At 65.3% G+C, this 57,671-nt stretch carries 49 protein-coding genes and 1 tRNA gene (2 of these 50 running past the window's edge); 26 read left to right on the forward strand and 24 right to left on the reverse strand.

From position 1 onward, the window contains the following. Positions 1–83, reverse strand: partial view of a hypothetical protein gene (locus FDY95_RS20495; RefSeq protein ID WP_138080465.1) — the start only. The gene continues 598 nt to the left of window position 1, outside the view; the window shows 83 of its 681 coding nt (coding positions 1–83); it begins with the start codon at positions 81–83; its stop codon lies off the left edge, out of view. Positions 84–370: 287 nt separating this feature from the next. Here FDY95_RS20495 and FDY95_RS20500 point away from each other — a divergent pair, with 287 nt between their 5' ends. Beyond that, positions 371–1,513 (forward strand): FAD-dependent monooxygenase, encoded by a 1,143-nt coding sequence (locus FDY95_RS20500; protein ID WP_138080467.1) that lies wholly within the window; start codon positions 371–373, stop codon positions 1,511–1,513. Positions 1,514–1,625: 112 nt separating this feature from the next. Beyond that, entirely contained in the window at positions 1,626–6,392 is a 4,767-nt protein-coding gene (locus tag FDY95_RS20505) for a reprolysin-like metallopeptidase (RefSeq protein ID WP_138080469.1), read from the forward strand. Between the two features lie 84 nt (positions 6,393–6,476). On the opposite strand, the gene FDY95_RS20510 is transcribed toward FDY95_RS20505, so the two are convergent. Both FDY95_RS20510 and purE read right to left on the reverse strand, forming a co-directional pair. Further along, positions 6,477–7,670: an endonuclease/exonuclease/phosphatase family protein gene (locus FDY95_RS20510; protein ID WP_138080471.1), complete on the reverse strand. Its 1,194-nt coding sequence runs from the start codon at positions 7,668–7,670 to the stop codon at positions 6,477–6,479. Positions 7,671–7,799: 129 nt separating this feature from the next. Then, positions 7,800–8,345 (reverse strand): 5-(carboxyamino)imidazole ribonucleotide mutase, encoded by a 546-nt coding sequence (gene purE / locus FDY95_RS20515; RefSeq protein ID WP_138080473.1) that lies wholly within the window; start codon positions 8,343–8,345, stop codon positions 7,800–7,802. Between the two features lie 139 nt (positions 8,346–8,484). On the opposite strand from purE, the gene FDY95_RS20520 reads away from it, so the two are divergent. Both FDY95_RS20520 and hemE read left to right on the forward strand, forming a co-directional pair. Continuing rightward, entirely contained in the window at positions 8,485–9,102 is a 618-nt protein-coding gene (locus FDY95_RS20520) for a MarC family protein (RefSeq protein WP_138080475.1), read from the forward strand. Between the two features lie 616 nt (positions 9,103–9,718). Then, a complete protein-coding gene (gene hemE, locus FDY95_RS20525; RefSeq protein ID WP_138080477.1) occupies positions 9,719–10,768 on the forward strand; it encodes a uroporphyrinogen decarboxylase in 1,050 nt (349 codons plus the stop codon). A gap of 248 nt (positions 10,769–11,016) precedes the next feature. Here the strand turns inward: hemE and FDY95_RS20530 are convergent, their stop codons facing one another. Further along, positions 11,017–12,021: a bifunctional heptose 7-phosphate kinase/heptose 1-phosphate adenyltransferase gene (locus FDY95_RS20530; RefSeq protein ID WP_138080479.1), complete on the reverse strand. Its 1,005-nt coding sequence runs from the start codon at positions 12,019–12,021 to the stop codon at positions 11,017–11,019. A gap of 272 nt (positions 12,022–12,293) precedes the next feature. On the opposite strand from FDY95_RS20530, the gene FDY95_RS20535 reads away from it, so the two are divergent. Beyond that, positions 12,294–12,563 carry a hypothetical protein gene (locus tag FDY95_RS20535; protein WP_138080481.1) on the forward strand — a complete coding sequence of 90 codons (270 nt, stop codon included), beginning with the start codon at positions 12,294–12,296 and terminating at the stop codon, positions 12,561–12,563. 93 nt (positions 12,564–12,656) lie between these two features. Here FDY95_RS20535 and FDY95_RS20540 read toward each other — a convergent pair whose 3' ends face one another. The 6 genes from FDY95_RS20540 to FDY95_RS20565 form a co-directional block, all read right to left on the reverse strand. Continuing rightward, entirely contained in the window at positions 12,657–13,211 is a 555-nt protein-coding gene (locus FDY95_RS20540) for a YfiT family bacillithiol transferase (RefSeq protein WP_138080483.1), read from the reverse strand. Positions 13,212–13,458: 247 nt separating this feature from the next. Further along, positions 13,459–14,679 (reverse strand): pyridoxal phosphate-dependent aminotransferase, encoded by a 1,221-nt coding sequence (locus FDY95_RS20545; protein WP_138080485.1) that lies wholly within the window; start codon positions 14,677–14,679, stop codon positions 13,459–13,461. A gap of 215 nt (positions 14,680–14,894) precedes the next feature. Then, a complete protein-coding gene (locus FDY95_RS20550) occupies positions 14,895–16,019 on the reverse strand; it encodes a lipase family protein (RefSeq protein ID WP_138080487.1) in 1,125 nt (374 codons plus the stop codon). A gap of 102 nt (positions 16,020–16,121) precedes the next feature. Continuing rightward, positions 16,122–16,820: a DUF4288 domain-containing protein gene (locus tag FDY95_RS20555; RefSeq protein WP_138080489.1), complete on the reverse strand. Its 699-nt coding sequence runs from the start codon at positions 16,818–16,820 to the stop codon at positions 16,122–16,124. A 52-nt stretch (positions 16,821–16,872) separates the two neighbouring features. Continuing rightward, entirely contained in the window at positions 16,873–18,864 is a 1,992-nt protein-coding gene (locus FDY95_RS20560) for a glycosyltransferase family 2 protein (RefSeq protein ID WP_212744939.1), read from the reverse strand. 304 nt (positions 18,865–19,168) lie between these two features. Continuing rightward, positions 19,169–20,377: an acetate/propionate family kinase gene (locus tag FDY95_RS20565; protein WP_138080493.1), complete on the reverse strand. Its 1,209-nt coding sequence runs from the start codon at positions 20,375–20,377 to the stop codon at positions 19,169–19,171. A gap of 145 nt (positions 20,378–20,522) precedes the next feature. Here FDY95_RS20565 and FDY95_RS20570 point away from each other — a divergent pair, with 145 nt between their 5' ends. Then, positions 20,523–20,744 (forward strand): hypothetical protein, encoded by a 222-nt coding sequence (locus FDY95_RS20570; protein ID WP_138080495.1) that lies wholly within the window; start codon positions 20,523–20,525, stop codon positions 20,742–20,744. A 185-nt stretch (positions 20,745–20,929) separates the two neighbouring features. Continuing rightward, entirely contained in the window at positions 20,930–21,499 is a 570-nt protein-coding gene (locus tag FDY95_RS20575) for a DUF4256 domain-containing protein (protein WP_138080497.1), read from the forward strand. A 17-nt stretch (positions 21,500–21,516) separates the two neighbouring features. Here FDY95_RS20575 and FDY95_RS20580 read toward each other — a convergent pair whose 3' ends face one another. Continuing rightward, a complete protein-coding gene (locus tag FDY95_RS20580) occupies positions 21,517–22,455 on the reverse strand; it encodes a DUF808 domain-containing protein (protein WP_138080499.1) in 939 nt (312 codons plus the stop codon). A 219-nt stretch (positions 22,456–22,674) separates the two neighbouring features. After that, positions 22,675–24,768, reverse strand: coding sequence for a phosphate acetyltransferase (pta, locus tag FDY95_RS20585; protein ID WP_138080501.1), 2,094 nt, complete (start codon positions 24,766–24,768; stop codon positions 22,675–22,677). Between the two features lie 149 nt (positions 24,769–24,917). Here pta and FDY95_RS20590 point away from each other — a divergent pair, with 149 nt between their 5' ends. Beyond that, on the forward strand, positions 24,918–25,265 hold the full coding sequence (locus FDY95_RS20590) for a hypothetical protein (RefSeq protein WP_138080503.1): 348 nt from the start codon (positions 24,918–24,920) through the stop codon (positions 25,263–25,265). A gap of 39 nt (positions 25,266–25,304) precedes the next feature. Here FDY95_RS20590 and recR read toward each other — a convergent pair whose 3' ends face one another. Both recR and FDY95_RS20600 read right to left on the reverse strand, forming a co-directional pair. Further along, positions 25,305–25,919, reverse strand: coding sequence for a recombination mediator RecR (gene recR / locus FDY95_RS20595; RefSeq protein WP_138080505.1), 615 nt, complete (start codon positions 25,917–25,919; stop codon positions 25,305–25,307). A gap of 144 nt (positions 25,920–26,063) precedes the next feature. Continuing rightward, positions 26,064–26,345, reverse strand: a complete 282-nt coding sequence (locus tag FDY95_RS20600; protein WP_138080507.1) for an ATP-dependent Clp protease adaptor ClpS — start codon at positions 26,343–26,345, stop codon at positions 26,064–26,066. A 186-nt stretch (positions 26,346–26,531) separates the two neighbouring features. Between FDY95_RS20600 and FDY95_RS20605 the strand changes: the two genes are divergently transcribed. The 3 genes from FDY95_RS20605 to FDY95_RS20615 all read left to right on the forward strand — a co-directional run bounded on the left by FDY95_RS20605 (position 26,532) and on the right by FDY95_RS20615 (position 30,345). Continuing rightward, the gene (locus FDY95_RS20605; protein ID WP_138080509.1) at positions 26,532–28,757 is read left to right on the forward strand and encodes a S9 family peptidase; all 2,226 of its coding nucleotides are present in this window, start codon (positions 26,532–26,534) and stop codon (positions 28,755–28,757) included. 197 nt (positions 28,758–28,954) lie between these two features. Continuing rightward, entirely contained in the window at positions 28,955–29,506 is a 552-nt protein-coding gene (locus FDY95_RS20610; RefSeq protein WP_138080511.1) for a hypothetical protein, read from the forward strand. Between the two features lie 113 nt (positions 29,507–29,619). After that, positions 29,620–30,345, forward strand: coding sequence for a hypothetical protein (locus FDY95_RS20615; protein WP_138080513.1), 726 nt, complete (start codon positions 29,620–29,622; stop codon positions 30,343–30,345). 98 nt (positions 30,346–30,443) lie between these two features. Here the strand turns inward: FDY95_RS20615 and FDY95_RS20620 are convergent, their stop codons facing one another. Next, positions 30,444–31,109 carry a YceI family protein gene (locus FDY95_RS20620; protein WP_138080515.1) on the reverse strand — a complete coding sequence of 222 codons (666 nt, stop codon included), beginning with the start codon at positions 31,107–31,109 and terminating at the stop codon, positions 30,444–30,446. 52 nt (positions 31,110–31,161) lie between these two features. Beyond that, positions 31,162–31,611, reverse strand: a complete 450-nt coding sequence (locus FDY95_RS20625; RefSeq protein ID WP_138080517.1) for a MarR family winged helix-turn-helix transcriptional regulator — start codon at positions 31,609–31,611, stop codon at positions 31,162–31,164. A 165-nt stretch (positions 31,612–31,776) separates the two neighbouring features. Here FDY95_RS20625 and FDY95_RS20630 point away from each other — a divergent pair, with 165 nt between their 5' ends. Continuing rightward, positions 31,777–32,361 (forward strand): DUF6799 domain-containing protein, encoded by a 585-nt coding sequence (locus FDY95_RS20630; protein WP_138080519.1) that lies wholly within the window; start codon positions 31,777–31,779, stop codon positions 32,359–32,361. Between the two features lie 77 nt (positions 32,362–32,438). Here the strand turns inward: FDY95_RS20630 and FDY95_RS20635 are convergent, their stop codons facing one another. Next, entirely contained in the window at positions 32,439–33,467 is a 1,029-nt protein-coding gene (locus tag FDY95_RS20635) for a dipeptide epimerase (RefSeq protein ID WP_138080521.1), read from the reverse strand. 160 nt (positions 33,468–33,627) lie between these two features. Between FDY95_RS20635 and FDY95_RS26625 the strand changes: the two genes are divergently transcribed. The 6 genes from FDY95_RS26625 (at position 33,628) to FDY95_RS20665 (ending at position 42,028) form a co-directional block, all read left to right on the forward strand. Next, positions 33,628–34,878, forward strand: coding sequence for a DUF6799 domain-containing protein (locus tag FDY95_RS26625; RefSeq protein ID WP_138080523.1), 1,251 nt, complete (start codon positions 33,628–33,630; stop codon positions 34,876–34,878). A gap of 100 nt (positions 34,879–34,978) precedes the next feature. Beyond that, complete coding sequence (locus FDY95_RS20645) at positions 34,979–36,412, forward strand: dicarboxylate/amino acid:cation symporter (protein WP_138080525.1); 1,434 nt, start codon at positions 34,979–34,981, stop codon at positions 36,410–36,412. A 264-nt stretch (positions 36,413–36,676) separates the two neighbouring features. After that, positions 36,677–37,339 (forward strand): hypothetical protein, encoded by a 663-nt coding sequence (locus FDY95_RS20650; RefSeq protein ID WP_138080527.1) that lies wholly within the window; start codon positions 36,677–36,679, stop codon positions 37,337–37,339. A gap of 327 nt (positions 37,340–37,666) precedes the next feature. After that, on the forward strand, positions 37,667–38,623 hold the full coding sequence (locus FDY95_RS20655; protein WP_138080529.1) for a T9SS type A sorting domain-containing protein: 957 nt from the start codon (positions 37,667–37,669) through the stop codon (positions 38,621–38,623). A 202-nt stretch (positions 38,624–38,825) separates the two neighbouring features. Continuing rightward, a complete protein-coding gene (locus FDY95_RS20660; RefSeq protein WP_138080531.1) occupies positions 38,826–39,446 on the forward strand; it encodes a hypothetical protein in 621 nt (206 codons plus the stop codon). Positions 39,447–39,688: 242 nt separating this feature from the next. Continuing rightward, entirely contained in the window at positions 39,689–42,028 is a 2,340-nt protein-coding gene (locus FDY95_RS20665) for a GAF domain-containing protein (RefSeq protein ID WP_138080533.1), read from the forward strand. 4 nt (positions 42,029–42,032) lie between these two features. Here the strand turns inward: FDY95_RS20665 and FDY95_RS20670 are convergent, their stop codons facing one another. From FDY95_RS20670 to FDY95_RS20685, 4 genes are all read right to left on the reverse strand, one after another. Further along, a complete protein-coding gene (locus FDY95_RS20670) occupies positions 42,033–42,563 on the reverse strand; it encodes a hypothetical protein (protein ID WP_138080535.1) in 531 nt (176 codons plus the stop codon). 42 nt (positions 42,564–42,605) lie between these two features. Beyond that, entirely contained in the window at positions 42,606–43,283 is a 678-nt protein-coding gene (locus FDY95_RS20675; RefSeq protein WP_138080537.1) for a phosphatase PAP2 family protein, read from the reverse strand. Positions 43,284–43,508: 225 nt separating this feature from the next. Continuing rightward, positions 43,509–43,590: transfer RNA gene (locus tag FDY95_RS20680), tRNA-Leu, on the reverse strand. 173 nt (positions 43,591–43,763) lie between these two features. Next, the gene (locus FDY95_RS20685; protein ID WP_138080539.1) at positions 43,764–44,480 is read right to left on the reverse strand and encodes a phosphatase PAP2 family protein; all 717 of its coding nucleotides are present in this window, start codon (positions 44,478–44,480) and stop codon (positions 43,764–43,766) included. A 103-nt stretch (positions 44,481–44,583) separates the two neighbouring features. Here FDY95_RS20685 and FDY95_RS20690 point away from each other — a divergent pair, with 103 nt between their 5' ends. The 3 genes from FDY95_RS20690 to FDY95_RS20700 all read left to right on the forward strand — a co-directional run bounded on the left by FDY95_RS20690 (position 44,584) and on the right by FDY95_RS20700 (position 48,828). After that, a complete protein-coding gene (locus tag FDY95_RS20690) occupies positions 44,584–45,228 on the forward strand; it encodes a class I SAM-dependent methyltransferase (protein WP_138080541.1) in 645 nt (214 codons plus the stop codon). A 361-nt stretch (positions 45,229–45,589) separates the two neighbouring features. Beyond that, entirely contained in the window at positions 45,590–47,476 is a 1,887-nt protein-coding gene (locus tag FDY95_RS20695) for a M61 family metallopeptidase (RefSeq protein ID WP_138080543.1), read from the forward strand. 101 nt (positions 47,477–47,577) lie between these two features. After that, on the forward strand, positions 47,578–48,828 hold the full coding sequence (locus FDY95_RS20700) for an MFS transporter (protein ID WP_138080545.1): 1,251 nt from the start codon (positions 47,578–47,580) through the stop codon (positions 48,826–48,828). Here the strand turns inward: FDY95_RS20700 and FDY95_RS20705 are convergent. Beyond that, positions 48,779–49,438 (reverse strand): hypothetical protein, encoded by a 660-nt coding sequence (locus FDY95_RS20705; RefSeq protein ID WP_138080547.1) that lies wholly within the window; start codon positions 49,436–49,438, stop codon positions 48,779–48,781. The two genes, FDY95_RS20700 and FDY95_RS20705, sit on opposite strands and share 50 nt — an antisense overlap. A gap of 83 nt (positions 49,439–49,521) precedes the next feature. Beyond that, a complete protein-coding gene (locus tag FDY95_RS20710; protein ID WP_138080549.1) occupies positions 49,522–50,259 on the reverse strand; it encodes a Bax inhibitor-1/YccA family protein in 738 nt (245 codons plus the stop codon). A 125-nt stretch (positions 50,260–50,384) separates the two neighbouring features. Here FDY95_RS20710 and FDY95_RS20715 point away from each other — a divergent pair, with 125 nt between their 5' ends. From FDY95_RS20715 to FDY95_RS20735, 5 genes are all read left to right on the forward strand, one after another. Beyond that, positions 50,385–51,410 carry an MBL fold metallo-hydrolase gene (locus FDY95_RS20715; RefSeq protein WP_138080551.1) on the forward strand — a complete coding sequence of 342 codons (1,026 nt, stop codon included), beginning with the start codon at positions 50,385–50,387 and terminating at the stop codon, positions 51,408–51,410. A 96-nt stretch (positions 51,411–51,506) separates the two neighbouring features. After that, the gene (locus tag FDY95_RS20720) at positions 51,507–52,568 is read left to right on the forward strand and encodes an NAD(P)H-dependent flavin oxidoreductase (RefSeq protein ID WP_138080553.1); all 1,062 of its coding nucleotides are present in this window, start codon (positions 51,507–51,509) and stop codon (positions 52,566–52,568) included. A 70-nt stretch (positions 52,569–52,638) separates the two neighbouring features. Next, positions 52,639–54,141 carry a sodium:solute symporter gene (locus FDY95_RS20725; RefSeq protein WP_138080555.1) on the forward strand — a complete coding sequence of 501 codons (1,503 nt, stop codon included), beginning with the start codon at positions 52,639–52,641 and terminating at the stop codon, positions 54,139–54,141. Between the two features lie 44 nt (positions 54,142–54,185). Continuing rightward, entirely contained in the window at positions 54,186–54,668 is a 483-nt protein-coding gene (locus FDY95_RS20730) for an energy transducer TonB (protein WP_138080558.1), read from the forward strand. Positions 54,669–54,795: 127 nt separating this feature from the next. Then, positions 54,796–56,646, forward strand: coding sequence for an ABC transporter ATP-binding protein (locus tag FDY95_RS20735; protein WP_246074094.1), 1,851 nt, complete (start codon positions 54,796–54,798; stop codon positions 56,644–56,646). A gap of 374 nt (positions 56,647–57,020) precedes the next feature. Here FDY95_RS20735 and FDY95_RS20740 read toward each other — a convergent pair whose 3' ends face one another. Continuing rightward, a protein-coding gene (locus FDY95_RS20740; protein WP_138080562.1) for a YitT family protein crosses the window boundary here: on the reverse strand, positions 57,021–57,671 show its 3' portion. 309 nt of this gene lie beyond the right edge of the window; the window shows 651 of its 960 coding nt (coding positions 310–960); its start codon lies off the right edge, out of view; it ends in the stop codon at positions 57,021–57,023.

Consider the following 57,671-nt stretch of genomic DNA (forward strand, 5'->3'; position numbering starts at 1 on the left):
GGTTTGAAAACCGGGCCGGGCTCCGGGGTGGGCGTGCTCAGGCCGGCCAGGCCGATCAGCAGGGAGGTAAATAGAAAAGTCATATTTCTGCGCTACTTCGGGTAAACCTACCCGCTCCAAACTCAAGGCTCCGAGGCTTTAGTTCAATTCCGCTCATCCCTATTTGGGAGGCCGCTTTTCCTATTTGGGAATCGAAACGGGTACTGCCGCCGGTCCGCTTTCCACTGCCAAAGTAGAGCCGCTGCAGGGCCGTTGGTGCGCCTATCCCCCGATCATGTGGTAGATGGGGCGGCGGGGGCTGCGTAAGTTGCGGCCGGATCGGCGCTGCCCCACATCATTGGGCGAGGGTGGCGCCCAACGGCGTTACCGCATGGACTTTCTCATCATCGGCGCGGGCATCGGAGGCCTGGCCACGGCCCTGGCCCTGCAGCAGCTCGGCCACCAGGTACAGGTATTTGAAGCGGCGGCAGAGCTGCGCGAAATCGGGGCGGGCGTGGTGCTGGGCGCCAACGCCATGCGCGCCCTCGACCGCCTGGGCGTGCACGAGGCGGTGCGCGCCGCCGGCCACCCCGTCACCGGCATCGGCCTGCTCGACGACCGGGGCCGGGTGCTCAACGACGTGGACACCCACGCCTTCACCGAGCCGCTGGGCTACGACAACCTCGCCATTCACCGGGCCGACCTGCAGCGCGTGCTGCTGCGGCACCTGCCGGCGGGCGTGCTGCACCTGGGCAAGGCCTTCACGCGCTTCGAAGAGCACGCGGCGGGCGTCACGGCCCACTTCGCCGACGGCACCACGGCCAGCGCCGCCTACCTGCTGGCGGCCGACGGCATCCGCTCGCGGGTGCGCGGGCAGCTGCTGCCCGACGCGCAGCCGCGCTACGCGGGCTACACCTGCTGGCGGGGCGTCGTGGAGGCGGGGGCGCTGGGCCTGCCGCCGGGGCGCAGCACCGAAAGCTGGGGCCGGGCCGGGCGCTTCGGCGTGGTGCCGCTGGCCAACGGGCAGGTGTACTGGTTTGCCTGCGTGAGCAGCGCCCTGGCCCAAAACCCCGAGTACCGCGCCTGGCGCCTGCCCGAGCTGCGCCGCCACTTCGCCGGCTTCCATCGGCCCATTCCCGAGCTGCTGGCTTTGACCACCGACGAGCAGGTACTCTGGGGCGACATCATCGACCTGGCCCCGCTGCCGCGCTTCGACTTCGGCCGCGTGCTGCTGCTCGGCGACGCGGCCCACGCCACCACCCCCAACATGGGCCAGGGCGCCGGGCAAGCCGTGGAAGACGCGGCCATGCTGGCCCGCTGCCTGCGGGAGCACCCCACCGACGTCGGCGCGGCCTTCCGCCTGTTCGACCAGCACCGCCGGCCGCGCACCACGCGCATCGTGCGGCAGTCGTGGCAGCTGGGGCAGGTGGCGCAGCTGCGCCACCCGCTGCTGGTGGGCCTGCGCAACGCGGTAATGCGCCGCCTGCCGGCGGCGGTAAACCAGCGGCAGATGGCGTTTCTCTACGCCGAGTAGGCGGGGCATACCCTGCCCCATTATTTTTTTGCGGCGCGACTGAATAATTCATCCAAATCAGTCCTTCCTTAATACCTTTCTGCTCGCTTTTCCCGCTCATTTTCTGCTTTGTATGAATAAACTCTACCTCCGGGCAGCGGCTTACTGCGTGGCCCTTAGCGTCGGGCTCGGTACCGGCGCGCAAGCCCAGCAACGCGCTGCGGCCCCGTATTTTCAAGACGAGGCTACGGCCAGTCGGACGGCGCTGAGCGCCGCGCTGCGGCACAGCCGCCCGCTCACGCTGAACGCGGCGGGCCTGCGGGCCGCCCTGGCCACGGCCCCCGCCGAAACCAGCCCCGGCGCGGCCCCGCTCACGCTGGCGCTGCCCCTGCCCGACGGCACCTCGGGCCGCTTTGCGGTGATGGAAACGGCCGTGATGGCGCCGGCGCTGGCCGCGCAGTTTCCCCAGATCAAAACCTACCGCGGCGTGGGCCTCGACGACCCCACGACCACCGTGCGCCTGGACCTGACGCCCCAGGGCTTTCACGCCCAGATTCTGTCCGACGCGACGGGCACCGTCTACATCGACCCGGCCACGCGCGGCGACCAGCAGCATGTGCTCAGCTTTTTCCGCCGCGACATGAATCGGGCGGCGGCCGGCGCGGTACCGAGCTGCCAGTTGCAGCCCTCGCCCGCTGAGGTAGCTACCCGGCAGCAGCGGCAAGCCGCGGCCGGCACCGCCCAGCGCACCCTGATTGCCGTCGGTCCGACGCGGCGAACCTACCGGCTGGCCGTGGCCGCCACCGGCGAGTACACCACGTTTCAGGGCGGCACGGTGGAGCTGGCCCAGGCGGCCATTGTGACGACGGTGAACCGCGTGGTGGGCGTGTACGAGAAGGAAGTGGCCGTGCGGCTGCAGCTGGTGGGCACCAACAACCTGATCATCTACACCAACTCCGGTACCGACCCCTACACCAACGGCAACCCGAACTCGATGATCGGGCAGGCACAGACCAACATCGACGCGGTGATTGGGACGGCCAACTACGACATCGGCCACGTGTTCGGCACCAACTCCGGCGGTCTGGCCGGCCTGGGCGTGGTGTGCGTGGTGGGCAACAAGGGCCGAGGCGTGACCGGCAGCGGCTCCCCCTCGGGCGACGCCTTCGACATCGACTACGTGGCCCATGAGATGGGGCACCAGTTCGACGCCGACCACACCTTCAACAGCCCCAACAACGCCTGCGACGGCAACGGCAACAGCACTACGGCCTACGAGCCGGGCTCGGGCAGTACCATCATGGCCTACGCCGGCATCTGCTCGCCCGATAACATCCAGAACAACTCCGACGCGTACTTCCACTCGGGCTCGTTCCAGCAGATTGCCACGTTCGTGGCCTCGACGGGCTGCGGCGCTTCCACGGCCACCGGCAACACCGCCCCGACGGTAACGGCCCCGGCCACCAGGGTGCTGCCCATCGGCACGCCCTTCCGCCTGACGGCCACGGCCACCGACGCCGAAAACGACGCGCTGACCTACTGCTGGGAGCAGATGAACTCTGGGCCCTTCGCCGCGCTGACGACCGCGCAGGCAGCCAACAGCAACGTGCCGCTGTTCCGCTCCTTCACGCCCGTGGCCTCGCCCACGCGCTACTTCCCGCGCCTCGCCAACATCATCAGCAACACCAGCACCAACGATGAGCGCCTGCCCACGGTGACGCGCACGCTGCTCTTCCGCTGCACCGCCCGCGACCAGCACAACGGCGCGGCTGGCATCATCGGCGGCGTGAACTACAGCGCCAACCTGAGCCTGAGCGTGACCAGCGCCGCCGGGCCCTTCCTGGTAACAGCGCCCAACACTGCCGTCAGCTGGACCGGCAACTCGACGCAGACGGTAACCTGGAACGTGGCCGGCACCACCGCCAACGGCATTAACTGCGCCACGGTAAACATTCTGCTCTCGACTGACGGGGGGCTGACCTACCCCAGCACGTTGGCCAGCGGCGTAGCCAACGACGGCTCACAGGCCATTACGGTGCCGAACGTAGCTACGAGCACGGCCCGCATCATGATTGAAGCCGTCGGCAACTACTTCTTCGACATTTCCAACGCCAACTTCACCATCACCGCTCAAGCCACGACGGCCGCGCCGGTGCTGCTGACGCCCGCCAACGGCAGCCTGACCAACAACAACCGCCCGCCCATCAGCGGCACGGCCCCGGCCAACAGCACGGTGACGGTGTACGTGGACAATACCAGCATCGGCAGCACAACGGCCGACGCCAGCGGCAACTGGACGCTGACGCCGGTAACCAGCCTGGCCGACGGCCCGCACCCGGTGTACGCCACCGCCCAGAGCAACGGGCAGATCGTCAGCCCGAACTCGAATACCAACACCGTCACGGTGGACACCACCCCGCCGCCCGCACCGGTGGTAACGGCCCCGGCCAACGGCAGCACGACCGGCAACGCCACGCCCACCTTCACCGGCACGGCGGAAGCCAACAGCACCGTGTCGGTGGTGGTAGACGGCTCCCCGGCAGGGACTACCACGGCCGTTGCCGCGGGCACCTGGAGCTTCAGCCAGCCCACGCCCCTGCCCAGCGGCAGCCACACGGTGAAAGCCCGCGCGGCCGATGCGGCCGGCAATAACAGCGTCGACAGCAACACCAACACGTTCATCGTCGACACGACGGCCCCGACGGTAACCACCCTCAGCAGCACGGCCGGCGCTTCGGGCAGCAGCACCTCGACCACGCCTTTCCCGTTCTCGGTGAGCTTCTCGGAAAGCGTGACGGGCTTCGCGGCCTCGGGCATCTCGGTAACCAACGGCACGGTAACCAGCGGCCCGACCGGTAGCGGCAGCGGCCCCTACACCTTTGCGGTGACGCCCACCACGGCCGGCACGGCCACCACGGTGACCATCGGGGCCAACGCGGCCCAGGACGCGGCCGGTAACGGCAACGTGGCTTCCTCGGCCTACTCGCTTACCTACCTGGCCCCGGCTACGGCCACTACCTGGACGGGCGCCGTGAGCACCGACTGGTTTACGGCCGGCAACTGGACGGCCGGCGTGCCCACCGCCTCGCTCGACGCAACCGTGCCCGCCAGCGCCCCGCGCATGCCGCTTATCACCGCCGGCACCGCCACCACGCGCAGCCTGAGTCTCAACAGCGGCGCTACCCTGAGCCAGACCGCCGGCACGCTCGACGTGCGCGGCAACCTGACCAACAACGGCACCTTCCAGCCCACCGGCGGCACCGTGGCGTTGGGCACGACGACGACGGCCAACATCCTGGGCAGCAGCGATACCCGCTTCTGGAACCTGACGGTGGAGGCCAACGGGGCGCAGTCGAGCACTTCGGCCAGCACCGCCGTGCGGCGCCTGCTCACGCTGAACGGCAACCTCGCCACTCAGAATAACCCGTTCACGCTGGTGTCCGACGCGACGAATACGGCCATGGTGGTCAACAACGGCAGCAACTTGGTGACGGGCAACCTAACGGTGCAGCGCTACATCACGCCCGACCTCAACCCGAACCGGGGCTACCGCCACGTAGCGGCACCCGTCGGCACGGCTACGGTCGGCAGCCTGGCCACGGCCGGCTTCACGCCGGTGGTGAACCCGGCCTACAACAGCAGCGCCCAGCCCAGCACCGTCACGCCCTTCCCAACCGTGTACGCCTACGACCAGGGCCGCCTCGCCACGGCCACCAACAACCTGTCGACCTTCGATAAGGGCTGGTTCTCGCCCAGTGCCCTGAGCAGCGCGCTGAACGTGGGTCAAGGCTACACCGTCAACCTGGCCGCCGCTCAGACGCTGAGCTTCATCGGTCCGCAGAACAACGGCAACGTGCCCGTCGCGCTGAGCCGCAACAGCGGCGCCACAGCCGCCGACGCGGGCCTGGCGCTGGTGGGCAACCCCTACCCTTCGCCCCTCGACTGGAGCCAGGTTGTGGCTGCCGACCGCCCCAACGTGGACGGGGCCATCTACGTGTTTGCCAGCAACGACCCGGCCAACGCCTACACCGGTGCCTACGGCTTCTACAACAACGGCATCGGCACCATCAGCCCGGTGCTGCCGCTGGGCCAGGGTTTCTTCGTGCGCGTCACGGCGGGCCAGACCGCGGGCACGCTCACCTTTAAGAACAGCCACCGCCCCACGGCTTACACCAACCCCGCGTACCACCGCACCAACGAAACCCGCCCGCTGGTGCAGCTGGCCCTCAAAGCCGCCGGCAGCACGGTGAGCGACAACGCGTTTGTGTACTTCGAGCAGGGCGCTACGGACGGCTTTGACGCGCAGTACGACGCCGAGAAGCTGCCCAATCCCTCGGGCCTGAACCTCTCGACCAGCCTATCGGCCACCCAGCGCCTGAGCATCGACGGGCGGGCCGAGCTGGGCACCGCGCAGCGCGTGGTGCCGCTGGCCGTGGGCGTGCCGGCCGCCGGCAGCTACACGCTCAGCGCTCTGGAGGTGCTGAACCTGGGCACGGTGCCCACCTACCTGCGCGACCTGCAGACCGGGGCCCTCATCGACCTGGCTCAGCAGCCCAGCTATTCGTTTACGGTGACGAATGCCTCGACCCTGATTACCGGCCGCTTCGAGCTGGTCTTCTCGCCGCAGCGGCCCCTGGCAACCGCCGCCGCCCAGACCCTGCAGCTGAGCGTGTGGCCCAACCCGGTGGCCGGCCAGGCCCAGCTGCACCTGACGCTGAGCAAGGCAGTACCGGCCGCCACCGCCACCCTGCGCGACGTGGTGGGCCGCACGGTGGCTACGCACGCCTTCAGCGGCACCGGCACCAGCCTGCCCATCACGGGCCTGGCCAAAGGCACCTACCTGCTGAGCGTAACGGCGCCGGGTCAGGCCGCCGTGACCCGCCGCGTGGTAGTGGAATAGCCGCCTGACAACTATGCAAAAAGCCCCGCCGGAACGTTCCGGCGGGGCTTTTTTGTGAGGTAAACTCGGCCAATAGCCAGCGTACTACAGCCACTGGGAGCGGTTCGGGCGCACCCGGGTCACGTTGCGCACCGGCTCGGCCTTGGCTTCTTCGCGCTCCTCGGTCACTTCTTCCTGGAAGCCGTCTTTTATCTTTTCCAGCGCCTCGATGTGGTCCGATTCGTCGGCTTCTTCCAGGTTGGCTTCCTGCTCGTGCTTGTCGTGGGGCTCGTAGCTGAGCTTGATGTAGATGGGAAAGTGGTCGGAGCCGACGTAGGGCAGGCGCTGCATGTCATCGACCTTAAAGTGCGGCGACACGAAGACGTGGTCGAGGGGCCAGCGCAGCAGGCGGTAATCGGCGTGGAAGGTGGGCAGCAGGCCGCGGCCCACCCGCGGGTCCATCAGCCCACTGATGCGCCGAAACAGCTCGGAAGTGTGCGACCAGGCCACGTCGTTCATGTCGCCGAACACGATGGTGGGCTCGTCCTTGCGGTCGATTTCTTTGCCCACCAGCAGCAGCTCGGCGTCGCGCTTGGTGCTGGTTTTGGCCTCCTGCGGCGCGGGCGGCTTGGGGTGCAGCCCGTACACGCGCAGGCGGGTGCCGTCGGGCATCTGCACGCGGGTATGGATGCTGGGCACGTCGTCGTCGAGCAGGTACTTGATGCGGCAGCCGATGAGCGGCAGGCGCGAGAAGAACAGCAGGCCGTAGGTGTTGTCGAGGGGCTCGTGGCAGGTGTAGGGGTGCGTCTGCTGCAGCGGGCGCAGCTGATCCAGCCACCACGGATCCGTTTCGACGGCCATGATGATGTCCGGGTCGGCTTCGCGGATGACCTGCAGGGCCCGGGCCGCCTGTTGGTTGTACTGCAGCACGTTCATCATCAACAGGCTCACGTGGCCGCGGCTGCCTGCGGCGGCGCTGTCGCCCACCTGCTTGCGCACGATGGGCGTGTAGGGCAGAATGCGCGCCAGCTGGTAGACGATGGCCGCGCCCAGGGCCAGCACCAGCCCGCGCCCCAGCCAGGGGTAGGTCTGCCAGTGCCAGAAATCGAGCAGCAGCGCGCCGGGCAGCACCACGGCCATCACGCCCACAATCTGCAGGCGGGGGAAGTCGAAAACGCGAATCCACCAGGCCGTGGCCCGAATCAGGGGCAGCAGCGTGGCCAGCAGGCCCGCCACGCCCAGCACGACCACCAGGCCGGTGAGCAGCTGCGCGAGGGAAACGAAAAGCAGGGTTTGCACGGGTGGGAGAGCGGGAGAGAGAAAGGGAATGTGGTGTTGTACTACGTCCCGCCGAGTTGGTTGCGCCGCGCGGCTGGATTACGTTTTTTCGTCCCGCCGAATTGCATCCTGCTCAGAATCACCCGGCGGCTATATGTCGTCTAGGCCGCCCTTGCGCAGCTCGTCGACGGTGCGCATCACCTTGTCGCGCAGGGCGGCGCGGTATTTTTCCATGGCGTCGGCGAGGCGGGCGTTGCTCAGGGCCAGCATCTGCACGGCCAGCACGGCGGCGTTCGAGGCGTTGTCGAGGGCCACGGTGGCCACGGGCACGCCGGTGGGCATCTGCAGCATGGAGAGGATGGAATCGAGCCCGCCGATGCTGGTGGCCACGTTGATGGGCACCCCGATGACAGGCAGCGTGGTGAAAGCGGCCATCATGCCCGGCAGGTGGGCGGCCCCGCCCCCGCCGGCAATGATGACGCGCAGCCCGCGCTTGCGGGCCGACTCGGCGTAGTCGACCAGGCGGTGCGGGGTGCGGTGCGGCGACACCAGGGTGAGTTCGTAGGGCACCTGGAACTGGCGCAGCATTTCGGCCGCGGCGTTCATCACGCGCAGGTCGGACTGCCCGCCCACGACGATGCCGACGATGGGCGTGGGCGAATCGGGGGTAGTCTCGGCGGGAGGATTGGTCGTCATCGAAGTAAAAAGCAGAAACGGGAGGAGTGGCGGACGCGTAGCCCGGCCGGGGGCGCAGGCGCCGAGGCTAAACTTACTCAACTTCGGGCCCGTTCGTATGCGCCAGCCGCCTACCTTTAGCCGGATTTTTGCCCGCTGCATGGAAATACTGCTCGCCACCTTCACCACCCTGTTTTCCGTTGTGAATCCCTTCGGCGCCATGCCGGTGTTTCTGACGCTGACCGAGCACGAAACCGCCGGCGAGCGGGCCCGCACCGCCCTGCGCGCCTGCACCTACATGGTGGCGGTGCTGGCCGTGTCGTTCTTCGCCGGGCGCTACATCCTCGACTTTTTCGGCATCAGCATCAACCACCTGCGCATCGCGGGCGGCATCCTGCTCATGCGCTCCGCCTTCGACTTGCTCACGCCCGGCGGCAACCGCGCCAAGGTGTCGGAAGCCACGCTGGAGGAAAGCATGCACAAGGACGACATCAGCTTCACCCCGCTGGCCATGCCCATGCTCTCGGGCCCCGGCTCCATGGCCGTGTGCATCGGCCTCTTTACCGAGCACCTGAGCTACGCCGACATGGGCCTGATTGTGGCGGGCTTCGCGCTGGTAGCCGTGGCCAGCTACATCATCCTGTTTTCCTCGCTGCGGCTGACTCGCTTTCTGGGCCGGCCGGGCATGGCCGCGCTGGCGCGCATCATGGGCTTCATCACCCTGGCCATCGGCGTGAATTTCATCATGACGGCCATCAAGGCGCTGTTTCAGGGGTAATTTTTGACTCAGCCGGCTTCGTGCATAGCCGCATCGCTGGTGAGGAAGTATCCCCAGTAGCACAGCAACCCGATGTAGCAGAGGACAAAGCAGCAGTTTAGTAGTGCACGCGAACCGCGCGGCGGGAAGTTGTCTGCCAAGAGGCTCGGCAAGTGCAACAGGAGGCCGCCAAAAGACAAGGTCAGTCCGAAGCAGATAGCATCATCGTCGAAATAATACCGCCCTATTGCTCCATAGTGGTCCTTGTAAGGTGACATAAAGACCGTCAGCCATAGTAGGATTACAGTCGACACCAGGTATTTAAGCAACCGTAGAATCGTTATCATAGTGGTTATGCGGTTTATGCGGTGCGGTTTCCCGCGCTTACAATGCTGCAATATGATGCGCTTGGCCGTGATGCGCTTCGCAAGCTGACGCCGCTTTGGCCGTGGGTGTAACCTGTGCCCGCCTTCGCACCGTCTTACGCAGGCTGAAAGCCTGCTTCGTTTTCGGCACCGGTTACGCCGTCTTCGCCGGCTAAACCGGCGCCAGCTTCTGCGCTGAATAACGAATCAGCGGCATCAGCGAAACATCACCGCCATCCGCGGTCTATCTTTGCGGCCCGAAACCTCCTGCGCTGATGCTGAAGAACGACCTGATCCTGCGTGCCGCCCGCGGCGAACAAACCGAACGCACCCCCGTGTGGCTCATGCGCCAAGCCGGCCGCATCCTGCCCGAGTACCGCGCCCTGCGCGCCAAACTGAGTGGGTTCAAGGAGCTGGTGGAAACGCCCGATCTGGCCGCTGAAGTCACCATTCAGCCCATCGACGCGCTGGACGTGGACGCGGCCATCATCTTCAGCGACATCCTGGTGGTGCCTGAGGCCATGGGCCTGACCTACGAAATGGTGGAAGCCCGCGGCCCGCTGTTCCCCGAAACGGTGAAGTCGGCCGCCGACGTGGCACGGCTGCGCGTGGCCGACCCCGAGGAGCACCTGGGTTACGTGCTGGAAGCCCTGCGCGTGACCAAAAAGGCCCTGAACGGCCGCGTGCCACTGATCGGCTTTGCCGGCGCGCCCTGGACCATCCTGGCCTATATGGTGGAAGGCCACGGCTCGAAAACCTTCTCGAAGGCCCGCCGGATGCTGTTTCAGGAGCCGGAGCTGGCCCACGCCCTGCTGCGCAAAATCACCGATACCACCATTGCCTACCTACGCGCCCAGGTGGAAGCCGGCGCCAGCATGCTGCAGATTTTCGACTCCTGGGCCGGCATCTTGAATCCGCAGCACTACCACACGTTCTCGGCCTCCTACATCGGCGAAATCTGCGCCGCCATGCCCGCCGACATTCCCGTGACAGTGTTTGCCAAGGGCGCCTACTTCGCGCACGAGGACTTCGCCCAGCTGCCCTGCCGCACCATCGGTCTGGACTGGAGCGAGGACCCGCGCAAGGTGCGCCCCCTCGTCGGCGACAAGACGCTGCAGGGCAACCTGGACCCTTGCGCCCTCTACGGCTCGCCCGAGCAGGTGCGTGCCGCCACCATCGAAATGCTGGAGCGCTTCGGCCCGCAGCGCCACATTGCCAACCTCGGCCACGGCGTGTATCCCGACACCGACCCGGACCGCGTGCGCGTGTTCATCGACACGGTGAAGGAGCACAGCCTGCGCATGCGCCAGGATGTGGGATAAGCTCTGCCACGGTAGGAAAAGAACGTCGAAAAGCCCGTCATCCTGAGCAACGCGAAGGACCTTTCTCGAACCTCGCACAAACGACGAAGCGCAGCTACTGACGCCCCGTTACTGGGCTCGGTGGCTGCGCTTCGGCATTACTGCTGGCTGATAAAAAGCGCCCGCACTTCGTAGGTAGCAGCGGTGCGGGGTGCGAGGAAGGTCCTTCGCGTTGCTCAGGATGACGTTCTATTTCCCTTTTTCCGGCTCTACAGCACTCCAGCAGCTTCGGCTTCCTGCAGCAGCAGCGTTTTCTCGATGGGCACCACGCCCACCTGCTCGCACACCAGGCCGCCGCCGAGGTTGGCCAGGGCCGCCATGCTGGCCGGAGCCACGTTCAGCGCCACGCAGAGGGCGGCAATGCTGATAACCGTGTCGCCGGCGCCGGATACGTCGGAAATGGCGCGCACGTGGGCGGGCAGGTATACCGGGCCGGTGCTCGCCGCGTCGCAGAACACGCCGCGCTCCGATAGGGTCACCAGCACCATGTCGGGGGCGAGGTGGCCGCGCAGCACCTGCACGGCGCGCTCCAGGCCGGCGTTGTCGGCATCGGCAAATTCGATTTTCAGGCCTTCGCGCAGCTCCTTCAGGTTGGGCTTGAATAGGGTGCAGCCGCGGTAGGCCAGGAAGTTGCGCTTCTTCGGGTCGACCACCGTAGGCACGCCCTTGGCCCGGGCCAGCTCGATGAACTGGGCAATCCGCTCAGCGTTGAGCACGCCCTTGTCGTAGTCCTCGAAGATGACCACGTCGGCGCGGTCGAGCAGCTGCTCGTAGGCTTCGGTCAGGGCCGTGTCCTCGGTGGTCGAGAGGTCGGTTTCCACCTCCGCGTCGATGCGCAGCAGCTGCTGGCCGTGGGCCAGAATGCGCTGCTTGACGGTGGTGGGGCGCTCGGGGCTGCGCACCAAGCCGTCGGCGGGCAGGTGCCGCTCGTGCAGCAGCTGCAGCAGCTGGTCGCCGCCCGCATCGGCCCCGATGACGGCGCAGAGCAGCGGCGTGGCCCCCAGGGCCTGCACGTTCAGCGCCACGTTGGCGGCTCCGCCCAGGCGCTGCTCGGTGCGCGTCACGCTCACCACCGGCACCGGCGCCTCGGGCGAAAGGCGGGTGGCCTTGCCCCACACGTAGGCGTCCACCATCACGTCGCCCACGATGAGCACGGTCAGGTCGTTGAAAGCGGCAAAGAGGTCGGGCAGCGTGGCGGGCGAGGCAGCGGGCATCGGGGCAATGGCAAATGAGGCCGCAAAGATAGCCCGTGGAGGGCAACGGATATTTCAACGACCGAAACACGGGTGCTAACCGTCAGCCCTCCTGTTTCGTGATTATGCGCTGGCGCCGCGCAACGAGGCAATGGCTCTCACGGCAACCCCGCCCCCAGCATATCAGCCAAAAGAACCGTACCTTCCCGGGGCACGAATTTCCGTGCCACCGAGTTGAGGGTGTAGTGAGGCACGCCACGACTTATCCTGACGCCTCCTTATCCTCTTTTTTCATGGACGAAGACCTCAAAACCAGCCTTGCCAACAACGCCAAGGCCTGGCTGGCCCTGTCACTTTCAATTTCCGACGCGGAAAAAGTGGCTTTCGACAAAATTCACGACGATTTTCTCTCCACCTACGGCCCGCAGTTCATGGTGAAAGTCTACCGCAACATGGTGGACAAGGTACTGCGTCACAGCTCCAACGAAGAGCGGGAAAAGGTAATGGGCGCCTTCAAGGATGCCATGGACCAGGCCATCGACGGGCACCACGGCACGCACTAACTGCCACCGCTCGTAAAAAAACGCCGTGGGCCGGCTCCCGTTTGGGAGCCGGCCCACGGCGTTTCAGCTCGTCCCTCCATGCGGCTTGAGCGCTCAGCTGGCCGCCAGCAGCTGCAGGTGGCCCAGGTGGTGCCGGCCGTGCCAGGCGTACTGCACCAAGGCCTGGTCGAGCGTGTAGACGCGCTCCAGCGTCGGGTGGTAGAAGGTGCGCTGCCAGTCGGCCGCGGTGAGGTGGTGCAGCAGCACCACCCAGCGGGCGTGCAGGTGCTCCAGCAGGCCCAATGACACGGTGACGGGCGTGGCGGCCACGTCGGGCAGCGCTACCCAGGCCGTGGGGTTCCAGGCCGGGATGGTCGGATGGTCTTCCGTCAGGGCCAGGTGAAAGCGCAGGTAGTTGTTCAGGTGCGCGTCGGCCAAGTGGTGGATGACCTGGCGGCCGTTCCAGCCGCCGGGGCGGTAAGGCTGCTCCAGGCGCACGCCCCCAGCGGCCTTGCCGGCTTCGCGCAGCTGGGCGGGCAGGTCGGCAATCTGCTGGATGTACATGGTGCGCTCGGCGGGCGTCAGTGGCTGCTCGGGCAGCTGCACGCGGCCGATGGGGTAACGCAGGTGCTCGTCGGCGGGCAGCGGGGCAACGGGAATCTGGCTCATGGACGTAGTGGGAAAATGCGCGGCAGTTTAAGCAAAAAGCCGCGCCCGAGGTTCGGACGCGGCTTTTATGGCCAATCAGCAGCCTTGCTCAGGGTCTGTGGACAGTGAAAGGTATGCTGCGGCTTTTCAGGTCGTCATGCTTCTTCTGGTGTCCGCTTATCAAAGCATCTGTACCAAACCAACGAAGCGGTAGAGATGCTTCGACAAGCTCAGCATAGCGTTCTTTTTTCCTGGCTGTCCACGCAGCTTAGCGCAGCCGGGCCAGGCTTTCCTTGACCCGCCGGAAGGCTTCGGCCAGCTTTTCGTCGGCGGTGGCGGTGCTGAAGCGCAGGCACTGCGGCGCCCCGAACGCGGCCCCGTCGACGGCGGCTACGTGCGCGTCGTTGAGCAGGTACATGGCCAGGTCGTTGGCCGTGGCGATGGTGGCGCCGTCGGCAGTGGTCTTGCCGAAGTAGGCCGACACGTCGGGGAAGATGTAGAAGGCGCCGTCGGGCGTGGGCGTTTTGAAGCCGGGAATTTCTTTCACCAGGCCGAGCACCAGGTCGCGGCGGCGGCGGTAGGCGGCCACCATCTCATCGGCCGAGCTACGCCCGCCCTGCAGGGCGGCCAGGCCGGCGCGCTGGGTGATGGAGCAGGTGGCCGAGGTAATCTGGCTCTGCAGCTTCTCGCAGGCCGCCGCAATTTCGGGGCGCGCCGCCAGGTAGCCGATGCGCCAGCCCGTCATGGCGTAGCCCTTGGAAAAGCCATTGACCGTCACTACCTGGTCTTTCACCGCGGCGAACTGCGCCAGGCTGGCGTGCTCCCCCACGAAGTTGATGTACTCGTAAATCTCGTCGGCCACCACCAGCACCTGCGGGTGCCGGGCCAGCACCTCGGCAATGGCCCCCAGCTCCGCACGCGACCATACCGCGCCGGTGGGGTTGCAGGGCGAGGAGTACATCACCAGCTTGGTACGGGGCGTGATGGCAGCTTCCAGCTGGGCGGCCGTGGCTTTGTAGTCGTTGTCGAGGGTGCCTTCCAGGCGGATGGTCACGCCCTCGGCCAGCTTCACCATTTCCTCGTAGCTCACCCAGAACGGCGAAAAGATGATAACCTCGTCGCCGGGGTTCACCAGGGCCAGCACCGCGTTGGCCAGGGCCTGCTTGGCGCCAGTGCCCACTACGATGTTTTCGGGCTTGTAGTCGAGGTTATTGTCGCGCTTGAGCTTGTCGCAGATGGCCTGACGCAGCTCCGGAATGCCGGGCACCGGGGTGTAAAAGGTGAAGCCCTCGTCGATGGCCTGCTTGGCCGCGTCCTTGATGTACTGCGGCGTCTGAAAGTCCGGCTCGCCGAAGCTCAGGCTAATGACGTCGACGCCCTGGGCGGCCAGGGCCCGCGCCTTTTTGGCCATTTCGATGGTTTGCGGGGCTTCAAGGGCGTTGATGCGGTCGGAAATTAGCGCAAGGGCGGGGGCAGCGTCGGTCGACATGGCAGGGCGGGCTGGGAAACTCGGAGTACGGGAATAAACGGCAAAGGTAAGCAACCGCGGCAGCCACTGCCGCAGGCAACGCTAGCAAGCGCAGCAACCCGCCTTTTCCCGGTTTTTGCGGCCATCAGCCAGCACGGGCGAGGGAGCAGCAAAAAGCCCGGCACCAAGGTGCCGGGCTTTCGGAGTTTATGGGAGCGGCAAGGGTTGAGCGGCCATCAGGCCAGCGCAGTCGAATTGCCAGCGGCGGGCACCGGCGCATACACGGCCTTGGCCTTGGTAATCCTGGGCGCCAGCGCGGCCACGATGGCGTCGGTGTTCTGCCAGAAAATGCTGGCGTAGTGCGAGGCCGTGTGCTGGTACGAAGCCTGGGCAAACCAGTCGTCGAAAGTGTTATCCGTCCAGGCTGCGGCCAGCGGGTAAGGCGCATAGGTTACCGCGGTGGACACGTAGGGGTCGATGAGGTCGATGTCGGCGTCATATTTCAGCGTGTCGGCCACGCCCTGCAGCAGGTCGGCCAGCGTCACGTCGAGGTGCGAAATGGCCGTGGCCAGCGGGCTGGGCTGGAACATATTCTCCAGCGACTCCACCGCGGCCACCACCGGGAAGCGCGGGATGATGTCGTTGTTCATCTCGTAGTGGTAGGCCTTGCCGGCCGGGTACTTACTTTGCAGATCGGTCACGAAGTCCTGGTTGCCGGCTGCCGGCGCGGCAAAGCTGAACACGGACGCATCGGCCGTGGGGCACTGCTGGGCAAAGTAGGAGGCGTAGACGTTGGCTACGTTGCCGCCCAGGCTGTGCCCGGTGATGTAAACCGGATAATTGTTGGCCACGGCATTGTCCTGCAGGTATTGCAGGGCCGACTGCCCGGTGTTGCCGAAGTAGTTGGTGGCCGAGCTGATGTTGTTGAACGCGTCCATGGTGCCGCTGGCAACGTAGGCCTCGCCGCTGCTGACGTAGGGCCACTGGCTCTGCGTGTACACCCGGAAGTCCTCCAGCAGCCAGTTGGCAATGATGCCCCAGTCGATAACCGTGTGCCCGTCGACCACGAAGGGCAGGGAGCCGCGCACGGCCAGGAAGAACTCGTTGTCGGGCGACTGGACGATGTAGGCGTAGTTGTCGTCGTAGGTGTTGGTCGACGACCACACCACCTTGCAGGTCGGGAAGATGCTCTGCACCGCCGCCTCGATGTTGAGCTGCCCGCCCGCGTTGGGCTCGTTTGGGTTGTCGACGTAGGCTATCATGCAGAAGATAGCCGCCGGCGGCAGCATGGGGTTGGGCGGGGTGATTTGCGGGGCCGCGCTGCTGAGGGCTGAGGCCGGAAAAGCGGGAGAAGTTGCCACGGAGCGAAGAGGTTAAAGCGTTGAGGATAGGCCAAATGTCCGCCTCCGCGCGCGTCCGCAACAGGGTAATTCTACGTGCTTTTAAGCATTAACCAGGTCGTATTAGTGCTTAGGAAGCCATTCTCTATCGGGCCGGATGCGGCGGCGCTTGAGCTTGGAGAAAACCTCCACGCCCGAAGCACCGGCGAATTCATTTACAGACTCTATATCCACTCGGTAAGTGTCCAGAAATGCTTCAAACTGCCAGCGCACCAGCCGCCCGGCGGAATTCAAATAAGGTTTGGCATAGGCCTCAAAATCAGCGGCAAGTTTCTTTTTGGCTTCCGCCTCCGAATCCGCCGTAATTATCAGCATCCGGTCTTCGTAGAGCTGCAGCCCCTTGGTTTCGTCTTCTATCTGCACCGCAAACCGGGCCTCGATGCACCAGAAGGAGGGCCTTGATTCTTCTACCGCTTTTAATTGTGGCGCCATTCCCTCGATTTTGCTGACCATAATGGAGCCAATGAATTCGTGCTGTAGCAGCGCCGGCAACTGCTGCAAGGGCAGTTGCACTCTGACGCCGGTCGGACGCCGCTGCGTGCCGGTCATTTCCATTTCGCCTGCGGACAGCAAAGCCAGCAGCCGTTGGTAGTCGTGGCGGTAGTGCGCGTCAATCCGCTTTAGCCTTTCCCGGGGCTTGTACTGCACCAAGGCCCGGTAATCAGGATATGTTAAGCCAATCTGCACAGTAGCTACGTTATGCAGCCGGGATAAGTCGGCGGCGCCTAGCCCCCACTCGTCTATATCTATAAGTTGTCCCATAAGGCACAATCGGTAAAACGGTCAGCCAAGTATCCAGCTTGATGCTGCTACCCTACTCCCGCCCCAGCCCGCGCAGGTTTTGCAGCACCAGGCGCAGGTCGTCGGCGGGGGTGTAGTCGCGGGCGTAGAGCAGCTCCAGGCGGCGGCGGGTGGCCTCGGTGAGCGGCAGCGCGCCGGGCGTCTCGGCGTGGTCGGCGGGCGAGAGGACGGCGCGGGCCTGCCCCTTGCGCGGGGCGGAATAGCGCAGGCCCACCCAGGTGCGGCGCCCGGCCAGCACGCGCAGCACGTTGCGCAGGTAGCCGCCGGCCTGGCGCTGCAGGCCCAGCAGCAGCGGCGCGCCCGCCAGCAGGCCCAGGCTGAGCAGCACGTCGACCAGGCGCTTGGCCCGGCGCTGCTGAGGCTTGTAGAGGTTCAGCTCGATGTCCAGCGCATAATAGTCGCCGGGCGAATCCTTGGAGGAGGAGCCGATGATGTACTGGCTGTCTTCGGGCAGGATTTTGAAAGCCACGTTCGGGTGCGTTTGCTGCAACTGCACCATGCGGCCCATGATCTGGCCCGCCGAGAGGTCCTTGCCGCAGAAAATCAGCTCGTCCAGGGCGTAGATGCGCAGCACCTCATCGAGCTGGCGCAGGGAGCCGAGCAGGTCCTCGGGCGCGTCGGCGGCGGCCGCGTCGTCGGTGGGGCTCACGAAGCCGATGATGCGGGCCTGCACGCTGGCGGCTTCGAGCAGGTGGCGCACCCGGCGGCTTTCGGCCTCCGAACCCACGATGGCAATGTTTTTCTGCCGCCGCTCCGAAATGCGCAGGTCGCGGTACTGGATGAATTGCTGCACCAGCCGCCGGCCCACCATGGCCGCCACCGCCCAGGTGCCGCCGAGCACGATGAGCGCCTTGGAAAAGCGCCAGGCGTCGAGGAAGTTGGAGACGGCCGAAATGATGACGGTGCCGAAAAACACCCCGCGCACGATGCGCGCCGACTTGGTGGGCTCGTCGTAGGCGCCGCTGAGGTAGCTGCTGCCCAGCCACAGCCCGATGTAGGCCGGCACGGCCACCAGCATGTACTGCGGCGGGTAGGGCGTGGGCACGTACTTGTGGTTGTCTTCCCAGTACTCTTTCAGGAAGTACATCCCAATGAAGATGATCAGCGCGTCGAGCAGGATGGGCCAGGCCGAATCCCAGAACCGGCGCGCAATGGCCACCCCGGCGCGCAGCCAGATGGCCATATTGATCAGCAGCGAAAACATGCCCGCCCGCTGCGGCGCGAAGTGCTTGCGGGCGAAAATGACCATGGCGCGGTAGAACACGAACACGTAGTTCACCGACGTGCGCTTGGTGCTTTCGCCCTTGTAGTGAATGATGCGGGTGCCGGGGTAGTAGTAGTTTTTCCAGCCGCCCCGCGTGAGCCGGTATGAGAGGTCGATGTCCTCGCCGTACATGAAGTAGTCCTCGTCGAGCAGCCCGACCTGGTCCAGCGCCGCTTTCCGCATCAGCATGAAGGCCCCGCTGAGCACTTCGATCTGGTGGGTCTGGTCTTTGTCGAGGAAGCCGAGGTGGTAGCGGCCGAAGCGCCGGGACTTCGGAAACACGGCCGCCAGCCCGAACACCTTGTAGAAGGCCACCCAGGGCGTGGGCAGGCCGCGTTTGCTTTCGGGCAGAAACTTGCCCTGCCCGTCGAGCATTTTCACGCCCAGGCCGCCGCAATCGGGGTGCGCGTCCATGAACTCGCAGCAGCGCAGGAAGGTATCTTCCTCCACCACCGTATCGGGGTTCAGCAGCAGCTGGTACTGGCCTGTGGCCACGCGCAGGGCCTGGTTGTTGGCCTTGCTGAAGCCCGGGTTAGCCTTGTTTTCGATCAGGATGACCTCGGGAAAGCGCTGCCGCACCATGCTCACCGAGCGGTCCACCGAGTTGTTGTCGACCACGAACACCTCCACCGGCTGCCCAAGCTTGTCCACCGCGCGCCGCACCGACAGCAGCGTCTGCTCCAGGAAGTAGCAGACGTTGTAGTTGACGATGACGACGGAAAGCTTGACGGGGGCGGGCACGGGCGGGTGAGGCGGGAGCAAGGCCGCGAAAGTTACGCAGAGTTGCGGCTTGTCGGGTTCAGGCAGCCGGGAAGCCACAACGCCGGTTCCCCCCGCCGTCATTGCGAGCGAAGCGAAGCAATCCTTCCTCTCACGGCACGACGGTAGCACGACCACCGCCCTAAACTGGCATCTGCAGCTTCAGGCGGTGCTGGTTTCGGGTTGAGGCGTTTTCGGTTTGTAGGTCTTGTATCGTTTGTGCTACTAGAGGAAGGATTGCTTCGCTTCGCTCGCAATGACGGCCAGCGAACTGACTTCTGGCTTCCTACAACCTTACCTCAAGCAGCGCCGCGCACTGCCGGGCTATTTCCAGTTCCTCATTCGTGGGCACCACCAGCACTTTCACTGCGGCCCCGGCCGGGCTGATTTCGCGCAGCTCCCGGCTGCGGACGGCGTTGCGCGCTTCGTCGACCTGCACGCCCAGGAATTCCAGCCCGGCACAGGCCAGGCGGCGCACGGCGGCATCGTTCTCCCCTACCCCGGCCGTGAACACCACCGCGTCGAGCCCGCCGAGCACGGCGGCGTAGGCGCCGAGGTACTTCTTGATGCGGTAGGCATACAGGGCCAGGGCCAGGGTGGCTTCCGGGTCGCCGGCGGCTACGGCGGCGCCCACGTCGCGCATGTCGCTGTGGCCGGTGAGGCCCAGCATGCCGCTCTGCTTATTGAGCAGGGCGCTGACCTCGTCCACCGAGTAGCCGAGCTGGCCGGTGAGGTAGAAGATGACCGAGGGGTCCAGGTCGCCGGAGCGGGTGCCCATCACCAGGCCGCTGAGCGGGCCGAAGCCCATGCTGGTATCGAGGCAGCGGCCGGCGTGCACGGCGGCCATGCTGCAGCCGTTGCCCAGGTGCACGGTAACAAGGCGCGCATCCGGCTTTTGAAGATACGCGGCGGCCTGCCCGGCCACGTACTGGTGGCTGGTGCCGTGAAAGCCGTAGACGCGGATGCCCTGCTCATGGTAGAGCGCGGCGGGCAGGGCGTAGCGGAAGGCGTACTCGGGCAGGGTCTGGTGAAAAGCGGTGTCGAACACGGCCACCTGCCGGGCCGCGGGAAACAGCTCTTCGCAGACTTCGATGCCGAGGTAGTTGGCCGGGTTGTGCAGCGGCGCCAGGGCAAACAGCGCCTTGATTTCGGCCTTCACCGCCGCTTCAATCAGCGTTGTGGCCGCGAATTTCTCGCCGCCGTGCACCACCCGGTGCCCGATGACGCGGATGTCGCCCGGGTCCTGGATGACGCCGGTGCCGGCCGCCGTCAGCAGCCCGACGACCTCGCGCAGGCCGGCGGCGTGGTCGGGCAGGGCCAGGGTGCGCTGCTGGCGCTGCGGCTCCCCTTCGGCCCCGAATACGGTGTGCGTGATGACGGAATCGGGCAGGCCGAGGCGCTCCACGAGGCCAGCGCAGACGGGCTGCTCGGCGGGCCAGCGGAAGAGCTGATACTTGATGGACGAGCTGCCGGAATTGACGACGAAGATGTTCATGTAAAGGAAGTTGCCAGCCTGGGTTCCGCGCCGCAACCCGCCGGATCGGGGTTGACTTTGTGCGCGAAGTTGCGGTAGTTACGGAGCAAAGTAAACCGGCGGGGCGCTTAGTCCTGTCGGGCCCATTTTCACCCCCGTTATTGCTATGACCCGCCGCCCCCTCGAAGCGCGCCTTACCAAGGCCCTCGGCCGCCGCTCCGCCGGCCCGCTCGACCTGCCCGATTACGCCAGTCGCCGCTGCCGCCGCACCAAGGAATACCGCCTCGCCCGCCTGCTATCCGGCTGGCCGGCACTGATCGAGGAGGAACCAATGACCGGGCTGAACCCGGAGCCGATGGAGCTGCCGGCGTTGCGCGAAGCAGCCTGAACGGCCTTCCATTCGCCGTATTCGCATCTTTTCTTCCGGCGCTGGCTTGAGTTGACCGCACCGGCCCCGCTACCTTGCGCCGGCTGACGCCAGCGCAGCAGGGCCCCGCATGCCCTTGCCGTAACCCGCAAAACGCAGGCCGCCCGGCCGCTCTTTCCGACCCGAGTAAAGTCAACGTACACCTCATGGCCCAGGAAAATCACCAGGATCTTTCAGCAGGCCAGCGCGAAGAGCTGCTCCGCGTGCTGCAAGCCCGTTTCGCCAAACACATGGACCGCCACCAGGGCCTGCAGTGGGCGCCCATCCAGGCCCGACTGGAAACCAATCCGGCCAAGCTCTGGGCCCTCGACGAAATGGAAGTAAGCGGCGGCGAGCCGGACGTAATCGGCCAGGATGCCGCGACGGGCGAGTACCTATTTGTGGACTGCGCGGCCGAAAGCCCCAAAGGCCGCCGCAGCGTGTGCTACGACCTGGAAGGACTGGAATCCCGCAAGGAGCACAAGCCCGCCAACGCCGCCGTCGACATGGCCGCCGCCATGGGCATCGAGCTGCTGACCGAGCAGCAATACCGGGAGCTGCAGCAGTTCGGGCCGTTCGACGCCAAAACCTCCAGCTGGATTCAGACGCCGGCCGCCATCCGCCGGCTCGGCGGCGCGCTCTTCGCCGATTACCGCTACGGCACCGTCTTCGTGTACCACAACAGCGCCCCCTCCTACTACGCCGCCCGGGGCTTCCGCGGCCTGCTACGCGTCTGAGTGGCCGGGGCGCGGTGTTACGCGGCCGGCACCTCGCTTTTGCCCTGCCATACCCTCTTCGCCAAGCCCACGATTTTCTCGACTACAAAGCCCACCATGAGCCCGAAAACGGCGCAGGCTAAGGCCTTGGTCAACCAGGCTACCACCGGCACATCGGCCAGGGCGAGTTCCAATTCGTGCAGCCAATGGGCGGTAAGGGGGATGCCGTGGGCAATGATTTCGGCCCCGACCCAGAGCATGGCGGCCGTGCCGACGTAGCCCAGAATCCGCAGAAAATGCGGCATGAATCTCACGATGCCGCGGCCAAGCTTTTGGGTAGCCGGGTTCTTGTGTTCCTGGGCCAGGTGCATGCCGATGTCGTCCATCTTCACAATCAGCCCCACGAAGCCGTACACGCCCACGGTAATGACCACCGCCACCGCCAGCATCACCATGATTTGGTTTAGGATCGGCTGGCCAGTCACCTGGCTGTAGGCAATGGCCATGATTTCGGCCGACAGGATGATGTCCGTGCGCACGGCCCCGGCCACCCGCTGCTGCTCCAGCTCCTCCGGCGTAATGGTTGCCAGCTCCTCGCTTTCGGCCGGCGCCTCGGGATGCCTGCTGAACATGGAATGCACCTTTTCATAGCCCTCGAAGCACAAGTACGCCCCGCCCAGCATCAGAATGGGCGTAATGGCCCAGGGGGCGAAGTAGCCGAGCAGCAGCGCCGCCGGACTCAGGATCAGCAGCTTGTTGATCAGGGACTTTTTGGCAATCCGGAAGATGATGGCCAGCTCCCGGCTGGGGTCCAGGCCCACCACGTACTTGGGCGTCACGGCCGTGTCGTCGATGACGATGCCGGACACCTTGCCGGTGGTTTTGGCCACCTGGGCGGGCACGTCGTCGAGGCTGGCGGCACTGGCTTTCACCAGCGCCGAAATGTCATCCAGCAAAGCAAAAAATCCGGAAGCCATAGGCACTATCAGGTTTCAGAGGGGAAGCGCGAATGCGCAACGGCCGGGCTACCGACCAGCCATGCCATACGGCGTACAGCGCCACACGACGGCTTTCGGCGCAAAAAACGCCCGGCCGCAACGCCTGCCCGCCCGGCTTTAGCCAGCCGTCAGGCCGCGAAACCGCCACGAGCAGCGGCATCGTACCCACGCCCGCATCCTCCTCAACGAGCCTATTCGCTACGCCTGCTGACTTTGAATGGCGGTAATGACGACGGTGTTGAACACGTCGTCCACGGTGCAGCCGCGGCTCAGGTCGTTGACGGGCTTGTTCAGGCCCTGCAGCACCGGGCCGATGGCCAGGGCCCCGGTTTCGCGCTGCACGGCCTTGTAGGTGTTGTTGCCGGTGTTCAGGTCGGGGAAGATGAGTACGCTGGCCTGCCCGGCCACGGCCGAATCGGGTAGCTTCTGCCGGCCCACGATGGGGTCGACGGCGGCGTCGTACTGAATGGGGCCTTCCACCGGCAAGTCGGGGCGGAGCTGGCGCACTAGCTCGGTGGCGCGGCGCACCTTGTCGACTTCGGCGCCCTCGCCGGAGGTGCCGGAGGAATACGAGAGCATGGCCACCCGCGGCGCCACGCCGAAGCGCTGGGCACTTTCGGCCGAGGAAATGGCAATTTCGGCCAGCTGCTCGGCCGTGGGATTGGGATTCACGGCGCAGTCGCCGAACACGGCCACGCGGTCGGGCAGGCACATGAAGAACACCGACGACACCAGCGAGATGCCCGGCTTGGTTTTGATGAACTGCAGGGCCGGCCGGATGGTGTGCTGGGTGGTGTGCACCGCCCCCGACACCATGCCGTCGGCGTGACCCTTGTACACCATCATCGAGCCGAAGTACGACACGTCGCGCAGCAGGTCGCGGGCCATGTCCTCGTTGACGCCCTTGCTCTTGCGCAGCTCGTAAAAGGTCTGCACGTAGTCGGCGTAGTACTCCGAGTGCACCGGGTCGATGACGCGCAGGTGGCCCAGCGGCAGGTTCAGGCCGAGCCGCTTGGCCGAGGCGGCCACTTCCGCCGGGTTGCCGAGAATGGTCAAATCCACCACGTCCTGCTGCAGGAGCTGGGCGGCGGCGCGCAGAATCCGGTCGTCGTTGCCCTCGGGCAGCACGATGTGGCGGCGCTGCTGCTTGGCCCACTGCAGCAGCCGGTACTGGAACATGTGCGGCGTGATGCCCTCCGACTGGTAGGTGGCCAGCTGCCGGTCGAGGGCCGGCACGTCGACGTAGCGCTCAAACGTGCGGATGGCCAGCTGCACCTTCTTGGGGTTGTCGGCCGAGAGGCGCGACTTGACGGCCGCCAGCCGGGCACTGGTTTCGAAAGTCCCCGTCGGGACGGCCAGAATGGGCATCACGCCCTGCAGGCCGCGCAGCAGGCGCAGAATGGGCTCCTCGGGCTGCCAGCCGGCCGTCAGCACCACGCCGGCCACCTTGGGGTAGCTGGCCGACATATTGGCCTGCACCGCGCAGATGACGATGTCGCCCCGGTCGCCGGGCGTGACGATGGCCACGTTGGGCTTGAGGTAGTTCAGGAAGTTGGGCACCTGCATGGCCCCGGTCACGAAGTTGTCGACCTGGTTGCCGAGCAGCTCCTCGCCGAAGAGCAGCGTGCCGCCCAGCGCCTCGTGCAGCTCCCGCATGGTGGGGTTCAGCAGGGCCTTGTCCTCGGGAATCACCGACAGCCCGACCTCGGCCGGCAGCTGAGCGCGCAACAGCTGCTGCACGTCGGCCACCTGGGCGGGCGGCACCTTGTTGGCCACCACCGTGAGCACCGGCACCTCGCGCGCCTCGAAGCCCCGCAGGGCCGTAAGCGTGCTGCTGATGATCTGGGCCGTGGTTTTGGCCTCGCCCGACACCACCAGCAGCACCGGCTCGCCCAGGTTTTTGGCAATGGTCACGTTCAGCTCAAACTCGAAGGCGGTGCCGTGACCCACGAAGTCGGTGCCCTCCACCACGATGAAGTCGTGCTGCTCCTCTAGCTGCTTGTAGCGGCGGATGATGGTGTCGAGCATCTCGCCCTGCCCCTCGGTTTCGATCAGGCGCAGCACCTCCGGGCCGGTGTAGGCGAAGGTGTCCTCGTAGGCCGTGGGCAGCTGAAAGTAGCGCAATACGGTGTCGATGTGCGGGTCGCGCCGGCCTTCCCCGCCCGCGCTGATGACGGGCTTGAAGTAGCCCACGCGCTGGGCTTTGCTGAGCAGCATGTTCACCAGGCCCAGCGTGACGAGGGACTTGCCGCTGTAGGGCTCGGCGGAGGCAATGAAGACGGTTTTGGTCATGCCGGAAGTGCGTTCGAAGGTCAGCAGAACAACCGCCAAGGGCGGGTTTCGGCCTTAACTACGGAAGATTTCGTTTGCTTGCCGTCCTTGGTTGGACGCCGTAGCCCGCTTCCGCCCCGCAAAAGTTCGCCACTATTCCTTGCCGCTCCATGACAAACGTCACCCTGATTGCCGAAGTCGTTTTCTACGCCACCAAGGCAGCTTGGCCGAAGTTTCCCATGAGCGGACCGCGGCGCATGTCGCTGTGGGGACGCGGGGCGCCGGGCTCGTCCCCCGCAGAGTTTCAGCTAACCGAGCCCCTGTACGCCGCTACCCCGACGGTGGTGCCCATTGCCACCATCATCCCCGAGGCACTTGAATCGTACCTACAAGTCGGCAGCCCGATTCTGTTCGGCACCTACCCGCATGCCGTTGGCGAAGGCCGCATCATCCGCATCGAGCCCTACGAGCACAAAACCGTGTGGGTGGCGCCCAAAAAGCCAAACGGCCCCATCTGAGCAGAAGGGGCCGTTTGGCTGAGAAAGAGTAACGGAGGATTACCGCGCTTGCCGCTGGCGCTCCACGATGGAGCGCCCCAGGGTAATTTCGTCGGCGTACTCCAGCTCGCCGCCGACGGGGATGCCGCGGGCAATGCTGCTGATGTGGACTTCGGGCGTCTCGCGCAGGCGGCGGGTGAGGTAGAAGGCGGTGGTGTCGCCCTCCATGGTGGGGCTGATGGCTAGGATAACCTCTTTTACTTCCGAGCCTTCGGTCTGCACGCGCGTCAGCAGGGAATCGATGTGCAAATCGGCCGGGCCGATGCCCTCGATGGGCGAGATGACGCCGCCGAGCACGTGGTACACGCCCTGGTACTGCCCGGTGTTTTCGATGGCAATAACGTCGCGAATGTCCGACACGACGCAGACGGTGCTATGGTCGCGCAGCTTGTTGGCGCAGATCGAGCACTCTTCGGTGTCGGAGATGTTGTGGCAGCTCTGGCAGTAGCGAATGTCGAAGCGCATCTTGGCCAGGGCTTCGGCCAGGGAGCTGGTGGTATCGGTGTCGGCCTTGAGCAGGTGCAGGGCCAGGCGCAGGGCCGTTTTGCGGCCGATGCCCGGCAGCTTGGCCAGCTCGCCCACGGCGTTTTCGATGAGTTTGGAGGGAAATTCCATTCAATGATAATGTGCGAATGAGCTTAAATGCGAACAATGTAAAAAATGCAATAGTGCCATCCAGACCGACATTCACGCGCAAAAAAGCGCGGTTCGTCAAGCATTATTCACATTGTGCACATTTCACACATTCATTCACATTCTCTACACCACGTCGGCCGAAATACCGCGGTCGTGGATGGCGGTGCACATGGGCTCCAGCTCCTCGTAAGTGCCCATCTTGACGGCACACTGGCCCTTGTAGTGGATCAGCAGGGTGCACTGCTCGGCCTGCATGGGCTCGTGCTGGCACACGTCGATGAGCGTCTGGATGACGTGGTCGAAGGTGTTGATATCGTCGTTGTAGACGACAAGGTCGCGCAGGTCGGTGGTTTCCTCCAGCAGCAGAACGTCCTCGTCGTGTGCAATCTGCGGGTTGGTGTTCATGGTGGTAAAGGTAAGAATTCGGGCGCTAGGTTCGTCTCTCGCAAAAAGCACCCCTTAACAGCGGCGGCGGCCGGATAGTTGCCCGCGGGCCCGGGAATTTGTAGCGGGGCGGGTCTGTTGATTCCGCCGTAAATTCCCGGCCCGAACCATCTGCCTTCCTCTCCCCTTCTCTCGTTGCTTTCCTCTATGTCCCTGACGTTCCGGCGCCTCGCGCTGCCCGCCCTGCTGCTGACCCTGACTGCGGCCCCCACCGCCCTGCGCGCCCAGCAGCAGCTGCTCACCGTGGAAGACGCCTTCCGCAACCCGGCTCTTTCGCCGGCCAACCTCAAGCAGCTGGCCTGGATTCCGGGCTCGAAAGACGAATTCAGCTTCGTGCGCTCCGAGAACGGGCAGGACGAGCTGGTGCGCGGCCGCGCCGCCGGCGGGCCCCTGCAGCCGGTGGTGAGCATGGCCAACCTCTACCAAGCCCTGCAGGCCGCCGGCGCCCCCACCCTGAAAGCCGCCGCGTTTCCGCAGGTGCAGTGGACCGGCCCCGACGCCTTCCTGGTGACGATGCCCAGCCGGGAAGTGTTCCGCTACGCGGTGGCCGAGGGCAAGGCCACCAAGCTGCTCGGCTACCAGGCCGGCGCCGACAACGTGGACTTCGACCCGACGAAAACCCGCGTGGCCTACACCAAGGAGCAGAACCTGTTTGTGAGCCTGCCGGGCAAGGAAAACGTGGCCGTGACCTCGGAAGCCAACCCCGCCATTGTGAACGGGCAGGCGGCGCACCGCTCGGAATTCGGCATCACCAAGGGCACGTTCTGGAGCCCCAAGGGCGCGAAGCTGGCCTACTACCGCATGGATCAGACCATGGTGACGGACTACCCGCTGGTATCGGTGGCCCCGACGCCCGCCCAAGCCGAGCCCATCAAATACCCCATGGCCGGCGACAAAAGCCACGAAGTGACCGTGGGCGTGTACGACGTGGCCTCGGGCAAGACGGTGTTTTTGCAGACCGGCGAGCCGAAGGAACAGTACCTGACCAACATCAGCTGGAGCCCGGACGAGAAGAGCATTTATATAGCCGTGCTCAACCGCGACCAGAACCACATGTGGCTGCGCCAGTACGAAGCCGCGACGGGCGCGCTGGTGAAGACCATGTTTGAGGAAACCGACACCGAGTTCGTGGAGCCGCTGCACCCGCTCAGCTTCGTGCCTGGCCACGCCGACCAGTTCGTCTACCAGAGCGAGCGGGACGGCTACAACCACCTGTATCTGTATAATACTTCGGGCAAGCTGATGCGCCAGCTCACCAGCGGCCCCTGGCTGGTCACGGACCTGCTGGGCTTCGATGAGAAAGGCAAAACCGCCTACTACGCCAGCAACCAGGACGGCACCATTCAGCGCGGCTTGTACGCGGTGAGCCTCAGCGGCGGCAAGCCACGCAAGGTGTCCGGCCCGGCCGGCACGCACACGGGCACGCTCAGCCCCTCAGGCGAGGCCCTGCTCGACAGCTACAGCAGCCAGACCACGCCGCGCACTATTTCGGTGGTGGGCACCAAGGATGGCAAAATGCGTCAGCAGCTGCTCAACGCGCCCAACCCCATCAGCAACTACCGCTTGGGCCAGACCAAGCTGCAGACTCTCAAGGCTGCCGACGGGCAGACCGACCTGTACGCCCGCATCATTACCCCGCCCGGCTTCGACCCCAATAAGAAATACCCGGCCGTGGTGTACGTCTACGGCGGCCCGCACGTGCAGCTCGTCACCGACAGCTGGCTGGGCGGCGGCAACCTGTGGATGCAGATGATGGCCGAGAAGGGCTACGTGGTGTTTACCGTCGACTCGCGCGGCTCCGGCAACCGCGGCCTGCCCTTCGAGCAGGCCACCTTCCGCCAGCTCGGCACCCAGGAGCTGGCCGACCAGCTCAAGGGCGTGGACTACCTCAAAAGCCTGCCCTACGTGGATGCCAGCCGCATCGGCGTGCACGGCTGGAGCTTCGGCGGCTTCATGACGACCACCATGCTCACCCGCGCCCCCGAGGGCACCTTCAAAGTCGGCGTGGCCGGCGGCCCGGTTATCGACTGGCGCATGTACGAGGTGATGTACACGGAGCGCTACATGGATACGCCCCAGCAAAACCCGGAGGGCTACCAGAAGGCCAACCTGCTGGGCTACGTGCAGAACCTGAAAGCCCCGCTGCTGATGATTCACGGCACCGTCGACGACGTGGTGGTGTGGCAGCACAGCCTCGACTACCTGAAAAACGCCGTGGACAAGGGCGTGCAGCTCGACTACTTCGTGTACCCCGGCCACCCGCACAACGTCGGGGGCAAGGACCGCGTGCACCTCTACACCAAGATTACCAACTACCTCGACCAGTACCTGAAGCCCGAAGCCCCGGCCACCGGCGCCAGCAGCGGGCAGTAGGGGCCTCACCCCCCGGCCCCCTCTCCCAAAAAGAGGGGGAGCCAGACGTCAGCACCGATTTCGTTCAACGACGCGGGGCTGCTCCGCTCGCGCTCCGCAGCCCCGCCCGTTCTTTTTTCCTTTCAGCACAAATGCCTGCGCCGCCTCGGCTCCCCCTCTCCCCTTGGAGTGGGGCCGGGGGGTGAGGCCCCTTTGATATGCCCGCTCCCTCCACCGACTTCAAGCGCGTCCTGCGCCAGCTCACTGACAAGGAAAAGGAAGACCTGCTGCTCAAAGCCGTGCGCCGCGACGCGGAGCTGTACGATTTGGTGCGCTACGAAATCCTGCCCGACGTGGACCTGCGCGTGGTGCAGGACGAGCACGCCGAGCGCATTGCCGAGCTGCTGCAAAAGGCCAACGGCCGGGTGATGAGCCGCGCCCTGGCCCGCGCCCTCGGCAAAGCCGCCAAGGAAGTGGCCCGCGCCAAGCGCATCACCAAGGACAAGCGCCTGGAAGTCGACCTAAACATGTACGTGCTACGCTTGGTGCTCGACGAGTACCAGAGCTACTTCGACGGCTACTTCCACCTTTTCTACGTGGCCACGGTGCGCTTCGTGCTGCGCACGGCCAAGCTCATTCCCAAGCTGCACGAGGACCTCTGGCTGGAATACCAGGACGAGTTCAACGACATCCTGCGCACCCTGCGCGCCCACGACAAGCACCGGCAGCTGCGCTACCCGCTGCCCACCGAGCTGGAGCTGCCCGCCTAGGGCAGCTCTTTTTTTGCCCGCGCGGGAAGTTGGTTTACTGGTGGCCGGCGGTATCTTTGAAAGTTCAATGTTTGTTCATTCCTCCTTCATCCCCACCGTTTAACTGCTTCTTTATGCGTTTGACCGCTACGTACTTGGCCGCTGGCACCCTGGCCCTGGCTCTGAGCAGCTGCGCCGGTAGCTACCACCAGATTCGCCCGGCCAACTTTACCCGTTACCAATCCATGAGCCCGGCCGGCGCCCCGGTGGAGTTCAGCTACCAGTTCAGCGCCCTGCAAATGGCCGGTGGCAACCGCAAGTACATCAAGAAGGAACGCAAGCGCGGCTACCAGACCGTGGCGGTGCGCGTGAAAAACAACACGGCGGCTGACATCAACTTCTCGCGCGACCTGGAGCTGTTCTTCGGCGAACGGCCCACCATGCCGGTGCCCGCCATTCAGGCCGCCAACGACATGAAGCAGGGCGTAGCCATCTACGTGCTCTACTTCCTCGGCATCGGCCAGGTCGGCGGTACCTACGACCCGTACACCGGGCAGACCACCGGCGGCACCCTGCTGCCCTGGGGCCCGCTGGTGGGCGCTGGCAACATGATCGGGGCGGCCACGGCCAACTCCAACATGCGCAAGGAATTCGTCACCAACGAAATGACCAACAAGGTGATTCGCCCCGGCGAAACGGTGTACGGCATCATCAGCCTGCGCGAGATGAACGTGGCCCCGCTGCGCCTGCAGCTGCGCGGCGGCGCCGCCGCCGCCCCGGCGCCGACCACGGCTCCGACGCCCGCTACCGCCCCGGCCACGCCGGCTCCCACTACCACACCCGCTTCGGACGGCCGCTAGGCCCGCCCCCGCCCACAGGCAAACGGCCCCTTCACCGCTGCGGTGAAGGGGCCGTTTCTGCTTTTGGTCCGGTTAGGGACGAAGGAAGTCAATTGCCGTTACTGCTTGGCAATGACGTTGAAGCTCAGCGTGAAGTTGTCTTCGATGGCCTTGTCGGCGGCGGCGCCGAACAGGGTCGAGCCGTACTTCACGTCGTACTTGGTGCGGTCGACGGTAGCCACGCCCGAGGCCGAGGCCACGCCGTCTTTCACGCCTACTTTGGCGGGGAAGGTCACGGCATTGGTTTTGCCTTTGATGGTCAGGTTACCGGTTACCTGGGCGTTGTTGCCGGCGGCATCGGTGACGGGCTTGATGCTGGTGATGACGAAGGTGGCCGTCGGGTTTTTGTCCACGGCGAAGAAGTCGTCGTTCTTCAGGTGGCCCACCAGCTTGCCGTTCCACTCGGCGTCCTTCAGGTCTTCCACCTTGATGGTGTTCATGTCGAAGGTGAAGGTGCCGCCCACAATCTGGTTGCCTTTCACCAGCATCGAACCGTCTTTCACGGCTACCGAGCCGTTGTGCTGGCCACCTACTTTTTTGCCTACCCAGCCGAGGGTGCTCAGCTGCGGCTGCACGGCGTACGCGTTGCTGTTTTTGGCGGCTTTGGCAGCCTTAGCAGGCGTAGCGGCTTTGGCGCTGACGGCGGCGGTGGCTTTTTGCTGGGCCTGGGCCGGAGCAGCAAACAGGGCACCAGCAACGAGCAGAGGCAGAATGATTTTTTTCATGGTCTTCAAACGGTGTGAGAGTCTGGGATTGGAGTGACTGAAACTGAATCCGTCAGTCGCGGATTTTATCGAGCAGGTCGCTCAGCTGAGCGGCTTCTTCGTCGGTGAGGTTGCGCAGGCCCTGGTCCTGGCCGTCGGCCAGGCTTTCGGTCTGGCGCAGCAGCTCCAGGCCGGCTTCGGTGATGCGGATGTCCACGGCGCGGCGGTTGCTGGGGCAGATCTGCCGCGTAACCAGATGTTTGGCCTCCAGCTTGTCCACGATGCGCGAGGCGTTGCTGGTTTTGTCCAGCATCCGCTCGATGAGCAGGTTCACCGTGGCCGGCTTGGGGTGCTGCCCGCGCAGGATGCGCAGCACGTTGTATTGCGGCAGCGTGAGGCCGTAGGGCTTGAAGGCCGCGGCCAGGCGCTGCTGCAGCCAGCCCGCCGTAAAGACCACGTTCAGGTGGGCTTTCTGGTAGACGTTTTTAAAGGCGCGCTGCTGGATTTCGTCTTCGAGCTTCATGGGAGAACCGAATGGCGTTGCAAATATATGTATATACATTAAATGTCGCAACATTGGTTCCAAACTTTTTTTGAAACCGCATTCCGTTTTACCCTCCGCCGGCATCCTGCGTATGCAGAGGCGCGCTTTACCAACAACCACACCACTTTTCCCAACTGCTCCGCCATGAAACCGTTTGCTCCCGTCTTGGTTTTGCTCGCTGCCCTGCTGGCCGCTCCTGCCGCCCACGCCCAATCGTCGAAAGCCCCGGCCGACAACCGCGTGGACCTGCAGAACGGCGACCAGTTTGTGATGCAGAACGGGGCCGTGGTGCGCCGCCGCAACGGCCAGACCAGCGGCCTGAGCCAGAACGTGCGCCTGCCCAACGGCACCAAGGTGAACGTGAAGAGCGGCATTGTGGAGCTGCCCACCGGCAAGATGATTACCCTGAAAGAGGGCGACTACGTGGCCGCCGACGGCGGCGTAATGTTCGCCACGCCGCAGAGCGCGGCCGCCTCGCGCGGCGAAACCGCCCCGCCCGACGCCAAATTCGGCGAGGTAGTGGACCGCCGCTCCGCCCCGACATCCGCCGCCGACGTGGACGCCCGCCTCGGCGACCTAAACCGCCGCGTGGAGCTGATGGCCCAGAAGATTCAGCTGCTGAACCAGAAAATCAGCCTGCTCAGTCAGGGCAACCCCAAAGCACCCGACACCAGCCAGCTCGACGGCCAGATCAAAACCCTGGACGAGCAGCTGCGGGCGGTGAAATAGTGAAATGGCGAGATGGCGAGATGGTGAAATGGTGAGTTGACGTTCAGATAAACTCGCCATTTCACCATCTCACCATTTCACCCAATTTCCGGCACCTCGGCCTGCGGCATCAGCCGGCCGCCTTCTTCCCGTACCACACCGAAGGGCTCATCGCGCACGATGAGCAGGCCGTCCAGGTCGCAGATTTCGCAGAGGCCGCTGACTTGCAGGGCCGACCAGATGCCCAACGAGGTTTCGACCATACAGCCGACCATGGTGCGCAGGCCGTGGGCGCGGGCTTCGTTGAGCAGGCGGACGCCGTTGAGGTAACCACCGGCCTTCATCAGCTTCATGTTCAGCACGTGAAACTGCCGGGCAATGTCGTGGAAGTCGGCCGTGTCGGTCACCGATTCGTCGGCAATGAGCGGCCAGGGGCTGCGCGGGCGCAGGTAGCGGTAATCGTCGGCGCAGGCGGCCGGCAGGGGCTGCTCCAGCAGCTGCACGTTCAGCGCGGGCAACTGCTGCACCTGTTCCATGAAACCTAGCAGCGCGTCGGCGTCGGTCCAGGCCTCGTTGCCGTCGACGAGCACCGGGCGGCCGGGCAGCAGCCGGGCCACTTCGGCCAGTAAGTCCACGCCCAGCTCCTGATTGACTTTCACCTTCAGCAATGGGAAGCGCGCCAGTCCGTGCCGCTCGATGAACCCGGCCACCTCGCCGGGCGCCATAATGGGCAGGGTGAAGGCCGTGCCCACGGCCGGCAGCGGCGCGGGTACGCCCAACAGCTGCGGCACCGACTGCCCCCGCCGCCGCGCCAGGTAGTGCACGTAGGCCGATTCGAGGGCGAAGCGCAGCGCGTGGGCCGGCTGCCGGGCTTCGAGCAGCGCGGTGAGGTCGGTGAGGTCCTGCACCTGGGCCAGCCCGGCCTGCTGCAGCGCCTCGAACTCCGTTAGCAGCGCGGCCGGCGACTCGCCGTAGCGCACGTTGGGGGCGGCTTCGCCCCAGCCGGCCGTGCCCGCCGCGTCGCCCACGCGCACGAGCAGGTTGGTTTTGGCGTCGGAGGCGTTGCGGGAAATTTTCCAGGTGAAGCGGAGCGGCAACTCCAGCGGGCGGATGGACCAGTGCAGCATGAACAGGGGAAACGTACGGCGGCCGAAGATGGGCAGAAATTCGCTCCGGACAGCAGTGACGGCGTTTCAGACAGAAATAAGACCCACAGAGAAAATATTTATTTTATAGAACTATAATTATAATTAGTTTGCGCCACCGTTCCATAAAATCCTATTGCACATGAAAAACTTCTTACTCTTTCTGCTCCTCTGGGTAGTACTCATCCCGAGCCGCCTAGTGGCGCAATCAACCGGGGCGGCCGGTTTCACCTCTTGGTTTGCGGTGAAAGACAACGCCTTGGTGGTGCAGACCAACACCAAGACTACGCCGCTGACCAAGAGCGTGGTGCTCATCAACGGCACCCGCCTCGATTATCAGTCGCGCACGGCCATGCTGCCCGGCGGCCAGAAAGTGGTGCTGCGCGAGGGCGACACGGTGACGCTGTACGGCGAAGTGCATCAAGCCAAGGAAACGCCCACCGCCACGGCGGCTCCGGTAACGCCCGCTCCTACTCCGGCACCCGCTCCGGCGGCTCAAGCGCCGGCTACGGCCGTGGCCTCGGCCGCTCCCATGCCGGCCGCCCCGGCCCCGGCCGTCAAGCCGGCCCCCGTCAACGCCACGCCGGCTAGCTTCACCTTTCGGCCCGCCGCGCCGGTGGGCGGCAAGCTCAGAGGCGTGGTTGAGCTGGGCGCCAGCGGCTTCAATTCCTTTATTGTGCGCATCGACGCCGATAAAAACTGGAAGCTGGAGAAGTCGGAGTTCGGCAACAGCCTGGTGATGGAAAACCTGGCCACCGAGGACGACATCCGCAAGGGCCTCAAAACCTACATCGGCAAGATGCTGGACTACGGCGTGGGCGGCCGCGACATTCACTTCGTGGTCAGCTCGGGCGCCGTGGCGGCCGAGGGCACTCAGAAAATCATCAAGGCGCTGCGGGCGATGAACTATGTGGTGCTGACCGTGACGCCGGAGCGCGAAGCCGCCCTGGGCCTGCGCGCCGCCCTGCCCGCCGCCTACGCCGACAAGGCCTTCCTGGTGGATATGGGCTCGGGCAACACCAAGCTGGCCTGGCTGGAAACCGGCATGGTGCAGACGGCCGACACCTACGGCTCGAAGTACTTCCAGAAAAACACCGACCCCGCCGCCGTGGCCGCCGACGTGCAGAGCAAGGCCCAGCAGGTGCCAGCCGAGGAGCGCGCCACCTGCTTTATCATCGGCGGCATCCCCTACGAGCTGGCCAAACCGCTGCGCCATGGCACGGAGCGCTACACCGTGCTGAAAGCCCCGGCCGCGTATGCCTCGCTGGAGGGCGCCAAGGCCCAGGCCGGCGTCAACATCTACCAGGCCCTGGCCAAGGCCACGGGCTGCCAGCAGTTCGTGTTCGACTGGGACGCCAACTTCACCATCGGCTACCTGCTCACGCTGCCCTAGCCCGCGTTTTTCGCCGCCGTTGGGCTCTGCCCCAATCGGCTATCTTTGCCGGACGCTGCCCCCTTCCCACCGGGCAGCGTCCGTCCTTTTTACCTGCTCTATGAAGCTTACCCGTTTTGCCGTGCCGGCCCTGGTCCTGCTGCTCGTGGCCGCGCTGCTGACTGCCCTTTCCCACTACGGCGTGCTGGCGCTGCCGCCCATGGTGCCGCTGGCCGCCCGCTGGCTGGCTCTCGCGGCCATGATTGCCTGGGCCGCGCAGCGCCGCTCCCTCACGTTCTGGATTGTGGTGAGCATGCTCGTCGGGGCCGAGGCCGGGGCCGACTTCCCGGAGGGCGCGCAGAACCTGAAGGTGCTGTCCGACGTGTTCCTGCGCCTGGTCAAGACCATCATTGCCCCGCTGGTATTCGCCACGCTGGTGGTGGGCATTGCCGGCCACGCCGACCTGAAAAAAGTGGGCCGCATGGGCGTGAAGGCCTTGGTGTACTTTGAAATCGTCACCACGTTTGCCCTCTTCATCGGCCTGGCCGCCATCAACCTCACCCAGGCCGGCAAGCTGGACCCGGCGGTGCTGGCCGCCGCCCGCGCTGGCAACACCACCAACGACGCCATTGCCACCGCGCCCAAGCAGTCGGCAGCCGACATCATCACCCACATCTTCCCCGAAAACATTGCCAAATCGGTGGCCGAGGGGCAGGTGCTGCAGGTGGTGGTTTTCGCCATCATCTTCGCCATCGGCCTGGCCATGGTGTCGGACAAGCACCGCCGGCCCATGCTGGAGTGGTCGGAAAGCCTCTCGGAGGCGATGTTCAAGTTCACCAACGTGGTCATGTTCTTCGCCCCGCTGGGCGTGGGCGGCGCCATTGCCTACACCGTGGGCAAGATGGGCTTTGCCCCGCTGCTGAACGCGCTGCAGCTGCTGCTCACGCTCTACGGCGCCCTCATTGCCTTCCTGCTGCTGATTCTGCTGCCGGTGGCGCTGATTGCCCGCATTCCGATCAAGCGCTTCGTGCAGGCTATTGCCGAGCCGGTGAGCATTGCTTTTGCCACCACTTCCTCGGAAGCGGCGCTGCCCCGGGCCATGGAGGCTATGGAAAGCATCGGGGTGCCGCGCCGGGTGGTGGCCTTCGTGATGCCCACGGGCTACTCCTTCAACCTCGACGGCACCACGCTCTACCTCTCGCTGGCGGCCATTTTCGTGGCCCAGGCGGCGGGCGTACCCCTGAGCTTCGGCGAGCAGCTGGTGATGGTATTCACCCTGATGCTCACCTCCAAGGGCGTGGCCGGCGTGCCCCGCGCCTCGCTGGTGATTCTGCTGGCCACGGTGGCCTCGTTCAACCTGCCGCCCTGGCCGGTGTTCATCATCCTGGGCATCGACGCGCTGATGGACATGGCCCGCACCGCCGTCAACGTTATCGGCAACTGCCTGGCCTCGGCCGTCATTGCCCGCTGGGAAGGCGAGTTCGTCGACAACTACCACGGCCAGCCGGTCGACGAACTGTTCGAGGAAACCCAGCCCGCTGGTCATCTGCACTAACGCTGCGGCAAAGCCATTTTTGGTGCCAAGGCCCGGTCCGACTCAGTCGGCCGGGCCTTGGTCGTTTTAGGGGCATTTGCACCGACTTTGCCACCCGCAGATGCAGGAATACCGAAATCGTGAAATTTTTTCTATTCAAAACATACAATTTATTATGAACTAAATTATATTTGCTTCTACCTAATCCACTGCCATGGATTACCGCCCGCTGCTTTTCCGACTCCTCCTAGCCTTGCTGATGCCATGACGCCTTCACACCGCTTTGTGCTTGCCCTTGCCACGCTGGCGCTGCTGCTGCCCGGCTGCAAATCCGCCGACCGGGTGATGTTTCAACCCTCGCCGGCGGCCCTGGTGGAGCGGCTGCCTTCGCTGGAAATTACCGTCGACAACGGGCCGCTGAATACCTCGGCGGGCGCCCTGCCCGAAGACCCGCAGCGGCTGTTTGAGCGGGAAGTGCGCATGAACCTGAGCGACCCGGAAGACACGCTGCGCTTCGGCACGGCGCAGCTGCAGGTGGTGGACTGCCGCACCAAGCGCACCGGCAAGGTGCTGCAGGGCCTGCAGATGGCCACCTTCATGCTGCCCTCGCTGCTGGGCGTGCCGCTGGAGTGGTACGAAACCGACCTGAAGGCCGCCGTGCAGATTGTCAGCGCCAAGGGCGACACCCTGGCCACTTACACCGGCCGCGGCCAGTCGCGCGTGCGGGTGGCGGTGTACCACGGCTACTCCCAGACCCAGGCCCACCGCGTGGCCGACCTGGCCGCCCTGCGCGAGGCGCTGGCCCAGATCAAGCTGCAGCTCGACAACGACTCGGGCCGCCTGCGCGGGGCCCTGCTGGCGGCCGGCCCCATCAAGCGCGGGGAAGGCCTGTCGACCGGCAGCCTGACCGCGCCCGCCGACGAGCAGGCCCGCACCGCGGCCCGCTAAGCCGACGCGCAATTCTCTTTTCTGCTCCGTTCCCGTCCCTCCTGCCGCTGCCCGCACGCAGCCCGCCTTGTCCCCAACGCCACCGTCGCCCGGCGCCCACTTGGGCGCCGGGCCCGTTTTAGGTGTGGCGGCGCCTTCCTGCCGTTGCTCGCCTACCCCGGCCTTCGATTCGCTCTGCTCGCAATGAAAAGGACGGCACGGTCGTCCCTGACCATCGGCAGAAGCAGTTGTAGCGGCGCAGAATTTTCCGCCGCCGTGTTAAACCTCACCCGCACTTCACGCTCTATGTGAGCAGAAAACGGCAATCATTTTTCCCCTCGCATAAGCATGAAAACTTCTTCCTGGTTGAAGGCGCTGGCCTTCGCAGCAGCCATTGTTCCCGTTTCCACCACCTTCGGCCTGGCGCAGGCCGGCGACCAGGCGAAGTCCCTCGGGTTTGCTCCTGACGGCCACGGCGGCCACGGCCGTCATCAGGGCAACGGCGAAGTGCGGGCCTACGTCGAGCAGAACGTGCTGCCGACGGTGCGCCAGCAGCGCCAGAAGCTGGAAGCCCAGCTCTCGGCCACCGACAAGGCCCAACTCAGCACCTACCGCGCCCAGCTGAAGGCCCTGCGCGAGCAAGGCAAGGCGCTGCACCAGTCGCTGCGCCCGGCCGATGGCGCTACGCCCGGCCAGCGCCCGGCTCTCACCGATGCTCAGCGCCAGCAGCTGGAGCAGCTCCGCACCGAGCGCCGCGCCATCATGCAGAACGTGGGCCAGCTGGCCACCAAGTACGAGGCCCAGCTCAAGCAGATCAAGGCCGACGTGCAGCCCCAGCGCGAGAAGTGGGAAGCCGACATCAAGGCCCTGGTGCAGAAAAACCTCACGCCTGAGCAGCAGCAAAACCTGGCGCAGCACAAAGCGGCCGGCAACGGGCACGGTGGCCGGCATGGCCACCACGGCTTTGGTATGAAGCTGAGTTTCTTCGGGCCTACGCGCTTCCTGCTGATGGACCCCAATGCTCCGGCCGCGTCCGAAACCACTACGCGTGGTGCGCAGACTGCCATGTACCCCAACCCCGCCACCACCACCCAGCGCCTCGACTACGAGGTGAAAAAGGACGGCAACGTGAAGGTGGAGCTGCTGGATGAGCGCGGCAAAACCCTGCGTACCGTGTTCGACGGCAAGCTGGACAAGGGCGCCCACTCCCTCGACGTGAACCTGGCCGACCTCAACCGCGGCACGTATTTCTACAAAATCACCAGCAAGGGCGGCTCCGAAACCCGCCGCTTCGTGAAGGAATAAAGCCCCCATTGGTCCGGTTACCCCGGATGTTGTGGACGATTACGCCCGCCGTCAGCTCCTGACGGCGGGCGTTTTGCGTTCCGGCAGGGCCTAGCCACGGCTTTGCGGCCGCCGTACCCCTATTTTTACGGCCCGTTCGTTAAGCTTCGAGGCAGCCTGCCGGGTGGCGGGCCCGCTGGGCTGGGCAATCCGCGTCTTCCACATGCATTTTCTTTCCTTCGGGCGGCTTCGGTCCGTGTTGTTTGCGCTGCTGGGCGCCGCTTTGTTCGCCCGCTGCTGCGGCTCGGTGTCGTGCAACTGCCAGAACTACCGCGCCGACGCGCTGCTGTTCAACTTCAAGCCCGGCAGCTTCACGGCCGCCCAGGTCGATACCATCACGCTGATTCGCTCGGTGTACCCGCGCGACTCGGTCATTCGCACCGGCACCGGTCCCACCGCCACCGTCACGTACGCCAAGGGCGACACGGTCACCATCGTGCGCGAGCGGACTACGGTTTTTACCACGCCCATCGTGCTCGACAACGCCGAGCCGTTTGCCGCCGTCAACGGCCGCAAGCTCGGCTATACCAATGCCGACTCGTCGTACCGCTACACCATCATTGTGCGTGAGCCGGCCCGCCGCGGCACGGTACTGGCGCGCTACTACCTCGGGCGGGTGCGCCTGCGCGGGCAGTACGAGGCCGACGGCTGCTGCAGCTGCTACCGCAACGAGGAAAAGCAGTTCACGCTCAGCTCCTTCGTGGGCGCCACCCGCCGCGACACGCTCGTCGATGCGCACACCGCCCCCGGCGCCGAGCCGCGCGTAACCATCCTGCGGCGCTAGGGCTTTGCCAACCGAATTGCGTTTTAAACCAGCCAGTATCCGCTTATTTCGCGCTTCCGGCCAGGCAAGCAGAAACGAGCGGTGCCCAGCCACCCGAATCGACCAAGCCCTTGCCTGACCGGTGCAACGTTAAGCTGGTGTTATGCTGCTACTCGGGCCACCGCGGGCCACGTCCGCCGGGCGGGCGGCTGCGTATATGGCGGTAGCCGCGCCGCTGCTGCCCCGGCCGCCTTCCTTCCCGTATGCCCCGCCCCTCCGACGTTGCCCCGGCACCCGCCGCTTCTGCCTTTTTTTTCCAGACCACGCTGAGCCTGGAGCCCATCATTGCGTGGTGGCAGGCCCGCATCGATGATCCGAACCCCGGCGTGTCGTTGCTGGCCCGCGGCATTCTGCGCGAGGTGGAGCAGGCCCCCGAGCTGCGCGGCCCCCTCACCGACCCGGCCGTGCTCAATGCCCACCAGCCCCTGGTGCAGGCCCTGATGGTGGCCGTGTTTCCGCCCGCCTCCTCCGATAAGGACATCAGCGGCGCCATTCCGCCCTTCCAGCGTTTCAGCTTCTACCACACGCCGCGCTTCGCGGAGGTGCTGCTGGCCCCCGACAAGCGCGTGAAGCAGCCGCTCAACATCGACGCGGCCACCATGGAGCGCCACATGGTGCACATGGTCTACGCCCAGATCCTGGAAAAGCTCTACGGCGAGGATTTGCCCGACCACTACGGCAGCATCATCTTCACCGTGCCCGACTACAGCATCGGCCTCTACCGTCACTACAGCGTGGCGTTCAACTCCAAGTTTCTGGACGTGAAAGTAGTGGGCGACAAACCCGAGCTGAGCCCCGAGGACCTGGAGCAGCTGCGCCGCAACCCCTACGACGTGGCCCTGTGGCGCCAGCTGCTGCCACCCGAAAACTTCGCCCTCGAAGGCTTCAACATCTTGAACCTGAGCGACGTCACCAACCAGGAAATCCTTTCGGAGCTGAAGTACGACCTGCTGGAGCGCGACGTGCTGCAGGCTTCCGACCGGCTGGAGCAGATCCAGGAAAAGCTGCGCGTGCTCTTCGGCCGGCCCTTCCTGCAGCTCGGCATTGCGGCCTACGACGAGAAGAAAAAGGCCTTCGTGGACTTCGGGCGCAAGATCAACCACTCCTTCCTGATGAAGCAGCTGCAGCGCCAGGACGCCAACTCGGGCTTCCGGCGCATCTACGCCCAGGTGACGCAGGAGCGCCGCCCGCTGGTGCTCGAAGACGTAGCCACGGCCGACATTCCGGAGGATTTGCGCGAGCAGCTCACCAGCATCGGCATCCGCTCGGCCATCCTAGCCCTGCTGCCCTACGGCGACGACGCGGTGGGTCTGCTGGAGCTGGGCTCGCCCAACCCGGGCGACCTAGACGAGTTTGCCCTGGACAAAGTCACCGCCTTTCTGCCGCTCTTCGCGGTGGCGGTGAAGCGCAACGCCGAGGAAATCCAGACCCGCGTACAGGCCATCATCAAGGAGAAGTTCACCGCCATTCACCCCAGCATGGAATGGCGCTTCACCGACGCGGCCCTGAACCTGCTCGAAAAGCTCGAAGACGGCAATAAAAACGCCGAAATGGAGCCCATCGTGTTTCAGGACGTGTACCCGCTCTACGGCTCGTCGGACGTGCGCGGCAGCAGCACGGCCCGCAACGAGGCCATTCAGGGCGACCTGATCGAGCACCTCACGCTGGCCAATCGGGTGCTGAAGAAAGCCACCGAGTTTCAGGCCCTGCCCATTCTGGACGAGTTGAAGTTCTACGTGACCAAGAACCTGAAGCGGCTACGCCAGGGCATTTTGTCGGGCGACGAGGTGAGCATTCTGGAGTCCATCAAGAGCGAGGTGGAGCCGCTGTTTGAGTACCTGGCCCAGCACACGCCCGAGCTACGGCCGGTTATCAGCGAGTACTGGTCGAACATCGACCCCGAGCTGGGCATTCTGTACAAGCGCCGTAAGGCCTTCGAGCAGAGCATCACCCAGATCAACGACGCGGTGAGCGACTATCTCGACGAAGAGGACCGCCGCGCCCAGCAGATGTTTCCGCACTACTTCCAGCGCTTCAAAACCGACGGCGTGGAGTACAACATCTACGTGGGCGCCTCGCTGGTGCACGACAAGACCTTCGACCTCATCTTCCTAAAGAACCTGCGCCTGTGGCAGTTGCTGGTGAGCTGCGAAATCACCCGCCTCACCCACCGCCTCAAGCCCACCCTGCCCGTCCCACTCGACACCACCCAGCTGGTGCTCATCCACTCGCAGGCGCTAAGCATCCGCTTCCGCATGGACGAGCGGCAGTTCGACGTAGACGGCGCCTACAACATCCGCTACGAAATCATCAAGAAGCGCGTGGACAAGGCCACCGTGGCCGGCACCGGCGAGCGGCTCACCCAGCCCGGCCACATCGCGCTGGTGTACGCCCAGGCCCGCGAAGCCGCCGAGTACCGCGAGTACGTGGATTACCTGCAGGACCGCGGCCTGCTCGAACCCGGCCAGGAAGAGCTGGAACTGGAAGAGCTGCAGGGTGTGAAGGGCCTGCAAGCCATTCGGGTTAAAGTAAAGCTGGATTAGCGGGTTACACCAGCTGATATGGCAAGCCGGTGGCTTCAGTGCCCAAGAGCCGTAGCCACTGGGAGTAGTTGCGCCATTCCACGGGGTATACCTCGGTGTAGTGTTGCCATAGTTCGGCTTCCTCGCCCAGAAAATACCGGCCCTCGTCGGCGGCATTGAAGAAGGTAAGCGTGTCCCGCTCGACTTCCAGCCGGATGGCCGTAGTCAGCAGTCCACCCGCCGCCCTGGGACATTCGCCCAGAAAGATCCGCCGCAAAGGCTGGCCCAGCAGGTAGTGCAAGGGCGAATCAACTGCAGGCGACGTAGCCTCACCGAAGTAGTCCGGCTCAAGGCGCAGCAGACTGACGCGGTTATCCAAATATACTTCGAGCTGCTCGGCGTCATTAGAAATTTGTATCCGCAAACCGCTCAGCTTCGAATCAGTTGGGCCGAAGAACAGGCCCAGCGGCTCGTTTTCCGATAAGAATGCCCGGCTTTGATCTTCGCCAAAGCTCCATTGAGGGTAATCGATGCGGAAGCACTCAGCTATAATCATGGCGGACGTGCAGGTGACCAAGCAGCATAAACTACTGCAATTTCAATCTACCCGCTGCCCCATGCGGCGCAGGCGGCGGCGCACGGCGGCCTGCACCAGCACCACCCAGGCCACGCCCGCCGCGAAGCCGGCCAGCACGTCGGTGGCGTAATGCACGTGTAGGTAGATGCGCGTGAGGCCGATAAACAGCGCCCAAATGACCAGCAGCACGGCCCAGAATGGGTGCCGGCCGTGGCGCCAGAGCTGCCAGGCCAGCATGCCGTACAGCGCCAGCCCGATCATGGAGTGGCCGCTGGGAAAGCTCAGGCCGGGCTGATAGATCAGGGCCGTGAGCGGCCGGACGCGCCCGAAAAAGTGCTTCAGCAGCTGGTTGAGCAGGGCCGAGCCGGCAATGGCCGCGAAGATTTCCACGGCTTCGCGCTGCTTCTTTAGGCCCCACCATAGCAGGGCGGGCAGCCCCACGGCCGCAATGACAAACCAGCGCGCCGAGCCGAAGAACGTGACGCGCAAGGCCCACTGCGTGAGGCCCGGCGTGGCGGCGCGCAGCTGGTCCATCAGGTCGAAGGCGGCCTGGTCGAAGTGCTCGGGGCCGGCCACGAACACCAGGCGCGTGAGGTAGAGGAAGACCAGAAAGGAACCGACGAAGGCGCCGCCCAGGGCCAATACTTCGGCCGTGAGCTGGCCGCTGAGGCGGAGCAGGAATTGGGCAAGGCGGTTCATAGGCGGCTTTGACTTACGGCAAAAGCCGCCCGGCGATGCACGAGCCGCGTGGTGCCACGGCTTTGGGGCCGTGGTTCCAGCACGTGTAAGCGGCACCTCCTGCTGCGGCCTTACTGGTACGGCGCGGGGTAAACGTAGTGGTGCCACGACTTTCGGAGTCGTGGCACCACGGCAAAACGGATAAAAAAGCGAAAACCGGCCCTTTCGGAACCGGCTTTCGGCTTGTGCGGTCGGAGAGACTCGAACTCTCACACCTTTCGGAACTGCCGCCTGAAGACAGCGCGTCTACCAATTTCGCCACAACCGCAGCTTTTAAAATTCACCGTCGTTGGTAGCTCAGCGGCGAATTGTGATACAAAAGTAGAGGCACTTCGGGCATATGTCAAGCACTGGCGCAAAGATTTTTCCCATCAGCTACTTTTTATCCTGACTATCAAGGTGAAAAATTTCAACCCAGCAAACATTACGGTAACGTGCGGCTCACTCCACGGGCAGCACGCTGTCGGTGGTGGCGGTGCGCACGCGGCGCTTGATGGCGTGTTCCAGGCGGTTGAGCAGCGGAATGGCAATCAGCAGCCAGAGCGTGCCGGCCGCGAAGCCCGCCAGCACGTCGGAGGCGTAGTGCACGCGCAGGTACACCCGGGTCAGGCCGATGAGCAGGATGAGGGCGGTGATGAGCAGGGTGAGCAACCAGCGCAGGGAGCGGTTGTCGACGTGGCGCCAGGTGAGGTAGATGAGCAGGCCGTAAAACGAGGCCGAAATCATGGCGTGGCCGCTGGGGAAGCTCAGGCCCGAAGCCGAGGTAAGCGGCAGCAGCGGGCGCGGGCGGTGGTAGAAGTTCTTCAGCAGCAGGTTCAGGGTGATGCTGCCCAGGGCCACCACCGGCACTTTCAGCGAGTACCAGCGGTGCTGGCGGATGACGAGGAAATAGCCGATAACCGCCAGCGCGGCCACGATGATGAAGTTGCGCGAGGCCAGGAAGGTGATGAAGTCGACCCAGCGGCGGTTGGCCTCGCCCAGAAACGCGTGCGACCAGGTGAAGGCGCTTTCGTCGAAGCTCAGCTGCCCGTCGCCGAGCACCTGCCGGCCCAGCAGCAGAAACAGCACTACGCCGCCGGTGCCCACGGCTAGGATCAGGGCAAATTCGGTGAGAAACAGAACGAGGCCGGCGAGCAGGCGGCGGAGCGTAGTGGTCATGCGCAGCGAAAAGCGGTGACGGGTAGCTGAAACAACGCAAAGCCGCCCCGGAAGGATACCCGGCCGGGCGCGGGCCGCGTATGTTCGGGCATCTTTGCGCCCCATGCCGTCTTCCACGCCCGATTTCGATTCCGTCGCCGCTTTTTACGACCCGCTGGCCCGGCTGGTGTTCGGCCCCACGCTGCTGCGGGCCCAGCGCGCGGCCCTGCAAACGGGCCTGCCCACGGCCGGGGCCGCGCCGCGGGTGCTCTTCATCGGCGGCGGCACGGGGCGGGTGCTCCCCGAGCTGCTGGCGGTCAGCCCCGGCGCGCAGGTGCTGTACCTGGAAGCCTCGGCCCGGATGCTGCGGCAGGCGGAAGAATTGGCGCGGCCCCTGCCAGCCGCGGCGGGGCGCGTGCAGTTTCGCCACGGCACCGAAACGGCCCTGCTGCCCGCCGAGCAGTTCGACGTTATCGTCGCGTTTTTCCTCTTCGACCTGTTTCCGCCCGCCGAGCTGGCGGACCTGCTGGCGCGGCTGCAGCGGCACGCGCACGGCGGCACCCGCTGGCTGGTGGCCGATTTTGCTCCGCCCCGGCGCGGCTGGCAGCGCGGCCTGCAGTGGCTGATGTACCGTTTTTTCGGGCTGACCTCGGGCGTGCGCGGCCGGCAGCTGCCGGACATAGTCGGGGCGCTCGGGCAGCTGGGGCTGCGGCCGGCATGGGGGCAGCAGTGGGCCGATGGGCTGGTGCAGGCCGGGGTGTGGCAGTAGATATAGCCCTAGGCTGTGGTTATTGCTGCTGACATTGCCCGTCATCCTGAGCACAGCGAACCGAAGGAAGGCGAAGCCAAGGACCTTCCTCGCACCACGCACCAACGGAGAAGCGCCGCCACCAACGCCTAATCGTCCGGGCATGGCGGGCAGGCTGCGCTTCTGTATTATGGAAAAAGCGCTTGCCCTGCGTAGTCAGAGGCAGTGCAGGGTATGAGGAAGGTCCTTCGCTGCGCTCAGGATGACGTTCTTTGTTACCCGCGCCAATCCCGCTTTGCGGACCGGCGCAACGGCCCGGCCGGTTTCGGTGTCTGCTGGCGGGCGCGTACTTTCGGGCCCGTTCCCCGCTGATATTCCCCGTATGCCTTATTCTTCCGCCGCCCGGCTGCTGCTGGGCCTGGGCCTGCTGGCCGCTCCGCTGACCGTTTCGGCCCAGCAAACCGCCGCGCCCGTCCAGTACCGCATCAGCTTCCCCAACGCCGTGCACCACGAGGCGCAGGTGGTGGCGCAGTTCAGCCAGGTGCCCGCGGGCCAGCCGCTGCACGTGCGCATGGCCCGCTCCTCGCCCGGCCGCTACGCCTTGCACGAATTCGCCAAGAACGTGTACGACGTGAAGGCCACCGACGCCCAGGGCCGCCCGCTGCCCCTCACCCACCCCGACCCCTACGGCTGGGACGTGACGCCCGGCGCCGACGGCACCGTGCGCCTGAGCTACACCCTCTACGGCGACCGGACCGACGGCACCTACGCCGGCATCGACGCGCAGCACGCCCACCTGAACATCCCGGCCACCTTCGCCTACGCCCGCGGGCTGGAGCAGCGGCCCATTCGGGTGGCCTTCGAGCAGCTGCCGGCCGACTGGAAAGTGGCTACCCAGCTGCTGCCGGTGCAGATCAACGGGGCGGCGGTGCCGGGCCAGTACGAGGCGCCGCACCTGCAGTATTTCATGGACTCGCCCACCTCGCTAGGCGCCCAGCAGGTGCGCAGCTGGCAGGAAGCCGGCCAGCAGATTGAGCTGCAGGTGCTGCACCGGGGCTCGGAGGCCGACCTGGACCGCTACGCCGAGCTGACCAAGAAGGTGGTGACGGAGGCCCGGGCGGTGTTCGGCGAACTGCCGGCTTACGACTTCGGCCGGTACACCTTCGTGGCCGACTACCTGCCCCAGGCCAGCGGCGACGGGATGGAGCACCGCAACTCCACCTCCGTGACCAGCCCGCACCCCATCAGCGGCCCCGGCGCCCTCGACAACCTGGGCACCGTGTCGCACGAGTTTTTCCACAGCTGGAACGTGGAACGCATCCGCCCGCGCGACCTGGAGCCCTTCGACTTCGAGCGGGCCAACATGAGCGACATGCTCTGGTTTGCGGAGGGCTTCACCCAGTACTACGGCGAGCTGGTGATGCGCCGCTCGGGTGCCTACGCCACCGACCAGCAGTACTGCGAGGAGGCGCTGACGGGCCTGGTCAACGCCATGGAGGCGCCGGGGGCGAAGCGCTACGGGGCCATTTACATGAGCCAGCAGGCGCCGTTCGTGGACGCGGCCAAGTCCATCGACCCGTCGAACCGGGCCAATACCTACCAGTCGTACTACCCGCTGGGCGGGGCCAACGCCCTGGCCCTGGACCTGACCCTGCGCCAGCGCTACCGCACCACCCTCGACCAGTACATGCGCCTGGTGTGGCAGCAGCACGGCCAGCCGCAAAAGGACTACGCCCCGGCCCGGCCCTACACCGTGCCCGATTTGCAGCGCTTGCTCGGGCAGGTGAGCGGCGACACGGCCTTTGCCGGGCAGTTTTTCCGCCAGCACATCTACTCGGCCGCCGCGGCCCACGACTACGCCAAGCTGCTGGCCCCGGCCGGCCTGCTGGTGCGCCCGGTGCGGCCAACGGAGGCCAGCCTCGGCCTGCCCGGGCAAATTGGCTTCAGCAACGGCCGCTTCGTCATCACTTTCAACACCCAGACCGGCACCCCGCTCTACCAGGCCGGCCTCGACCGCGACGACGAAATCCTGCGCTTCGACGGCAAGGAGCTGAAAAAGGAAGCCGACCTGGCCAAGGCGCTGAAAAAGCACAAAGTGGGCGACACGGCGGCGCTGGAAGTTCGCTCGCGCGGGCAGGTGCGCACCGTGCAGGTGCCGCTTACGGCCTCATCGGTGCTGGAAGTGCTGACGCTGGAAAAAGCCGGGCAGCAGCCCTCGGCTGAGCAACTGGCCTTCCGCACGAGCTGGCTGGGCACCCAGGTGAAGTAATTAATTCTCGTCCTCGGCCGCGCCGCATGACGTAGTGCCCCATGACCGAAAGCCGGACCGTACGGTCCGGCTTTCGCGTACTTGCCACTTTCCAATCCACCATGCCCCCACCCGACCGCCGCCTCTGGCTGCTGTACGCCATCATCCTGCTCGACGTGATTGTGGGCGCGGCTACCGGGCCCATCGTGCCGGAGTTTGTGCGGGGGCTGCCGCGGCCGCAGCTGTGGCTGGCGCTGGGCACGGGGCTGTTTCTGGGGGTGCAGCTGGTGGCCGCGCCGCTGCTGGGCAAGCTCTCCGACGGCTACGGGCGGCGGCCCATTCTCATCGTATCGGCCATCGGCACCTTGCTGGCGAATGGGCTGCTGCTGCCGGTGCGGGCCGGGCTGTACTTCGTCAACCGCCTCAGCGACGGGCTCACCAACGGCATGTACGCCACGGTGCGCTCGGCCATTACCGATTTGTCGCCGCCGGAGCGGCTGTTTCGCAACCTGGGCATCGAGGGCGCCATCATCTCGCTGGGCTTCGTGCTCGGGCCCATGGCGGGCGGCCTGCTGCTGACGTTCTACGACTCCACGCCGCATCAGCAAGCCCGCGCCGTGGTGCTGCTGGCCGTGGCGCTGGCGGCGCTGAATATCGGCCTGAGCCTGCTCATGCGCGAAACCCACGCCCAGCGCACCGGCCTGAGCCGCCGGGAGCTGCGCCGCACCGTGGCCGAAGCCCTGAACGTGCCCCAGCTCTGGCGCCGCCTGCAGGCCAAGGGCCAGGAACACCCCGGCCTGCTGCCGCTGGTGCTGACGCAGGTGCTCTTCACGCTCAGCATCGGCTACTACTCCTACTTCGTGCCCTACGCCAGCCTGGGGGCGCTGCGCATGGATGCCCGCGCCCTTTCGCTGTTTTTCATCTTTTTCGGCACGCTCAGCATTGCCATCAACTACGGCTTCTTCACCTTCCTGGCCGACCGCCTCGACCAGCGCCGCGCCATCCGCTGGCTGGCCCTGGGCGGCGTGCCGGTGCTCGTGACCTACGGCCTGGTGGGCAGCTCGCGCACCGCCCTTTTCGCCACCGTCGCCGTCGACTGCCTCACCCTCTCGCTGATTCCGGGCCTGCTCGACGGGCTCATCGCCCAACACACCTCCGAGCAGGACCGCGGCGAGGTATTCGGGCTGAACCAGGCCGTGCAGGGCGTGGCCAGCATCACCTCGACGCTGGTGTACGGGGCCCTGTCGGTGCTGGACCTGCGGCTGCCGTGGGCGTGGTTTGCGCTGTGCCTGGCGGGCGTGGCGGTGGTGGCGTGGCGCGCCGTTAGTACTTCCCGAAGTACAGCCGCAGCGCCACCCACGCCATCAGGCTAACCCCGCCCAGCGCCACGATGCGCAGCCCATGCACGCGCTCCTGGGCCGAAAAAGCATGCACCAGTTGGCCATTGGTAAGGCGGCGCTTGTGCGAATAGAGGTGCCAGCCGATGGCCAGCCCCAGTAGCCCGCCCAGCAGGGCTGATACGTAGCCCAGCCACACCCAGGCGGGCTGCCTTTCGGGCGGCTTGTTCAGCTCCACGTGGCGGCGCTGCTCCAGCAGCTGTACGGTGTCGGGGCTGACGGGCTGGCCCCGCTCGCGCAGCAGGCGCTGGGCCAGGGCCACGTCGAAGCGGCTCCACTCGTCGGGATGCACCAGCAGGTCCATCAGCTCCGCGTTGCTGAAGCTGAAGAGGTAGTGTTCGGGACCAGTGGCGGCTACGAGCTGGGCGTTGGCTTCGTCCTGCAGGGCGTCGGCGCGGACGAAGTCGGCGGGCAGCAGCTTTACCAGGAAGCTGCGGTCGTGCTCGTTGAAGGCAAAAGCCGGCTCCACGGTGGCGCGGTCTTCCTGCAGGCGGTAGGAAATGTCGTGCTGCTGCAGCAGGGCCAGCAACTCCTCGGCGGCGGCCAAGGTGGGATATTTCTGGTAGGTCTGAAAATCGGCTTCCATCGGATGAGTAAGGGGCTGAACGCAACGAAGCGCGCCGCGGACAAGCCCGCCGGCGCGCTTCGACAAACGGAGTTGGGTTCGGGTTACTTGCGGCGGCCGAAGAGGCGCAGCAGGTAGAGGAACAGGTTCACGAAATCGAGGTAGAGCGTGAGGGCACCCCACACGGCGGCTTTGCGGTCCACGTCCTCGTCTTCGAGTCCCACGAAGGCCAACTCCTTGATTTTCTGGGTGTCGTAGGCGGTCAGGCCCACGAAGATGAACACGCCCAGCAGGGATGTAATCCAGTAGAGCATGCTGTTTTGCAGGAACAGGTTGACCACCGTGGCGATGATAACGCCGATGAGGGCCATCAGCAGCAGGTTGCCCCAGCGCGAGAGGTCGGTGCGGGTGAAATAGCCGTAGGCGCTCATCACACCGAAGGTGCCGGCCGTCACGAAGAAGGTGGAGGCAATGCTGTCGGCGGTGTACACCATGAAGATGATGCCGAGCGTGAGGCCGTTGATGACGGAATAGGCGGCGAAGGCGCCGATGGCCTGGTTGGCCGACATGTTCATGAGCCGGGCGCCGATGTAGCCGACGATGAACAGCTCCAGCAGCAGCAGCCCCCAGAACACCAGGCGGTTGCCGACGACCATTTCCTGCAGCTCGGGCGAGGCGCCCACCACCATGGCCACGCCGCCGGTGACGGCCAGCGCGCCGGTCATCCAGCCGTAGACCTGGGTTAGAAAGCGGGTTTGAATGGCGGCGGCTTCTTCGGCCGACAGCACGATTTGGCGGGGCTGAGGCTCGTGGGCCTCCTCGTTCGGGGTAAAGTTTTCCATGAAAGCGGAACGGTGGATAGAAGGGAAACGAAAACGGCGGATCAAAACCGGGGGTAAAATAGTTGTTTGCCGCCGCAAAACCAGCCGCCCCCGACCTACCTTTCGCGCCGATTCCGCTTCGCCTTATGCCTACCTCCCGCCGCGTCCGCAACGAGCAGCTGCCGACCATCCGCCCCAATTACCCCGGCAACCTGCTCATCGGCCGCCAGTTTGCCAACGCCGACGAGCAACTCTACGAACCGGCCTTCTCCAACGTCTTCCGCTGGAAGGTGCTGAGCAAGAACCCGCAGGCCGAGGCCAAAAAGCGCGACACCTGGGCCCCGGCCGTGCAGCCCTGCGCCGAGGTGCTGCGCCAGCGCCCCGAGGGCACGCTCATCTGGCTGGGCCACGCCTCGTTCTGGCTGCGCTGGGGCGGCCGCACTTTCCTCTTCGACCCGGTGCTCTTCGATCTGCCCTTCATCAAGCGCCGCCACCCGCTGCCCTGCGCCCCCACCGACCTCACCGGTATCGACTACCTGCTGCTCAGCCACGGCCACCGCGACCATCTCGACGACGATTCCATCCGGCTGCTGGCCCGCCAAAACCCGCAGCTGCAGGTGCTGGGCCCGCTGCGGGTGGCCGGTTTGCTGAAGCGCACCGCTGGCGCGCTACCGGTTCAGGAAGCGGGCTGGTGGCAGCAGTTCGACCTCGGTCCCGACGCGCCCGTCGAGGTATTTTACCTGCCCGCCGCCCACTGGCACCGCCGCGGCGTGGGCGACCTGAACACCGTGCTCTGGGGCTCTTTCCTGCTCCGCGAGCAGGCGTCGGGCCGCACGCTCTACTTCGGCGGCGACTCGGCCGACGGCCCGCACTTCGTGCAGATCGAGGAGCAGTTCGGGCCGCTCGACGTGGTGCTGCTGCCCATCGGGGCCTACAAGCCGGCCTTCATGATGCAGCGCAGCCACATGAACCCCAACGAAGCGGCCAAAATCAGCAACCAGCTGCGCGCCGGGCACTTCATCCCGATGCACTACGGCACCTACGACCTGAGCGACGAGCCGGCCTCCGAGCCGCTGCGCACCGTGGAGCAGGTGGCGGCCGAGGGCATGCTCAACGCCCGGCTGCACGCGCCCGCCGTGGGCGAGCCGCTGCATCTGAACGATATGGAATAGCCCAACGGCATCAGGCAGGTCATTCGCGGGCAACCGGGCCCAACTTTTTGCCGCCCCGCCGCTTTGTTCCGGTAGCATCCTCTGACTCCGCATCTCATGGCTGACCTGCTCGACCGCCTTGGCATGGCGCATCCCATCATTCAGGCCCCGATGGCCGGCGTATCGACCCCGGCGCTGGCGGCGGCCGTGTCGGAAGCCGGGGCGCTGGGCTCCATAGCGGCGGGCTCGGCCCCGGCCGCCGCGCTGGCCCGGCAAATAGCCGAGGTGCGCGCCCGCACGGTGCGGCCCTTCAACGTCAACCTCTTCTGCCACCGGCAGCCCGCACCCGATCCGGCCGGCGACGCCGCCTGGCTGGCCCACCTGCAGCCTTTCTTCGCCCAGTTCGGTGCGCAGCCGCCGGCCACGCTCGCGGAGCCCTACCCCAGCTTCGCCGATAACGAGGAGCTGCTGCGCCTGCTGCTCGACGCGCGCCCGCCGGTTATCAGCTTCCACTTCGGCCTGCCCCCGGCCGCGGCGCTGACGGCCCTGCGCGCTACCGGCGCCGTGCTGCTGGCCTGCGCCACCACTCTCGCCGAAGCCCGGCAGGCCGAAGCCGCCGGCATCGACGCCGTGGTAGCCCAGGGCGCGGAAGCGGGTGGGCACCGCGGCGTCTTTCACCCCGAGCTGGGCGACGCCGGCCTGGGCACGCTGCCGCTGACGCGCCTGCTGGTGCGCGAGCTGGGCGTGCGGGTTATTGCCGCCGGCGGCATCATGGACGGCGCCGGCATTGCGGCCGTGCGCCGGCTGGGCGCGGCGGCGGCGCAGCTCGGCACCGCCTTCGTAGCCTGCCCCGAGTCGGCGGCCGACGCGGCGTACCGGGCGCGGCTGCTGAGTCTGGACCAGCCGCCCACCGTCATCAGCAGCGTGCTTTCGGGTCGGCCGGCGCGGGGCTTTCTCACCCGCCTGGTGCAGGAAGTTGATACCCCGGGGCGGGCGGCCGTGGCGGCGTACCCGCGGGCCTACGAAGCGGCCCGCGCCCTGATTACCGTCGCCAAAGCCCAGGGCGAAGCCGATTTCGCGGTGCAGTGGGCCGGGCAGGGTGCGCCGCTGGCCCGGGCCCTGCCGGCGGCCGAGCTGGTGCGTGCCCTGGTGGCCGAGTTGCAGGCAGCCGGCGGTTGAGGCCGGGCGCGGCCGGGGTGCCCGTCGCGGGGGTGGCATTGCGTATCTTTGCCGCCTACTTTTCCCGCCTATGTCGCCTACCCTGGTCCTGAGCCTGATTGCCGGCTACTTCGTCATTCTCATCATCATTGCCTTCCTGACCTCGCGCAAAGCCACCAGCGCCTCGTTTTTCGTGGCCAACCGCAACGCGCCCTGGTACATGGTGGCCTTCGCCATGATTGGCACCTCGCTCTCGGGCGTGAGCTTCATTTCCGTGCCCGGCATGGTGAAGGCGCAGGCCTGGAGCTACATGGCGGTGGTCATGGGCTATCTGGTGGGCTACCTGGTCATCGGCACGGTGCTGCTGCCGCTGTACTACAAGCTTAACCTGGTCAGCATCTACACCTACCTGGAAAAGCGCTTCGGCTTCTGGAGCTACAAGACCGGGGCGGCGCTGTTTCTGATTTCCCGGGCCATCGGGGCGGCCTTGCGCCTCTACGTGGTGGCGGGCGTGCTGCAGTTTGCCGTGTTCGATCAGCTGGGCGTGCCCTTCGCCGTGACGGTGGCCGTGAGCATTCTGCTCATCTACCTCTACACCTTCCGCGGCGGCCTGAGCACCATCCTCTGGACCGACACCTTCCAGACCCTGGCCATGCTCACCTGCGTGGCCGTGAGCGTGTACCTGATTTCCGATGAGCTGAACCTGAGCTTTGGGCAGGTGGTCAGCACCATCAAGAACTCGGAAATGTCGCGGGTGTTTTTCTGGGAATGGACGGACTCGCGCAAGTTCTGGACGCAGTTCGTGTCGGGCATTTTTATCACCATCGTGATGACGGGGCTGGACCAGGACCTGATGCAGAAAAACCTGAGCTGCCGCTCCCTGAAGGACGCGCAGAAGAACATGTTCTGGTTTGCCCTCATCCTGGTGCCGGTGAACATGCTCTTCCTCTCGCTGGGCGTGCTGCTCTACCAATACGCCGCCGCCAAGGGCATTCAGCTGCCGGTGGGCCCCACCGGCAAGGTCATCGGCGACGACGTGTTTCCGATGCTGGCCACCGGGCACTTCACTCTATTTGCGGGCATCATCTTCATCCTGGGCATCATTGCCGTCACCTACTCCTCCGCCGACTCGGCCCTGACGGCCCTGACCACCTCCTTCTGCGTCGACTTCCTGGGCATCAGCAAGTACCCGGAGGAGCGGCAGACCACGCTGCGCCACCGCACCCACCTGATGTTTACGGTGGTGCTGGTGGTCATCATCCTGGCATTCCGCGCGCTGAACAACCAGTCGCTCATCACGGCCGTGTTCAAGGCCGCGGGCTACACCTACGGGCCGATGCTGGGCCTGTTCGCCTTCGGCATCTTCACCAAGCGCCAGCTGCTGGACAAGTACGTGCCCTACATGTGCGCCTGGCCGCCGGTGTTCTGCTACGTGCTCAACGCCTACTCCAAGCAGTGGCTGGGCGGCTACGAGTTCGGCTTCGAAATTCTGCTGGTGAACGGGCTGCTCACGTTCTGCTCGCTGCTGGCCATTTCGCGCCCGGCAGAAGTAGCAACGACGCTGAACCCCGCTGCCCCCGAATTGGTTAGCTAAGACGTACTTTTGCCCGCTGGTTTTACCCCGTTCCGCTCCTGCCCGTGAAATATCACCTGCTCTTCATCCTGCTGCTGGCAACTTGCGGCTCGGCCGCCGTGGCCCAACGCCGCCCGCCGAACGTGCGCGGCCCGGTGGTGATGCGTGCCGACCAGATGCGCCCGCAGCTGAAGCCCGGCGAAAACCGCCCCGACGTGGCCCCGGCCTACCCCGGCGGACAGCCCGCGCTGAGCCAGTTCATCCAGGAAAACGCCAAGACGCCGCCGGCCATGCAGGAGCAGCAGAAATCGGGCGTGGTCTTCACCAGCTTCACCGTGGGCGAAGACGGCCGCCTGAGCAACGTCAAAGTCGACAAAGGCTTCTCGCCGGAGTGCGACGCCGAAGCCCTGCGCGTGCTCGGCCTGATGCCCGCCTGGAAACCCGCTACCCGTAAGGGCAAGCCCGTGCCGGTGGACGTGACGCTGGCCGTGCCCTTCGGCGGCTCGGCCAACCTGATTATCGAGAAGGGTAAAGTAAAATACGAGTAACAACGTCAGGTGAAATGGTGAGCTGGTGAACTGGTGAGTTTGATGTTCTGGTGGCGCGCATCGCGTATACCGCGCAAGCAGGACGGCACTCTCCACCTCACCACCTCACCATTTCACCGTTCAGAAGATGGCAGCCAGAAGCGGAATGAATACCAGCGGCCAGGTGGGGGCCGATGTACCCAAAGTCAAGCTCACCAAAGAGAATTTCCAGCGCGGGCTGCGGATTTTTCGCTTCGTGCTGCCCTATAAGGCGCCGTTCATTGCGGGCCTGCTGCTGCTGCTGTTCAGCAGTGTATCCACGATGGTGATGCCCAAACTGCTGGGCTACCTCGTCAACGTGGCCAACCACCAAGTGCACACGCTGCCGGCCTACCTGCCCAAGACGATTACCGGCATTGCGCTGGTCCTGTTCGGGGTAGTGCTGCTGCAGGGCATTTTCTCCTTCTTCCGCATCTTCTTCTTCTCGCGCGTCAGCGAGTTTACCGTGCGCGACATTCGCCGCACGCTCTACCAGAAGCTCGTCACGCTGCCGATTCCCTTTTTCGAGCAGCGCCGGGTGGGCGAAATCACCTCCCGCCTGACCTCCGACGTGGCCAACATTCAGGACACGTTCACGCTCACGCTGGCCGAGTTCATGCGCCAGATCCTGACGCTGCTGGCCGGCGTGGCCTTTATCATGTGGGAGTCGTGGCGGCTGTCGTTGTTTATGCTGGCCACGTTTCCGCCGCTGGTGCTGCTGGCCTTTCTCTTCGGGCGCAGCATCCGCAAGCTCTCCAAGCAAACCCAGGATGAGCTGGCCAAGACCAACGTCATCGTGGAGGAAACCATGCAGGGCATCAACTCGGTGAAGGCCTTTACCAGCGAGCAGCATGAGGTGAGCCGCTACGGCGCCGGGCTGAACCGCACGGTGCAATCGGCTCTGAAAGCCAGCGTATTCCGCGGCGGCTTCGTGTCGTTTATCATCGTGGCCATCTTCGGCGGCATCTTCCTGGTGCTCTGGCGCGGCGCCAGCTACGTGGAGCTGCCCGCTTCCGATCCGCGCCACCTGCCCATGGGCGACCTGGTATCGTTCATTCTCTATACCATGTTCATCGGCGCCTCGGTGGCCGGCCTGGGCGAGATGTACGGCAAGATTCAGAGCAGCCTCGGCGCCTCGGAGCGCATCCTGGAAATCCTGGACGAAACCTCCGAGCCGGTGCACCAGCCGCTTGCGGCCGACACGCAGCCGCTGCGGGTGCACGGCGACATCGAGTACCAGAACGTGCAGTTCCGCTACCCCACGCGGCCGGATCTGACGGTGCTCAAGGACATCAGCTTCCACATCGAAGCCGGCGAGAAGGTGGCCTTGGTGGGACCCTCAGGCGCGGGCAAGAGCACCATCGTGCAGCTGCTGATGCTGCTCTACCCGCTCAGCGGCGGCCACATCCGCGTGGATGGCCGCGACATCAACGACCTGGACCTGACGGAGCTGCGCCAGCACATCGGCATCGTGCCGCAGGAAACGCTGCTGTTCGGCGGCACCATCCGCGAAAACATCCTCTACGGCCGCCCCGGCGCCCCCGAGGCCGACATCATCGACGCGGCCCGGCGGGCCAATGCCTGGCAGTTCATCCAGTCCTTCCCCGAAGGGCTCGATACGGTGGTGGGCGAGCGGGGCATCAAGCTCTCGGGCGGGCAGCGCCAGCGCATTGCCATTGCCCGCGCCATCCTGAAAAACCCCGCCATCCTGCTGCTCGACGAAGCCACCTCGGCCCTCGACTCGGAAAGCGAAAAGCTCGTGCAGCAGGCGATGGACGAGCTGATGCAGAACCGCACCAGCATCATCATCGCCCACCGCCTGAGCACCATCCGCAAAGTCGATAAGATTCTGGTCATCGACGGTGGCCGCATCGTGGAGCAGGGCAGCCACGAGGAGCTGAGCCACGACGACAACGGGCTGTACGCCAACCTGCTTAAGCTGCAGTTTGAGCTGACGTAAGCCACCGTAATACCGAGGCGGCGTGGGTTATGCTGGGCATACTTCGCGCCGCTTTGGTATTTAGAACTGCTGCTACAACTGTTGCTTTTCGCGGCCGACATAGCCCCCGGATCGGGCAATTCGACCTACCTCTGCTGGCTGCTATGCTGCTGGTAACAAGCACGGTGTGGTTCTGTTGCGCGGCTACATATTATCAGGCCTCCTCCTCTTGCTCGGCCGCAGCGCGTAGCGACGCGCGGCCGGCTGCCCTGGCAGCATGGGACAGCGGGCCGCGCCGCCCCCGCAGTGCGGGCCCTGCCACGCAGTACTCATCCCATCACCTGCTGAGACAGATCTGCCCGGGAAATGCACCACCTCGCCGCGCAACTATAGTCCTAGTGCAGCGGCCGCTTCTTGATCAGGCCGCCGCGGGTGTCCTTGATGCTGTGCATCAGGATGAACGCCTGGTGGTCGATGGCTTCGACTTCGGTGCGCAGGCGCGTGAGTTCCAGGCGGGTGACGGCGGTGAAAACGATGTCGAGGCCTTCCTGCTGGTGGCCGTGGCCGCCGTAGCCGGTGCGGCCCGCGTAGATGGTCACGCCGTGGCCGAGCTTCTCGGTAATCATCAGCCGGATGGCCTCGCTGCGCTTGGAAATGATGGTGACGCCGGTGTACTCTTCGAGGCCGTCAATCATGAAATCCACCGTCTTGGAGGCCGAGAGGTAGGCCAGGATAGAGTACAGCGCGGTTTCGACCGACAGAATCCAGGCCGCCACCAGGAAGATGACGATGTTGATGAGCAGAATCACGTCGCCCACGCTCAAAGGGCTTTTGCGGCTGGCGAAGACGGAGAGGATTTCGGTGCCGTCGAGCACGCCGCCGCCGCGGATGGTGAGGCCGATGCCCGCCCCGAGGAAAAACCCGCCGAACACCGAAATCAGCAGCTTGTCGGTGGTGAGCACCGGGAAGGTGACGAAGTAGAGCACCAGGGCCAGCCCCAGAATGGCCAGCGTGGCCCGGATGGCCACCACCCGGTCGAGGTGGAA

This window comes from Hymenobacter jeollabukensis (assembly GCF_005771675.1).
Taxonomy (GTDB): domain Bacteria; phylum Bacteroidota; class Bacteroidia; order Cytophagales; family Hymenobacteraceae; genus Solirubrum; species Solirubrum jeollabukense.

Coding starts and splice junctions, on each gene's coding strand:
- FDY95_RS20500 (WP_138080467.1), top strand. CDS start 371: ATGGACTTTCTCATCATCGGCGCGGGCATCGGAGGCCTGGCCACGGCC.
- FDY95_RS20505 (WP_138080469.1), top strand. CDS start 1,626: ATGAATAAACTCTACCTCCGGGCAGCGGCTTACTGCGTGGCCCTTAGC.
- purE (WP_138080473.1), bottom strand. CDS start 8,345: ATGACGACCAATCCTCCCGCCGAGACTACCCCCGATTCGCCCACGCCC.
- FDY95_RS20520 (WP_138080475.1), top strand. CDS start 8,485: ATGGAAATACTGCTCGCCACCTTCACCACCCTGTTTTCCGTTGTGAAT.
- FDY95_RS20530 (WP_138080479.1), bottom strand. CDS start 12,021: ATGCCCGCTGCCTCGCCCGCCACGCTGCCCGACCTCTTTGCCGCTTTC.
- FDY95_RS20535 (WP_138080481.1), top strand. CDS start 12,294: ATGGACGAAGACCTCAAAACCAGCCTTGCCAACAACGCCAAGGCCTGG.
- FDY95_RS20540 (WP_138080483.1), bottom strand. CDS start 13,211: ATGAGCCAGATTCCCGTTGCCCCGCTGCCCGCCGACGAGCACCTGCGT.
- FDY95_RS20545 (WP_138080485.1), bottom strand. CDS start 14,679: ATGTCGACCGACGCTGCCCCCGCCCTTGCGCTAATTTCCGACCGCATC.
- FDY95_RS20555 (WP_138080489.1), bottom strand. CDS start 16,820: ATGGGACAACTTATAGATATAGACGAGTGGGGGCTAGGCGCCGCCGAC.
- FDY95_RS20565 (WP_138080493.1), bottom strand. CDS start 20,377: ATGAACATCTTCGTCGTCAATTCCGGCAGCTCGTCCATCAAGTATCAG.
- FDY95_RS20570 (WP_138080495.1), top strand. CDS start 20,523: ATGACCCGCCGCCCCCTCGAAGCGCGCCTTACCAAGGCCCTCGGCCGC.
- FDY95_RS20575 (WP_138080497.1), top strand. CDS start 20,930: ATGGCCCAGGAAAATCACCAGGATCTTTCAGCAGGCCAGCGCGAAGAG.
- FDY95_RS20580 (WP_138080499.1), bottom strand. CDS start 22,455: ATGGCTTCCGGATTTTTTGCTTTGCTGGATGACATTTCGGCGCTGGTG.
- pta (WP_138080501.1), bottom strand. CDS start 24,768: ATGACCAAAACCGTCTTCATTGCCTCCGCCGAGCCCTACAGCGGCAAG.
- FDY95_RS20590 (WP_138080503.1), top strand. CDS start 24,918: ATGACAAACGTCACCCTGATTGCCGAAGTCGTTTTCTACGCCACCAAG.
- recR (WP_138080505.1), bottom strand. CDS start 25,919: ATGGAATTTCCCTCCAAACTCATCGAAAACGCCGTGGGCGAGCTGGCC.
- FDY95_RS20600 (WP_138080507.1), bottom strand. CDS start 26,345: ATGAACACCAACCCGCAGATTGCACACGACGAGGACGTTCTGCTGCTG.
- FDY95_RS20605 (WP_138080509.1), top strand. CDS start 26,532: ATGTCCCTGACGTTCCGGCGCCTCGCGCTGCCCGCCCTGCTGCTGACC.
- FDY95_RS20610 (WP_138080511.1), top strand. CDS start 28,955: ATGCCCGCTCCCTCCACCGACTTCAAGCGCGTCCTGCGCCAGCTCACT.
- FDY95_RS20615 (WP_138080513.1), top strand. CDS start 29,620: ATGCGTTTGACCGCTACGTACTTGGCCGCTGGCACCCTGGCCCTGGCT.
- FDY95_RS20620 (WP_138080515.1), bottom strand. CDS start 31,109: ATGAAAAAAATCATTCTGCCTCTGCTCGTTGCTGGTGCCCTGTTTGCT.
- FDY95_RS20625 (WP_138080517.1), bottom strand. CDS start 31,611: ATGAAGCTCGAAGACGAAATCCAGCAGCGCGCCTTTAAAAACGTCTAC.
- FDY95_RS20630 (WP_138080519.1), top strand. CDS start 31,777: ATGAAACCGTTTGCTCCCGTCTTGGTTTTGCTCGCTGCCCTGCTGGCC.
- FDY95_RS20635 (WP_138080521.1), bottom strand. CDS start 33,467: ATGCTGCACTGGTCCATCCGCCCGCTGGAGTTGCCGCTCCGCTTCACC.
- FDY95_RS26625 (WP_138080523.1), top strand. CDS start 33,628: ATGAAAAACTTCTTACTCTTTCTGCTCCTCTGGGTAGTACTCATCCCG.
- FDY95_RS20645 (WP_138080525.1), top strand. CDS start 34,979: ATGAAGCTTACCCGTTTTGCCGTGCCGGCCCTGGTCCTGCTGCTCGTG.
- FDY95_RS20655 (WP_138080529.1), top strand. CDS start 37,667: ATGAAAACTTCTTCCTGGTTGAAGGCGCTGGCCTTCGCAGCAGCCATT.
- FDY95_RS20660 (WP_138080531.1), top strand. CDS start 38,826: ATGCATTTTCTTTCCTTCGGGCGGCTTCGGTCCGTGTTGTTTGCGCTG.
- FDY95_RS20665 (WP_138080533.1), top strand. CDS start 39,689: ATGCCCCGCCCCTCCGACGTTGCCCCGGCACCCGCCGCTTCTGCCTTT.
- FDY95_RS20670 (WP_138080535.1), bottom strand. CDS start 42,563: ATGATTATAGCTGAGTGCTTCCGCATCGATTACCCTCAATGGAGCTTT.
- FDY95_RS20675 (WP_138080537.1), bottom strand. CDS start 43,283: ATGAACCGCCTTGCCCAATTCCTGCTCCGCCTCAGCGGCCAGCTCACG.
- FDY95_RS20685 (WP_138080539.1), bottom strand. CDS start 44,480: ATGACCACTACGCTCCGCCGCCTGCTCGCCGGCCTCGTTCTGTTTCTC.
- FDY95_RS20690 (WP_138080541.1), top strand. CDS start 44,584: ATGCCGTCTTCCACGCCCGATTTCGATTCCGTCGCCGCTTTTTACGAC.
- FDY95_RS20695 (WP_138080543.1), top strand. CDS start 45,590: ATGCCTTATTCTTCCGCCGCCCGGCTGCTGCTGGGCCTGGGCCTGCTG.
- FDY95_RS20700 (WP_138080545.1), top strand. CDS start 47,578: ATGCCCCCACCCGACCGCCGCCTCTGGCTGCTGTACGCCATCATCCTG.
- FDY95_RS20705 (WP_138080547.1), bottom strand. CDS start 49,438: ATGGAAGCCGATTTTCAGACCTACCAGAAATATCCCACCTTGGCCGCC.
- FDY95_RS20710 (WP_138080549.1), bottom strand. CDS start 50,259: ATGGAAAACTTTACCCCGAACGAGGAGGCCCACGAGCCTCAGCCCCGC.
- FDY95_RS20715 (WP_138080551.1), top strand. CDS start 50,385: ATGCCTACCTCCCGCCGCGTCCGCAACGAGCAGCTGCCGACCATCCGC.
- FDY95_RS20720 (WP_138080553.1), top strand. CDS start 51,507: ATGGCTGACCTGCTCGACCGCCTTGGCATGGCGCATCCCATCATTCAG.
- FDY95_RS20725 (WP_138080555.1), top strand. CDS start 52,639: ATGTCGCCTACCCTGGTCCTGAGCCTGATTGCCGGCTACTTCGTCATT.
- FDY95_RS20735 (WP_246074094.1), top strand. CDS start 54,796: ATGGCAGCCAGAAGCGGAATGAATACCAGCGGCCAGGTGGGGGCCGAT.